Source organism: Curtobacterium sp. UNCCL17, from assembly GCF_000686685.1.
Lineage (GTDB): Bacteria > Actinomycetota > Actinomycetes > Actinomycetales > Microbacteriaceae > Curtobacterium > Curtobacterium flaccumfaciens.
On sequence record NZ_KK366002.1, the window covers coordinates 226,885 to 281,456 of the forward strand.

A 54,572-nucleotide genomic window follows, 5' to 3' on the forward strand; every position below is an offset into this window, starting at 1 on the left:
TAGGCGCCGAGCAGCAGGAACGCCGCCTGGCCCATGTTCACGAGGCCGGTGAGCCCGAAGTGCACGTTCAGGCCGATCGCGGCCAGGGCGAACGCGGCCGTCGTCGGGGCGAGTGCCTCCTGGGTGAGCGAGGACAGCAGGTTGAGGATGTAGTCCATGCGCGTGCTCCCTTAGCCGATCCGCTCGGCGCGGCCGAAGATGCCCTGCGGCCGGAACAGCAGGATGAGGATGAGGATGACGAGGGCGGTGGCGTACTTGAAGTCACCGGGGAGCACCAGGTTCGTGAGCTCCACGACGACGCCGATGATCATCGAGCCGACCAGGGCGCCGTACGCCGTGCCGAGGCCACCGAGCGTGACCGAGGCGAACATGAGCAGGAGCAGCTGGAGCCCGGTCTGCCAGTTCACGCCGTTCAGGACGAGTCCGAGCATCACGCCGGAGAGCCCCGCGAGGCCGGCGGCGAGCGTCCACACGAAGCGGATCACCCGGTCGACGTCGATGCCGGAGGCCGCGGCGAGCGCCGGGTTGTCCGACACGGCGCGGGTCGCCCGGCCGAAGCGCGTCTTCGCCAGGAAGAGCCCGGTCGCCACGAGGACCACGAGGGCGATGCCCATGGCGACGTAGGACTGCACCGTCAGGGTGACGCCGGCGAACCGCACGGTCTCCGGGTTGCCCTGCTGGATCCGGACCGTCGAGGCTCCGAAGAAGTACTGGAACGCGTACTGGGCGGCGATCGACAGACCGATCGTCACGATCATGAGCTGCGTCAGGCTGATGCGCCGTCGCCGGAGTGGCCGCCAGATCGCGGCGTCCTGCAGGTACCCGGTCGCGGCGCACAACAGCGTGACGACGATGCCGGTGACCCAGATGTTCCAGCCGAGCTGGTTGGCGAACACGTAAGCCAGCAGACCGCCGAGGGTGACCTGCTCACCGTGCGAGAAGCTCGACAGCCCCGTCGTGCCGTAGATGAGCGAGAGCCCGATGGACGCCAGGGCGATGAGGAGCCCGAGCCGGAGCCCGGAGGCGAACTGCTGCCAGGCCCGCTGGATGCTCACACCCGACGAGTCCGTCGAGGTCGTGGCGCCCTTCTGGTCGGACAGCTGGAAGATCTGCCCGACGTTGGCGTTCAGGGTGGCCTGCACCTTGCGCTCGGCGTCGGCGGCGTTCGTCAGGTACTGGCCCTTCGGCAGGGTGCCCTGGTCGACGCTCACCGTGTACTCGCCGGCCGTGTCGACGCTGACCGACCAGCGGCCGTCGCCGTTGGTCGTGGCCGTCTGGTCGAAGCCGCTCGGGCCGGTCACGTCGACGTCGACGCCCTCGGCCGGTTCACGCTCGGAGTCGGTGATGGTGCCCTGGATGCACCCGTTGTCGGGGCTGACGGTGCACGCCTGGCTGGTGGCCGGTGCCGAGGTGGCACTGAAGGCCGGCAGGGTGACCGCCCAGTCGATCAGGAAGGTCGCCAGGAACGCGGCGACGAGCACGGCCGCCAGGACCGGTCGTCGTCGTGCGTGGCGGAGGCGGAACAGGCGCGGCTGCGCCCGTCCCGGAGGAGTGATGGATCCCACGGAAGAGCCTCTCGTTCGGATGACGAGGAACCTATGGGGATTTTGTGACACCCGTGTTTCCAACACGTTCCCTGTGTGATTCGTACCCGAACTGTGACGTTGTGGAGGAATGCTCCGAGGCGGGCGCGATCCGTGCCTCCAGGCGGAATGCGGCGACAGCCGCTCGCGTTACCATGTCCTATCCGGAACCCGTCGTCGTGTTCCCGGTGTCTCGACACTTCACTCGCCCACGAAGGGGACCCATGGACCAGCCGGATCCGTTCGGATTCATCGGACTCACGTACGACGACGTCATGCTGCTGCCCGGGCACACCGACGTCATCCCGAGCGAGGCGTCCACGGCGTCCCGGCTCACCAAGCGGATCTCCGTCAACGTCCCGCTGCTCTCCGCCGCGATGGACACCGTCACCGAAGCCCGCATGGCCATCGCCATGGCGCGCCAGGGCGGCATCGGGATCCTGCACCGCAACCTGTCCATCGAGGACCAGGCTGCCTACGTCGACAAGGTCAAGCGCTCCGAGTCGGGCATGATCACCAACCCGGTGACCACCACCCCAGACGCCACCGTGGCCGAGGTCGACGCGCTCTGCGGCCAGTTCCGCGTCTCCGGCCTGCCGGTCGTCGAGCAGGACGGCACCCTCGTCGGCATCATCACGAACCGCGACATGCGCTTCGTGGCCACGTTCGAGCAGGCCACCACGTACGTACGCGACGTCATGACGAAGGCCCCGCTGATCACCGCGATGGAGGGCATCGACCCCGAAGAGGCGATCGCCATCTTCGCGCAGCACAAGATCGAGAAGCTGCCGCTGGTCGACGCCGAGGGCAAGCTCCGAGGCCTCATCACCGTCAAGGACTTCGACAAGAGCGAGCAGTACCCGGACGCCACGAAGGACGACGAGGGCCGGCTCCGCGTCGGTGCCGCGATCGGCTTCTTCGGCGACGCGTGGCAGCGTGCCGAGGCCCTGCGCGACGCCGGCGTCGACGTGCTCGTCGTCGACACCGCCAACGGTGAGAGCGAAGGCGTTCTCGACATGGTCCGCCGCCTCAAGGCCGACCCGACGTTCGACGCGATCGACGTCATCGGCGGCAACGTCGCCACCCGCGCGGGTGCCCAGGCGCTCATCGACGCCGGTGTGGACGCCGTCAAGGTCGGCGTCGGCCCGGGCTCCATCTGCACCACGCGCGTCGTCGCCGGTGTGGGTGTGCCGCAGGTGACCGCCGTGTACGAGGCCTCCCTCGCCGCACGCGAAGCCGGTGTGCCGATCATCGCCGACGGTGGCCTGCAGTACTCCGGCGACATCGCGAAGGCCCTGGTGGCCGGTGCCGACACCGTCATGCTCGGCTCGCTGCTGGCCGGCACCGACGAGTCCCCCGGTGACCTGGTGTTCGTGAACGGCAAGCAGTTCAAGGCCTACCGCGGCATGGGGTCCCTCGGGGCTCTGCAGACCCGTGGCAAGAAGACCTCGTACTCGAAGGACCGCTACTTCCAGGCGGACGTGCCGAACGACGACAAGCTCATCCCCGAGGGCATCGAGGGCCAGGTGCCCTACCGCGGTTCGGTCGGCAACGTCGTCTACCAGCTCACCGGCGGGCTGCGCCAGTCGATGTTCTACGTCGGCGGTCGCACGATCCCCGAGCTGAAGGCCCGTGGCAAGTTCGTCCGGATCACGGCGGCGGGGCTCAAGGAGTCCCACCCGCACGACGTCCAGATGGTCGTCGAGGCGCCGAACTACCGCAGCTAGACAGCGTTCGACAGCACGCCCCCGTTCCCCTGTGGAGCGGGGGCGTGCTGCGTCCCACGGCGGTAGTGTCACCGCATGGTCAGCGCCGTCTCACACACCACGATCGACTCCCGCGACGCCTACGCCCAGTCGGAGTGGTGGAAGCAGGTGCTCGGGTACGTCGACCTTCCCGACGACCCGAACGCTCCCGGACACGAGGAGTGCGAGATCACGGCACCCGACCGATCGCACACCGTGCTCTTCATCGAGGTGCCCGAGGCGAAGACCGTGAAGAACCGGATCCACTTCGACCTGCGCCCCACCGACCGCACCCGCGACGAAGAGGTCGAGCGGCTCCGCGGCATCGGTGCCGTGGAGCTCGCCGACCTGCGCCACCCGGACGGCGGATGGGTGGTCTTCGCCGACCCGGAGGGCAACGAGTTCTGCGTCCTGCGGTCCCAGGCCGAACTCGACGAGGAAGCCGGCCAGCCGAGCTGAGCAGCCCGGCGACCGGCATGCTGACCGGACCGCCGGACCGCCGGACCGGCAGGGTGCCGGACCGCCGGCCGAGCTCCTACGCCGAACGCCAGTCGTTCGACGTGATGTGCGAGCCGCCGTGCGGGCCCATCTGCAGCATCCCGCCGTCCACCGGCAGGGACACCCCGGTGATGTAGGACGACGCGCGCGAGGCCAGGAACGCCACGGCTGCCGCGATCTCCCACGCGTTGCCCGGACGGCCGAGCGGGACACCGGGGCGGTCGATGGTGTGCGGGTCCTCGTCCTCGGCGCCGGTCATCCGGGTGGCGATCTCGCCGGGGGCGACGGCGTTCACGGTGATGCCGTGCTCGGCGAGCTCGATCGCCATGGTCTTCAGCAGGCCGCCGAGCCCGTGCTTCGCGGCGTCGTAGGCGCTCGAGCCGTAGCGGGGCTGGTGTTCGTGCACGCTCGTGATGCCGATGATCCGGCCGCCGGTGCCGGCCTGCGCCATGTGCTTCGCGGCGGCCTGCATCGTGACGAAGGCGCCGTCGAGGTCGGTCGACACCGTGTGGCGCCACTGGTCGAGGGTCATCTCGAGGAACGGGGCGTTGTCGCCGGTGCCGGCGTCGGCCACGAAGACGTCGACGCCGCCCAGCTGCGAGACGAGGCGGTCGACGACGGCGGCCGCGCCGGCGAGGTCGGAGACGTCGATCTGCTCGACGAAGGCCTGACGGCCGGTCTTCCGGACCTCCTCCGCGGTCTCCTCGGCACGGTCGGGTTCGGACAGGTAGGTGATGCCGACGTCCAGGCCGGCTTCGGCGAGCGCGACGGCGGTCGCGCGGCCGATCCCGGATTCGGAGCCGGTGACGATGGCTTTGGTGGGCTGGAAGTCGCTCATGCGGCGGAACGTACGCCGGGCCTCCCGGGCGCCCTGCCGGACCATCCGCCTGGCGCAGGTCGGGTCACCACCCGGCACCAACGCTCCTGCGCCGATCCCTGTCCCTGCGCACAGGAACGTCACGGCTCGGTAACGAAACACCTTTGCGTACCGCCCCGTCACACGGGCGAAACACATGGACCCTACGTTTCTCGACATCCAGTGGAGGCGTCGCATTCACCCGAAGCGGCACAGCCTCCGCGCAGAGAAAGGGCTCCACGGATGATCAGAACCACCCGTGCCACCGCGGCACTGGCGTTGGCGGGCGCAGCAGCCGTCCTCCTCGCCGCGTGTTCCACCACCGGCAGTGCTTCCCCCTCGAGCTCGGCGTCGAGCGATGCGAAGAAGGATCCCGCCGCCAGCTGCAAGGCCCCGGACGCCCCCGGTACGGACGCGCTGAAGATCGGCACGATCCTGCCCCTGACCGGTTCGCTGGCCTACCTCAACCCGCCGGCCGAGTCCGGTGTCGGCCTGGCCGTCAAGGACATCAACGCCGCGGGCGGTGTCCTCGACAAGGACGTCACGATCGACCCGGCGACCGACTCCGGTGACAGCAACGACATGACCGTGTCGAGCTCCGCCGCGACCAAGCTCGTCAACGCGAAGGTCCCGGTCGCGATCGGCGCCGAGTCCTCGTCCGTCACGCTGAACGTCATCGACCAGCTGACGAGCAACTGCATCGTCGAGATCTCGCCCGCGAACACCGCGACCGACCTCTCCGGCTACTCGTCGTACTACTACCGGACCGCACCGCCGGACTCGGTGCAGGGTTCCGCGCTCGGCCAGCTCGTGACCGGTGACGGCAACGCGAAGGTCGCCTTCCTGGTCTTCAACGACACGTACGGCACCGGCCTCCGCAACTCCGTGCAGGCTGCGGTCGAGGCGTCGGGCGGCCAGGTCGTCTACGGCGGCAAGGGTGAGGGCCAGGAGTTCCCGCCCGGCCAGACCACGTTCTCGTCCGAGGTGACCGCGGCCCTGGCCGCGAAGCCCGACGCGATCGTCGTCCTCGCCTTCGACGAGACGAAGTCGATCATCCCGGAGCTCGTCTCGCAGGGCAACGAAGCGAAGATCTACATGTCCGACGGCAACACGGCGGACTACTCGAAGGACTTCGACAAGGGCACCCTGACCGGCGCCCAGGGCACCATCCCCGGTGCCTCGCCGAAGGACGACTTCAAGAAGCAGCTCGCTGCGTTCTACAAGGACTCGTCGGGCAAGACGCTCGCCGACTACTCGTACGCGGCGGAGTCCTACGACGCCACCGTCCTCGCCGCCCTCGCCGCGGTGAAGGGCAAGGGCACCGACTCCGGCACCATCCAGGCCAACATGGCTGCGGTGTCGGGTGCTGACGGCGGCACCGAGTGCGCGACGTTCAAGGAGTGCAAGACGCTCCTGGACGACGGCAAGGACATCCACTACACCGGCCCGTCCGGCATCGGTCCGTTCGACGAGAACAACGACCCGTCGGCCGCCTACATCGGCATCTACAAGTTCGACGCCGACAACAAGCCCGTCTACCAGAGCGCCATCCAGGGTGCGGTGAAGAAGTAGGGCTCAGCCCAGCACCGCTCGCGAAAGCGACAGTCCCCCACGGAACTTCCGTGGGGGACTGTCGCTTTCGCGCGGTGGCCTGGAGGCCCGTGGTGCGTCCGTCAGACCGGCTCGACCCGGGTGGGTGCGAGCGCCCGGCGACGGGACGCCCGCGCGGCGGCGAACGAGTCCGCCGTCAGCACCACGAGCGCGAGCCACACGATGCCGAAGCCGAACCAGCGCCCGGCGGACATCTCCTCGTGCTGCACCAGCACCCCGACGAGCAGCTGCATCACGGGCGCCAGGTACTGGGTCAGCCCGAGCGTCGACAGGCTCACCCGCCGAGCCGACGACGCGAAGAGCAGCAGCGGCACCGCGGTCGCCGGGCCGGTCAGCACGGTGATGACCGCGTGCCCCCAGCCCTCGCTCGTGAACGTCACGCCGCCACCGAGCCCGGTCACACCGAGCACCACCAGCGCCACGACCGCGATCGGCAGCAGCCACACGGTCTCGATCGTCAGGCCGCTCAGGGCGTCCACGGTGCCGCCGACCCGCTTCTTCACCAGGCCGTACAGTCCGAACGAGAACGCCAGGGCCAGCGAGATCCACGGCATCTGCCCGTAGCCGATCGCGATGACGACGACCGCCACGACGCTCAGCCCGACGGCTGCCCACTGCGCCGGACGCAGGCGTTCGCGCAGAACAACGACGCCGAGCGCGATCGTGACGAGCGGGTTGATGAAGTAGCCGAGCGCCGCCTCGACGGTGTGGCCGGTGGTCGTCGCGAGGACGTAGACGGTCCAGTTGACCAGGATCAGGACGGCGGCGAGCCCCATCACGAGCATCACACGGCGCTGGGCCATCAGGGTGCGGGTGCGGAGCCACGACCGGGTCACCGCGATCGCCAACGCGCAGAACACCAGGCCGAAGACGATACGCCACGACACGATCTCGAACGCCGCCGCGGGGGCCATGGCGGCGAAGAGCAGGGGCATCAGCCCCCAGAGCCCGTAGGCCACGATGGCCTGCACCACGCCGACGGATGCCTCGCTGCGGACGGGTCGCGCCGGACTCGGTTCACTCACGGAACCATCCTAGGAACGACCGCCGACCCGTGGGACGCACACCGGGCCTCCAGACGGCCTGATGGCGAGCTGGTCAGGACCGGAGCACCGGGGTGACCGCCCCCCGGACGCACGGACGCCCCGTCGGCCCGAAGGCCGGACGGGGCGTCCGAGGTGAGTACTCGACTCAGTGAACGATGACCGCGAGGACGTCGCGGGCCGACAGGACCAGCAGGTCCTCGCCCGAGTACTTGACCTCGGTTCCGCCGTACTTGGAGTAGATGACCTTGTCACCCACGGCGACGTCGAGCGGGACGCGGTTGCCGTTGTCGTCGATGCGACCCGGACCCACGGCGACGACCTCGCCCTCCTGGGGCTTCTCCTTCGCGGTGTCGGGGATGACCAGACCGGAAGCGGTGGTCTGCTCCGCCTCGACCTGGCGGATGACGATGCGATCCTCGAGCGGCTTGATGCTGACGGCCACGGTGACCTCTTCTTTCTCGGTACGGACTCGGTACAGATGAAAACCGGGTTGGCACTTCGCACAGGAGAGTGCCAACGCCAACTCTAGGGGGCCTCTGGCACTCGGTCAATCCGAGTGCCAGCACATCCGGAGAACACGCAGCACCTGCGAGGATCGACGCATGGACGCCGCCGAACTCACCGCACTGCTGACCCCCGACGGGATGGCCCTGCTCGACCGTACCCCGGGCGTCTCCGACGGCGGCGAGATCGTCCGCGTGGTCTCCCGGCTGCGCGCCGAGGGCCACGATCCCCGACTGGTCGCCGCGGTGCTGACCCAGGCGAAGCTGCGGCTGAAGGCCCGCGGCAAGTTCGGCGACTTCGCCTCCCGCATGCTCTTCACCGAGGCCGGGCTCGAGCAGGCCACCCGGCTGCAGGTCGCGGCCCAGCACGCAGGACGCTTCGCCGCGGCCGGGCTGGCCCGTGTCGCCGACCTCGGTTGCGGCATCGGCGGGGACGCGATGGCGATGGCGGCGCTCGACCTCGACGTCACCGCCGTCGATCGCGACGAGGTGACCGCGGCCGTCGCGACCCACAACCTGGCGGTCTGGCCGAACGCGCGGGTGGAGCTCGGTGATGCCGCGTCCTTCGACCTGTCCTCGGTGGACGGCGTGTGGATGGACCCCGCACGGCGCACCTCCGGCCACTCGGACACCCGCCGGCTCGCCGACCCGGACGACTGGTCACCCTCGCTCGACACCGTGTTCGCCGCGGCCACGACGACGCCGACCGGCGTGAAGCTCGGTCCGGGCATCGACCGCGACCTGATCCCGGACACCGCCGAGGCGCAGTGGACCTCCGTCGACCGCGAGGTCGTGGAGCTCGCCCTGTGGTTCGGCCCCCTCGCCCGCCCCGGGATCCGCCGCGCCGCCACCGTCATCGGTGCACACGGCATCGCCGAGATGACCGGAGCGGCCGACGCCGACGACGCCGAGGTCGGACCGCTCGGCGCCTACCTGTACGAGCCCGACGGCGCCGTGATCCGCGCACGGCTGATCGGCGACCTGGCACGGGGCCTCGACGGGCACATGCTGTCCGACGGCATCGCCTACGTCACGTCCGACCGCGCCGCCTCGACCCCCTTCGCGCAGGGCTTCCGGGTGCTCGACACGATGCCGCTCGACGTCAAGCGACTGGCCGCGCGGCTCGCCGCCGACGGCATCGGCACCGTCGAGATCAAGAAGCGCGGCGTCGACGTCGATCCGGCGCAGTTCCGCAAACGGCTGCGGTTGCGCGGATCGGGCCGCGTCACACTCGTGCTCACCCGCCTGGAGGGACGCCACACGGCGATCCTGTGCGAGCGGCTCACCGACACGGTCGGCTGACGGCCGGGGCCGCTCGTGGTGCCCGTTGCGCGGGGGCTGCGTCAGCTGACGAAGGCGCCGGAGTTCGAGCTGTAGTCGGAGTAGTCCGAGTAGTCCGACGCGTTCGCGATCGAGATCCACACCAGGGCGACGATCAGGATGAACAGGCCCGTCAGGATCCAGCCACCGATGATGCCGGCGAGCGCGAGGCCGCGGCCACCCTCGCCGGTCTGCTTGATCTTGCCGAGGGCGATGTGGCCCATGATCGCGCCGGCCGGGCTCGTCAGGATGATGATCGGCCAGATGATGATGCCGCCGAACGCGAAGACGATCGACAGGATCGACAGGACGTTCGTCTTCGGGCGCTGCGCGTAGGGCTGGTACGTGTACGGGTTCGACGCGTAGGGCTGCTGCTGCGGCTGCGCGTACGGGTTCTGCTGCTGGCCGTACGGGTTCTGCGGGGCACCGTAGGCGTTCTGCTGCTGCGGGGCCGCGTACCGGTCCTGCTGCTGGCCGTACGGGTTCTGCGGGGCACCGTAGGCGTTCTGCTGCTGCGGGGCCGCGTACCGGTCCTGCTGCTGCGCGTACGGGTTCTGCTGCTGCGGGGCCGCGTACGGGTCCTGCTGCTGGCCGTACGGGTTCTGGGGCGCTTCCGGGGCCGACGGCGCCTGCGGTGCGTCGGGGGCCTCGGGGGCGTCCGGGGCCGGCGAGCCGTCGGGCTGTCCGTTCGCTGGGCCGTTCGGCGTCTCGCCCGGCTTCGGCCACTCGTTCTGATCGGACACCGTCCACCCCTCTCGGGCGTCCGGTCTCTCCGACGCCCGTGTGAATCCTCCCACAGGCTCCCGACGACCGACCGGGTGCGGCCGGTCAGACCTGATCAGAGCGGGTCAGAGCTGGTCAGACCGGGTCAGACCTGGACGGTCGTCACCGGAAGGGTCGAGTCCGCGGCGATGCCGAGGTCGCTCGGCGCGTGCCCCTCGGCCACGAGTCGGGCGCCGACGGCGGCGATCATCGCGCCGTTGTCGGTGCACAGGTCGAACGGCGGGATCCGGAGCCGAACGCCAGCGGCCGCGCAGCGCTCCTCGGCGACCTGTCGCAGTCGGGCGTTCGCGACGACCCCACCGCCGAGCAGCAGCCGGTCGACCCCGGTGTCGCGGCACGCATTCAGGGCCTTGGTCAGCAGGACGTCGACGACGGCCTCGCGGAAGCTCGCGGCGACGTCGGCCACCGGTACCTCGCGGCCCTCGTCGCGGCAGCGCTCGACCCACCGTGCGACGGCGGTCTTGAGCCCCGAGAACGAGAAGTCGTACCGGTGCGCGGCCATGTCCTTCGGCAGCGTCAGTCCCCGGGGGAACCGGATGGCCGTGGGGTCGCCGCCGGCCGCGGCTCGGTCGATCTGCGGGCCGCCGGGGTAGGGCAGTCCGAGCAGCCGCGCGACCTTGTCGAACGCCTCGCCCGCCGCGTCGTCGATCGTCTCGCCGAGCAGTTCGACGTCGCCGACGAGGTCCCGGACCAGCAGCAGTGACGTGTGACCGCCGGAGACCAGCAGCGCGATCGTCGGCAGCTCGATCTCGCTGCCGTCCTCGCGCAGCACGTCGGCGCCGACGTGCCCGACCAGGTGGTTCACGCCGTACAGGGGCTTGCCGGTGGCCACGGCGAGCGCCTTCGCGGCCCCCACTCCGACCATGAGCGCTCCCGCCAGGCCCGGCCCGGCGGTCACCGCGACGGCGTCGAGTTCGTCGAGGGTGACGCCTGCACGGTCGAGCGCCTCGTGCAGCGTCGGGGTCATCGCCTCCAGGTGGGCCCGTGCGGCGACCTCGGGCACGACCCCGCCGTAGCGCGCGTGCTCGTCCATGCTCGAGGCGATCACGTTCGCGAGCAGGGTGCTCCCCCGCACGATGCCGATGCCGGTTTCGTCGCAACTCGTCTCGATGCCGAGCACCAGTGGTTCAGTCGCGCTCACCGAGGGCCTCCTGTCCGATGGGTCCGACGCCCGACGACCGCTCGGCGTCCGGGGCGGGCAGCTCTGCCCGCATCACCCACGCGTCGACGCCGTCCGGTTGGTAGTAACGCGGCCGGGTCGCGATGTGCTCGAACCCGAACGCCGTGTACATCGCCTGCGCCACGGGGTTGTCCGCACGCACCTCGAGGAACACCTCGCGTACACCGCGGCGACGCGCCTCGTCGAGCAGCTCCGTGAACAGGACCCTCCCGAGCCCCTTGCCGCGCTGGTCCGCGGCGACGGCGATGGTCTGCACGTCGGCCACCGGGTTCCCCGCGAGCGACGAGAGGCCGGCGTACCCGACGACCAGCGGGGCAGAGGTGTCGTCTGCCGTCTCGATCACGACGTAGTACCCGTGCGGTGAGTACAGCTCGCCGGACATCTGCGACGCCGACCAGGCGTCCGTCGGGAACGAGACGTGCTCGAGCCACATGATGTCGTCGAGGTCCTGCGGGTGTGCTCGCCGCAGGCGGAGCCCGTCCGGCAGGGTCACTGCTTCACCCGCTTCGGCGCACCAGGCACCGTGACGTCGGGGTCGCGCAGGTACAGGGGCGTGTCCTGGTCGAACGCCGCACCGGACGCGAGCCGGTCCGCGGCGAGCGAGCCGAGCCTCCAGGCCGGGATGGACAGGGCCGTCACGCGGTCCCAGCCCACCGCTTCGGGCCGGGAGGCGCGGATCGCGTCGTCGAGATCGGCGGGCTTGGCGAGTCCGGGGCCGGCCACGCGGACGCCGTCGGCGTCGTAGGCGCTCCAGTAGACCTCGCGGCGGCGGGCGTCCGTGAGGACGACGAACGGCCCGGCGATCCCCGAGTCGCGCTGGTCGAGGGCGACGGCGTCGTGGCTGACGAGGGGCAGGACGGGGACGCCGCGAGCGGCGGCGAAGGTGCGGGCGGCGGCGATGCCGACGCGCAGGCCGGTGAAGGGGCCGGGGCCCATGCCGGCGACGACGCCGGTGACGTCGGCACCGGTGATGCCGGCCTCGGCGAGGGTCTCGGCGAGGAACGGGCCGATCACCTCGGCATGCCGGCGGCTGTCCTCGGTGTCGCGGGTCGCGAGGGCCTGGCCGGTGGCCGGGTCGACGACGGCGACGGAGGTCCCGGCGGAGGTGTCGATCGCGAGCAGCACCCGTCCATCGTAGGCGGCGGTCAGCGCACTGGCAGCCCGCGGGACCATGCGACCTCGTGGTCCAACTGCCCGGTCCGGCGGAACAGTCGGACCTGGTGGGTGTCCGGCAGCGCGGCGGCCAGTGCCTGTCGGTCGGCGGGCGTGAAGCCGAGCGACTGCCAGAACGGACCGGAGCGACGCGAGAACAGCCACGCACGCTCGGCACCGGCCTCGGTCGCCCGCTCGATCGCGAACCGCGCCAGGCGTGTACCGGCCCCGGAACCGCGGTGCTGCGGCGCGACGGCCACGCTCCGGACGAGGACGTGCCGGCAGTCAGCGCTCGCCTCGAACCCGGTGCTGCCGACCACCCTGCCGTCGTCGTCGCGATCGAGCCAGAGCCGCACCGTCGGCTCGTCGAGGCCAGCGAGGGTCAGGTCCGCACCGACGAGGAACGCGCGGAGCGCCTCGACGTCGTCCGCGTCGACGGGCTGCAGGGTCAGAGGGCCACGCCTTCCCAGCGCGGGCCGGTGGCGGTGACGACGACACGACGGGGCTCGTCGGGGACGTCGTCCGGGTCCGTGTCGTGAGCGGCCGCGTCCTCGGCACCGGTGGCACGCGTGATCTCGACGTCGAGCACGCTGTCGCTGATGCCGTCGACCATGCCGCGACCCCATTCGACGACGACGATGGCGGCATCCCAGTCGAGGTCGAGGTCGTCTAGCTCGACCGGGTCGGACAGGCGGTAGGCGTCGACGTGCACCAGGTCGGGGCCGGCAGTCGTCGGGTGCGTCCGGGCGAGGACGAAGGTCGGGCTGGACACCTGGCCACGCGCGCCGAGTGCGGCGCCGAGCCCGCGCGTCAGGGTCGTCTTGCCGGCACCGAGTGGTCCGGTCAGCACGACGAGGTCCCCAGCGCGCAGCACCGCGGCCAACCGGGCCCCGAGCTCCCCCATCGCCTCGGTGCCGTCGACGGTGGTGTCGAGCAGGACGTGCGGCAACTCGGTCACGGCCGCTCGCCCCGCAGGTACTCCCCGACCCGTCCCTCGATGTCGTGGCCCTCGTAGAACCGGGGCACACGGCTGCCGATACGGCAGACGATCTCCTCGCCGATGGTCTCGAGCGCCGCGCCCCACTCGAGCACGGTCATCTCGTCGTGCTCGCCGGTGCCGAAGAGCACGACGGTGTCGCCGGTCTGCACGTCGTCCTCGCCGACGTCCACCAGGAACTGGTCCATCGCGACGCGGCCGGCGATCGGGTAGCGCTTGCCGCGGATCGCGACCTCGATGCGGCCCTGCGCCAGACGCGGGACCCCGTCGGCGTACCCGACGGGCACGAGAGCCAGGGTCGTCTCGGTCGCGGTGCGGTACGTGTAGTCGTAGGAGACGCCGGTGTCGACGGGGACGCGCTTCGTCTTCGCGACCGACGCGGTCAGGGTCATCACCGGCTCGAGTCCGAGGTCGGCCGCCGAGACGCCGTCGGCTCCGGGGATGCCGAACAGGTTCGCGCCCATCCGAACCATGTCCTTGCGGAACTCCTTGCGCTCCAGCCCCGCGAGCGACGCGGCGACGTGCTCCATCGGGACGTCGAGCCCCAGGTCCTCGGCGATCTCGATCGCTGCGTCGAACACGGCGACCGCCGCGCTGTCCTCGTGGTCGGACGCCTCGGCCAGGTGCGTGTACGCGGCGACGACCTCGATGCGGCCGTTCCGCTGGGCGTCCCGGGCGAGCTCGACGAGCGCCGGCCAGTCCGCCTGGGTCGCGCCGTCGCGGTGCAGGCCGGAGTCGACGCCGAGGTGCACCCGGGCCGGTCGCTGGTCGACGGCGTCGACGATGCGCTGCAGCTCGGCGACGTTCGAGACGCCGAGGTCGACGGCCGAGTCGATGGCGTCACGGAAGTCCAGGTCGGGGTCGTGCTGCCAGGTGAACAGGTGGACGTCCTCGCCGACGCCGATCGAGCGCAGGCGCAGGGCCGCGGGAACTGTCAGCACACCGATCCAGCGGATGCCGGCGTCGACGGCGGCGAGCGCGATCGGCTCGAGGCCGTGCCCGTACGCGTCGGCCTTCATGATCGCCATCACGGCCACCGGGTCCATCCACTCACGGACACGGTCGAGGTTGGCACGGTAGGCGTCGAGGTCGATGCGCGCCTGACGCAGCGGTGCGGAGCTCACGTCGTCCTCCGTTCCACGCTGCGGCCGATCCGGGCGACCACCTCGTAGTTGATCGTGCCGATGGCGTCGGCCCAGTCCTCGACGGCGGGGTCGCCGTTCGCGGGGTCGCCCCACAGCACCGCCTCGTCGCCGACCTGCACGTCGGCGTCGCCGATGTCGACGTGCATGGCGTTCATCGCGACGCGTCCGACCACCGGGAACGTCCGGTCGCCGATCCGCACCGAGACCCGGTTGCCGAAGTCGCGGTCGAAGCCGTCCGCGTAGCCGAGGCCGATCACGGCGAGACGGGTGTCCGTCTCGGCGCGCCAGGTGTAGCCGTAGGAGACGCCGTCGCCCGCGGCGACCGGCACGGTGCGGAGCACGGCGGCGGTGACCCGCATCGCCGGGCGCAGCCCCAGGTCGGCCGAGGTGCGACCGTCGAAGGGGCTCAGCCCGTACAGGGCGAGTCCGACCCGGGACAGGTCGTGGCGGGTCTCCGGCACGGCGATGCTCGCGGCACTCGCGGCGAGGTGCACCACGTCCGGCACGATGCCGTTCGCGGCGAGGCCGTCCAGCGCCCGCTGCAGTGCGGCGTCCTGGTCGAGGTCGTCGGTGCGCGACGCGTTCGACAGGTGGGACATGAGCCCCTCGACCCGGGTGCGGTTGCCGCCGCGGGCCAGGGCGCCGGCGGTCGCGAAGAGCTCGGCCCACTCGGACTCGACCGCTCCGTTGCGGCTGAGGCCGGTGTCGACGCACAGGTGCACGGCGCGGATGTCGGAGTCGGCTGCTGCGGAGAGCTGCTCGACGCTCGACACCGCTGGCGTGACGTCGAACTGCGCCGCGCGGCGGAAGTCCTCGTCGGGGGCGTGCAGCCACGCGAGGATCCGGACCCCCTCGTCGATGCCGCCCTGACGGAGCGCGACGGCCTCGTCGATGTCGGCGACCCCGAGCCACTCCGCACCGGCGTCCACGAAGGCCTGCGCGGCGTCGAGGGCCCCGTGGCCGTAGGCGTTCGCCTTGACCACCGCGATGACCCCGGCCGGGGCGACGCGGTCGGCGATGGTCGCGTAGTTCTCGATCAGGGCTCCGCGATCGACCGTGATGCCGGTGAACGCGCTCACGGGACTGTTCCTTCCAGGACCACGTCTGTTCCTTCCAGGACCACGAACGCGGTCGCGATCCCTCCATCATGCGAGAGCGACAGGTGCACGCTCGTCACGCCACGCGCGTGCGCCACCTGCCGGGCGCCCTTGTGCAGGGTGAGCGACGGGTTCCGCTGGTCGTCGGACACGACCTCGAGGTCCTGCCAGCTCAGCCCGGCACTCGACCCGAAGGCCTTGATCAGGGCTTCCTTCGCCGCGAACCGTGCGGCGAGGGACGCGATCGGCCGGGGTTCGCCGTCACGGACCTGCTCGGACGGCGTGAAGAGCCGCGCCCGCATCGCCGGTGTGCGCTCCAGCACCCGTTCGAACCGCTCCAGGTCGACCACGTCGACCCCGATCCCGATGATCACCGTCGCGACTACTCGACGGTGACCGACTTCGCGAGGTTGCGTGGCTGGTCGACGTCGAGGCCCTTGGCGGCGGCGAGCTCCATGCCGAACATGTGCAGCGGTGCCACGGCGAGCAGCGGCTCGAACAGCGGGGTCGCGAGCGGGATCCGCAGGACCTCGTCGGCGAAGGGCAGCACCGCGGCGTCGCCTTCTTCGGCGATCGCGATCACCCGGGCACCGCGGGCGCGGATCTCCTGGATGTTCGAGACGACCTTGGGGTGCAGCGATCGGGGGTCGCGCGGCGACGGCACGATGACGAAGACGATCTGACCCGGCTCGATCAGAGCGATCGGGCCGTGCTTGAGCTCACCGGCGGCGAAGCCCTCGGCGTGGATGTACGCGAGCTCCTTGAGCTTGAGGGCGCCCTCGAGTGCGATCGGGTAGCCGACGTGGCGGCCGAGGAACAGCACGCTCCGGGTGTCCGCCATCCAGCGGGCCAGGTCCTTGATGCCGGCGGCGTCCTCGATGGTCTGCTGCAGCTTCGGCGCGAGGCCCTCGAGTTCGGCGACCTGCTCGGCGATCTGCTCGGTGGTGAGCGTGCCGCGCAGCGTCGCCAGGTGCAGCCCGAGCAGGTAGAGCGCGACGCCCTGGGCGATGAAGGCCTTGGTCGACGCGACGGCGACCTCGGGTCCGGCGTGCGTGTAGATCACGGCATCGGACTCACGCGGGATCGTGGCGCCCTGGGTGTTGCAGATCGACAGGACCTGCGCGCCCTGCTCGCGGGCGTACTTGACGGCCATCAGCGTGTCCATGGTCTCGCCGGACTGGCTGATCGAGACGACCAGGGTGCGCTCGTTCAGCACCGGGTCGCGGTACCGGAACTCGTGCGCGAGCTCGACCTCGACCGGCACACGGGCCCACTGCTCGATGGCGTACTTGCCGAGGATGCCGGCGTAGGCGGCGGTACCGCAGGCGATCACGATGACGCGGTCGACGGTCGCCAGGCGGTCGGCGATCGGGTCGAGGTCGGTCAGCGTGACGGCACCGTCGTGGACGCGACCGAGGATCGTCTTCGCGACGGCCTCGGGCTCCTCGCTGATCTCCTTCGCCATGAACGAGCTCCAGCCGCCCTTGTCGGCGGCGGAGGCGTCCCAGTTGACCTCGAACTCGCTCGGCGTGGCCGGGGTGCCGTCGAAGTGGATGACGTCCACGCCGTCGGGGCGGATCGTGGCGATCTCGTCCTGCCCGATCGACAGCGCGCGCTGCGTGTAGGCGACGAACGCGGCGACGTCCGAGCCCATGAAGTTCTCGCCGTCACCGAGCCCGACCACCAGGGGCGAGTTGCGACGGGCACCGACGACGACTCCGGGCTGGTCGGCGTGCACGACGAGGAGCGTGAAGGCCCCCTCGAGTCGCTGCACGGCCTGCTGCATGGCGGCAGTCAGGTCACCGGTCTCGCGGAAGGCGCGTCCGACCAGGTGCGCGGCGACCTCGGAGTCGGTCTCGCTGCGGAACTCGATGCCCTCGGCCTGCAGTTCGGCACGGAGCTCGGAGAAGTTCTCGATGATGCCGTTGTGGATGAGGGCGAGCTTGTCGCCGTCGGCCAGGTGCGGGTGGGCGTTGCCGTCGGTCGGGCCACCGTGGGTCGCCCAGCGGGTGTGCCCGATGCCGCTCGCGCCGTCCGGGATCGGCGACGACTCGAGCTCGTCGACCAGGGCCTGGAGCTTGCCGGCCTTCTTGGCCGACACGAGGTCTCCGGCTGGGTCGACGACGGCGATGCCCGCCGAGTCGTAGCCGCGGTACTCGAGGCGACGGAGGCCACCGAGGAGGACGTCCTGGCTGCTGTTGCTGCCGACGTAGCCGACGATTCCACACATGGAACCGATCCTACGGTCTGCCTGGACGCCCACCCTGCGAAGTCCCGGGGGTGGGGATAACGTTTCGGCCATGGGACGCTTCGACGACATCGCCATCACCACGCTGCACGGCGAGGACACCACGTTCGGCGCCTACGCCGACAAGGCCGTACTGGTCGTGAACGTCGCCTCCCGGTGCGGCCTCGCCCCGCAGTACGAGCAGCTCGAGGCCCTGCAGAAGCAGTACGGCCCCCGCGGGTTCACGGTGCTGGGCTTCCCGAGCAACCAGTTCCTGCAGGAGCTCGGCTCGTCCGAGGCGATCGACGAGTACTGCTCCACCACGTGGGGTGTGACGTTCCCGATGTCCGAGAAGGTCAAGGTCAACGGCAAGAGCGCGCACCCGCTCTACCAGGCCCTCAAGGAGACCCCGGACGCCGACGGCAAGGCCGGCCGGGTCGCGTGGAACTTCGAGAAGTTCCTCGTCGCCCCCGACAGCACCGTCACGCGCTTCCGTCCCACCACGAAGCCGGACGCCCCCGAGGTCGTCGCCGCCATCGAGGCGGCCCTGCCCGCCTGACGCGTCGCGTCCTGCGGGTGCGCACCGAGCACTGGACGGGAGGCCCGGGGCACGTGAGCCGGTCGGCTCACGTGCCCCGGGCCTCCCGTCTGTACGCTCGATCCCATGCCGTTCTCGGAGACCGCCGTCGCGCACCCGACCCCGTTCGTGGAGATCCCGCGTGACGAGTGGTCCCAGCTTGCCCCGAAGGAGCACCTGTCGCTCACCGAGACCGAGATCGTGCAGCTGCGCGGTCTCGGCGACCGGCTGGACATGCAGGAGGTGCAGGAGGTCTACCTGCCCCTGTCCCGCCTGCTCACGCTCTACGCCGCCGGTGCGCGCAACCTGCACGCCGAGACGAGCCGGTTCCTCGGGGAGCGCGCCGGACGCACGCCGTTCGTCATCGGCGTCGCGGGCTCCGTCGCGGTCGGCAAGTCCACGGTCGCCCGTCTGCTGCGCGAGCTGACGAAGCGCTGGCCGGACACCCCTCGGGTCGAGCTCGTGACGACCGACGGCTTCCTGTACCCGAACGCCGAGCTGGAGCGACGCGGGATCATGGACCGGAAGGGCTTCCCGGAGTCGTACGACCGCCGCTCCCTGCTGCGCTTCGTGAGTCAGGTGAAGAGCGGGGCGACCGAGGTCCGCGCGCCGTACTACTCGCACCTGGTCTACGACATCGTGCCCGATGCCGAGATCGTCGTCCGGCAGCCCGACGTGCTCATCGTCGAGGGCCTCAACGTGCTGGCGCCCCCGGTGCACGGGCGGCTCGCGCTGTCCGACCTGTTCGACTTCACGATCTACGTGGACGCGAAGACGAAGGACATCGAGTCCTGGTACGTCGACCGGTTCCTCGCGCTGCAGGAAGAGGCGTTCTCGAGCCCCGACTCGTTCTTCCACCGGTTCGCCTCGCTCTCGCGTGAGGACGCGGTACGGACGGCGACCGAGGTCTGGCGGGCGATCAACGAGCCGAACCTGATCGAGAACGTGCTGCCCACGCGCTCCCGCGCCACCCTGGTGCTGAAGAAGGGCGCGAACCACAAGGTGAACTCGGTCCTGCTCCGCAAGATCTAGCGGAGGGCAGCGCAAAACACCGGTGTTCGCGAGCTGAACCGCGGTCTGCGCGTGTTCAACCGGCGAACACCGGTGTCTTGCGGAGGAAACCCCTACGCGGCGTCGAGCGCCAGGCGGTCCTGCACGACGGCGGCGAGCTCCTCGGCGATGCGCTGGGCATCGTCCTGCGAGGCAGCCTCGACCATGACGCGCACGACCGGCTCGGTGCCTGACGGACGGAGCAGCACACGGCCGCTGTCCCCGAGCGCCTCGCTCGCGGCGGCGATGGCGTCCTGCACGCCCTGGTCGGCGAGCCCGTGACGATCGACGCCCCGGACGTTGAGCAGCACCTGCGGGAACACGGTCATGCACGACGCGAGCTCCTCCAGCGACTTCCCCGTCCGCGCCATCTCTGCCACCAGGTGCAGCCCGGTCAGGATGCCGTCGCCCGTGGTGGCGAACTCGTTGAAGATGATGTGGCCGGACTGCTCGCCACCGATGGAGTAGTCGCCCTCGGTCATCTTCTCGAGCACGTAGCGGTCGCCCACGCCGGCCTCGATCACGGTGATGCCCGCGTCGGCCATGGCGCGCTTCAGCCCGAGGTTCGACATGACCGTCGCGACGAGGGTGTCGTCCTTCAGGCGGCCGCGCTCCTGCAGGGACAGCGCGAGGATCGCCATGATCTGGTCACCGTCGATCGCGTTGCCCGCGGCGTCGACCGCCAGGCAACGGTCCGCGTCACCGTCGTGCGCGATGCCGACGTCGGCACCGTGCTCGAGCACCGCGCGGGCGAGGTTGTCGATGTGGGTCGAGCCGACGCCGTCGTTGATGTTCCAGCCGTCGGGGTCGGCGCCGATGAGTGTCACACGGGCACCCGCGTTGACGAAGACCTCGGGCGAGACACCGGCGGCGGCACCGTTGGCGCAGTCGAGCACCACGTGGATGCCGTCGAGCCGGTGCGGCAGCGTGCCGAGCAGGTGCACCACGTAGCGGTCCTCGGCGTCGGCGAACCGCGAGATGCGCCCGACGTCGATGCCGGTGGGGGTGGGTGCGGAGTGGTCGTGCATGGCCGCTTCGATGCGGTCCTCGACCTCGTCCGGCAGCTTGCGGCCACCCGTGGCGAAGAACTTGATCCCGTTGTCGGGAGCGGGGTTGTGCGATGCGGAGATCATCACGCCGAAGTCGGCGTCGATGTCCGCGACGAGGAACGCCGCGGCGGGGGTGGGGATGACCCCGGCGTCGAGCACGTCGACGCCGGCCGAGGCGAGCCCGGCCGCGACGGCGGCACCGAGGAACTCGCCGGAGACGCGCGGGTCACGCGCGAGGACCGCGCGCGGGCGCGGTCGACCCGACGCCCGGCGGGCGTCGGCATGGTGTCCGTGTGTGAGGACGGCCGCGCTCGCCTGGGCAAGACCCAGTGCGAGCGCGGCCGTCAGCTCGCCGTTGGCGAGACCACGAACCCCGTCGGTACCGAACAGACGCGGCATGGCGATCTTCAGCCGGTGACGACTAGCGCTTCGAGAACTGCGACGCCTTGCGGGCCTTCTTGAGACCGGCCTTCTTGCGCTCGATGACGCGGGCGTCACGGGTGAGGAAGCCGGCCTTCTTGAGGGTCGCGCGGTTGTTCTCGCGGTCGATCTCGTTCAGGGTGCGGGCGATGGCGAGGCGGAGCGCGCCGGCCTGACCCGAGGGGCCACCACCGGTGATGCGGGCGACGACGTCGTACGAGCCGAGGAGCTCGAGCACCTTGAAGGGGTCGTTGATGAGCTGCTGGTGCAGCTTGTTCGGGAAGTAGTCCTCGAGCGTGCGGCCGTTCACGACGAACGTGCCGGAGCCCGGGACGAGCCGGACGCGCGCGATGGCCTCCTTGCGGCGCCCGACGGCACCGCCGGAGACGTTGAGGATCTGACGGGGAGCAGCCTCGGCAGCGGCGGGTGCGCTCTCCGTGGTGAAGCTCTCCGGGGTCTGGTCGAGGGAATCAGCGATCTGAGCCATGAGTTTTCTGTGTCCTTGAAGTCGTCGTGGCCGGAACTACTGTGCGACCTGGTCGAAGATGTACGGCTTGGGCTGCTGCGCGGCGTGCGGGTGCTCCGCGCCGGCGTAGACCTTCAGCTTCTTGAGCTGCTCGCGGCCGAGGGTGTTCTTCGGCAGCATGCCGCGGATCGCCTTCTCGACGGCGCGGGTGGGGTGCTTCTCGAGCATCTCCGGGTAGGAGGTCGCCGTCAGGCCGCCCGGGTAACCCGAGTGACGGTAGTAGACCTTCTTCGCGAGCTTCGAACCGGTCAGGGCGACCTTGTCGGCGTTCACGATGATGACGAAGTCACCCATGTCCATGTGCTGGGCGAAGGTGGCCTTGTGCTTGCCGCGCAGGAGCGCCGCGGCGTGGGTGGCGAGACGGCCGAGGACGACGTCGGTGGCGTCGATGACGATCCAGTCGTGCTGGACGTCTGCCGGCTTCGGTGAGAACGTGCGAGTCACAGGAGTGCTGCTTTCGTGTCGAGGTGAGGAGTCCGTGAATCCCACTCCGGTCGGGAGTTCCACGGGCAGAAGCACGGGGAACACCTCGGTTGGAGGGCTCATCTGACTGTCCGCGCGCGGGGCGCACAGACCAAGGTGAGATCCTAGCCGACGCGGGGTACGCCGGTCAAACGCGTCCCGCTGCCGGCCTGGAGGTGCGGGGCGGCCCCGCACCGCGCCTCCCGTCCGCCCTGGCGGCACCTCCACCGCCCATGGTGTGCAGCAATGGTCGGGTCCGCTGTTCGAACCCGACCATTCCTGCTCACGAAGTGCGCCCGCGGGGCGTGGGGACTACTCCGCAGCCACAGCCCGACGTCGGCGACGCACGACCAGCACACCCGCACCCGCCGCGAGCAACAGGAACGCCACCAACGCACCGGCACCGAGCCCTGCGGCACCCGTGAACGCGAGCTGCCCGTCCGTGGTGATCGTGATCGGGGTCCACCCGATCAGACTCCCGTCCGCAGCCGTCACCGCCAACCGGTGCACCCCAGCAACCGTGTCCGACGGGATCGTCACCCGAACCGTCCCGTCAGCAGCCACCACCGCGGTACCGATCAACGTCGGGGTCGAGAACAACCACACGTTCACCGTGTCACCGGCCGACGCCGTGCCGACCGTCACCGTGATCGTCTCCCCCGCACGAGCGGTCGCCGGAGCAGAGATCCCACCACGGTTCGCCTCCGTCAACAGCGACTCCGACGGCGCCACCGGAGCGACCGGCGGGGTGTTGCCGTCGACCGGCGGCACCGGGGCCGGCGTCGGGGTCGGGGCCGGGTTCGGGTTCGGCACCGGCGTCGGGTCCGTGCCCGCGGCGTCGAGGTCGAACCCGACCAGGATCGGGTCGTGGTCGCTCGCCCGGTACACGTCGTCGTTGTACAGGTTCGTGGCGTTGTAGTTGTAGCGGCTGTACTCCAGGCCCACCGACTCGACCGAGTTGATGTTCCAGATGTCCACGCCCGTGACCGTCTCGAGCGCAGCCTCCGACGCGAACACGTGGTCGAGCGAGCCGCTCAGGCCGGAGAACACGTACGAGTACTCGGTGCTGTCGAGCGCCGGGCCGAGGTCGGTGTAACCGGCCTCGTCGAGGACCACCACCGGGTCCTCCTTGCTGTAGGCGTTGAAGTCGCCGAGCATGAACACCTTGTCGGTGCCGTACTGCTCCTGCATGTCGGTGGAGAACGTCACCAGGGCCTTCGCCTGCTCGACGCGGTCGGCGTTCGACGCACCCTGCCCGTCGCCCTGGTCGGCGTTCTCGCCGGTGCCGGAGCCCTTGGACTTGAAGTGGTTCGCGATCACCAGGAAGTCGTCGTCCGCGGTGCCGCCGACCGGGCGGAACGCGTCCGCGACGGGCTGGCGGGCGTTCGTGAACGCGTCGTCGAGCAGGATCGTCGACTCGCCGACGGGCTCGACGCGGTCCTTCTTGTAGATCAGGGCGAGGCGGATGACGTCCTCGCTCGCGGGCACGACGGCCGGGGACTTCGCGTAGGCCCAGGTGTCCTGGCCGGTGGCGGCGTTGAGCGCGTCGACCAGGGTGGCCACGGCGGCGTCACGGTCCTGACCGAAGCGGACGGAGTTCTCGATCTCCTCGAGCGAGACGACGTCGGCGTCCAGGCCGTTGATCGCCTTGACGATCTTGACCTGCTGGCGCAGGAAGTCCTCCTGCTCGGCGGCTCCGCGGGCGTCGCAGCCCGAGTTCACCGTGACGGGGTCTCCGGCACGGTCCGTGTAGTACTTGCAGCCGGTGAGCTCGTCGCCCGTGGTCGGGAAGTAGTTGAGGACGTTGAAGCCGGCGAGCTTCAGGTCACCGCCGACGTCCTGCGGTGCCGGCTGGCGCACCTTCGAGAACGACGCAGGCAGTTCGGCGGCCGGGGTCGCACCCGTGATCGGCGCGGTCGGCTGGAACTTCCACCCGTTGTTGCGGTAGTCCAGGACGACCGGCTCGGTGAAGGTGGCGGCGGCCCCGACGGTGACCGGGCCCTGGGTGAGCCACGACACCGGGATGCCCTGGTTCGCCTGGGTCAGGAAGTTGGTGCTCGCGCCGTCGTCGAGCGTGACCTTGCGCGCGGCGTTGTCGGCCTCGACGGCCTTCGCCGCGGCGCTGCCCGGGCGGCCGACCTCGGTCGGCTGGATCAGACGCTTCGTGCCGCTGGCGAGCACGACCTCGCCGTACTGGTTCGTCGTGTAGTTGTCGGCGACGGTGTACGCCCCCTGGGGAGCGACGAGCATGCTCTCGAGCGACTCGCGCTGGGCGTCGGACGACGGGAACGCGACCGCGGCCGGCTGCGGTGCCGCGACGCTGTCGTCGAGCTGCTGCAGCGACGAGGCCCCGGACACCGTGAGCTCGGTCAGGCCGAAGTACTCGGACACGGCGCCGGTGACCCGCACGTGGTCGCCCTCGTGCACCAGCCCGGCGGTGGCGGACGAGAAGACGAACACGGCGTCGGACGCGGTGTGGGCGGCGAGGTCGATCGCGCCGCCGGTGCCCGGGGTCTGGATCGTGTAGCCGTTGAAGCCGCCGGTGTCGTAGACCGCGGTGACGACGCCGTCGGTCGTGACGTTCTTGCCGGCGTACGGCGAGGTGTCCGTGGTGCCCTGCAGCTGGGCGATGGTCACCGTCTCGGCGGGGGTGCCGGGCGTGGGCGTCCCGCCGTCACCCGGGTCGGTCGGTTCCGTGGGCGCGGTCGGTGCCGTGGTCTCGCCCGCGGCGTTCCGCGGGGTGAGCGTCGTCGTGACCGAGAAGTCCGCACCGTTGACGTCGGTGTCCGTGGTGCCCTGGCGGACCAGGCCGTTCGGCACGGAGTTGTCCCCGGTCACGGTGCGCACGGTCGACTCGTACGTGTTCGAGGCGCCGTAGCCGAGCAGGTCGACCACGCCGTCGGTGCCGGTGGCGACGGGTCCGGCGGCGAGCGCCAGGGGTGCGGTGGCGTCGGACAGCACGAGCGTGCCGGTGGTGCCCGACGGGTTGAGCGTCGCGGTGTCGTCGGCTGCGGGCAGGTCCTCGCCAGCCGGGCTGGCCCCGCCGTTGCCCGCCATCGACACCAGGAAGGTGCCCTTCGCCGGCACGGTGCCCTGGAGCGCACTGGCCGAGAACGTGCCGGCGCCCGTGGCGGACCGGTACTGCAACGACCACCCGTCGAGCGACACGGCGGCGTCGGTCGGGTTGCCGATCTCGACGAACTTCTCGTTGTAGAACGCGCCCTTGCTCCCCGCCTTCAGGTAGGCCTCCTCGATGACGAGGCCGGTCCCCTCGGGGTCCGCGGTCGCTGCGGTGACGGTGACGAGTGGGGCCGCGAGGAGCGTCGCGGCCGCCGTGGCGCACAGCAGAGTGCGCCCGAGGGTGTTGGCCATGCCCGCACGCTACCGACCTGCGGGGACATTCAGGTTGCGTCGAGGTAAATGATTGCGTTCGGCAACATCCGCCGATCGCGCCGCATCAGCCGATCGGCATCCAGGTCCCGCCCACACGTCGGACCGCCGGTCCGTGTCCCGGCAGCACGAGGGCCGGGAACGGCAGCGCCCGTGCCGACTCGAGCGCGCGGTCCTGGTCGGCGGTGAAGAACGGTGTGATCATCCGCGGGCGCGGGGCCCACGACCCCGGCTGGGTGTCGTGTCGGCTGACGACCGCGTCGCCCGTGACGATCGCATCCGCCGCGGGCAGCAGGTACGCGGTCGAGCCGTCGGTGTGGCCGACGGCCGGGAACGGCGAGATCGCCCGACCTGCGAAGTCCGCACCGGTGAACGCGCGAGCGGACGGCACGGTGGTGGGTCGCAGGGCGTCGGATCGGATGGCCCGCGCCAGCCAGGCGAGCACGCGGGGGCTGGCGAGTCGGCCGCCGATCTCCGCCGGCGTGACCTGCTGCCGTTCCGGTCCGCGCACGTTGGCGAGCTCGTCGGCGTGGGCGAGCACCTCGACGTCGGGGTGCCGCTCGAGGATCCCGGGGATGCCGCCGACGTGGTCGACGTGCCCGTGCGTCACGTAGACGCGACGCAGGTCTGCGGGGTCGTGTCCGGCGGCGCGCACGGTGTCGAGCACGAGGTCGGTGTCGGCCGGGTACCCGGCGTCGATCAGCGCGACGCCGTCCTCCTCCGCCAGCACCACCCAGTTGGACACCGGGCCCTCGACGAAGACGACTCCGGGGGCGACGGACACGACGGAACGGGGTTCGCGCGGGCTCATCCCTCGACGGTACCGTCCACCGACCGTCGGGCCCGGGTCTGCTCCGCCCGCTCCGCGAGCTCCGCGTCCGCCGGGTACCCCACCTCGGTCAGCGTCAGTCCCTTCGCCGGCGCCGTCTTGAAGGCGCTCGTGCGCTCCTCGGCGACGCGCAGTTCCTCGAGGCGGTCCGGGCCGAAACGGCCCTCGCCCACGGCGATGGTCGCGCCGACCATCGCCCGCACCATCGAGTGGCAGAAGGCGTCAGCCTGGAGGCGCGCCACCAGCACACCGTCCGGCTCGCGGTCCCAGCGGAACTGCTGCAACGTCCGGATCGTCGTCGCCCCCTCGCGCGGCTTGCAGAACGTCGCGAAGTCGTGCAGCCCGAGCAACGTCAGCGCACCGCGCTCCATCGCTGCCGGATCGAGCCGCGCCGCGTGCCAGACCGTGTGCCCACGACGACGTGGATCGCGCGGGGCGTCGGCGTCCGCGATCCGGTACTCGTACCGGCGCCAGAGCGGGGAGAACCGCGCGTCGAACCCGGCGGGCGCCACCGAGGCACCGGTGACGACGACGTCCCCCTCGGGTGCCGCGATGCCGTTGACCCGCTTGAGCAGCCCGTCGAGCGGTGAGCGGCCCGTCCCGCGCTTGGCGGTGAGCGCTGCCCACTGCTCCGCCGACAGGTCCAGGTGTGCGACCTGCCCCGTGGCGTGCACCCCGGCGTCGGTGCGTCCGGCGACGGTGAGCAGCGGCGGTTCGCCCCAGCGGGTGAAGACGGTGGCGAGTGCGGTCTCGAGCGCGCCCTGCACGGTCCGGAGCCCGGGCTGCCGGGCCCACCCGGAGAACGCCGCCCCGTCGTAGGCGATGTCCAACCGCAGCCGCACGTCGCCCGTGCTGTCGGGGTCCTGGAAGCCGACCGTCTCGTCCACGTGACCACCGTAGCGGGGGTGATCCGCGCCTCCCGGCCCGCGCTGGATCTGCCGGACGGCGACCGCCCGCGCCCGCTCAGCCCCGCGGACGACCGAACGCCGACGGACCCGTCCGGGTGTCGAGGTCGTCGGTGGCGCGTCGCTCGGACTCGACGATCCCGCGCAGGGCGACGAGCGCGGCCGAGGCGACCGCGACGTGGGAGGGGTTCTCACGCGAGGCGTCGAGCGCTGCCTCGAGTCGAGCGATGGCTTCTTCGGCCTGGTCCTCCGGGGAGTCCCCGCGGATCGTGCTGGCGATCTTCCGCAGGGCCTCGGCGATGGGGGTGGCGAACGCCGGGTCCGGACGCCCGACGCCCTCGGACACCGGGCCGGAGCGTGCCACGAGCTCGGTGAGGTCGGTCGTGTACCAGGCGACCCGCTCCAGGGCCCGGAAGCGTCCGCCGTCCTTCTGGAGCCGCGCTCGCGACCCGCGCAGTGCACCACGGGGGTTGAGCCGTCGGCTCTCGTGCGCGATCGCCACCCGCGACCGCACGTCCGCGATCGCGCGGTCCAGGCGGTCCTGCTGGTGGTCCCACACCTTCTCGTCGCGCTTGCCCTCCTCGAGCACGGCCGCCAGCCCGTCGAGGTGGTCCGCCAGCACACCGTTCACCGCGTCGATGCGGTGTTCGGCGTCCCAGAAGTGCAGCGGCGGGAACACCAGGAAGTTGACCAACAGTCCGATGACGACCCCCACGGCCATCTGCACGAGGTAGCCGAGCGAGTAACCCTCGGCGTTCGCGCCACCGACGAGCAGCACGAAGAGCGCCGCGGTGGACACCCACGAGCTGCCCTCCCCCAGCACGCGGAACCCGCCGACCAGCACCCCGACACCGACCGCGAGCGCGATCGCGAGGAAGCCGGGGTCGCCGACCCACATCGTGAACGCGGCGATGAGGATGCCGAGGGCGATCCCGACCAGGGTCTGCACGCCACTCCGGATGCCCGCGAACACCGTGGTCTGCATCGCGACGACGGCACCGAGTGGTGCGTAGTACGGGTACTCGGCCGCGACGCCCGGGATGTGCCGCGCCACGAACCACGCGATCACGGCGGCGGCGGCGGCCTTGCCGGCGTGCAGCAGGCGCGGCTGCGTGCCCGAGGTCCGGCTCCACCGCCAGACCCTCGTCCCCAGACCCGCAACGTGCTGGAACGCCATGACTTCCTTCCCTCGCACCCGGCCGGGGACGTTACGCCGAGCCGTCCGTGCCCGTGACCAGCCTCGGACGCGAGGAAGCCCCCGCGACCTGGGTCGCGGGGGCTTCCTCGTGGTGGTGCAGCGCCCCGGAGGGCACCGGACTACTTGGTGTCGGCGTCGTCCGACTTCTCGGCGGCGTCGGCCTCGACCTCGGCAGCAGCTTTGGTCTCGGACTCGGTCTCGACCGGGGCGGACTCCTCGGTGGTCTCGGTCTCCTCGACCGGGGCCTCCTCGGTGGTCTCGTCAGCGGCGGGCTCGTCGACCGGGGCGGCAGCAGCGGCCGGAGCCGAGTTGCGCTTGACCGGAGCGGGCGTGCTCGAGACGGGCTCGAGGACGAGCTCGATCGACGCCAGCGGGGCGTTGTCGCCCTTGCGGAAGCCGAGCTTCGTGATGCGGGTGTAACCGCCCTGGCGGTCCTCGACCTGGGGGGCGATCTCGGTGAACAGCGTGTGCACGACGGACTTGTCGCGCAGGATGCTGATCACACGACGACGCGCGTGCAGGTCGCCGCGCTTCGCGAACGTGATGAGACGCTCGGCGACCGGACGGAGGCGCTTGGCCTTCGTCTCGGTGGTCGTGATGCGACCGTGCGTGAAGAGGGCGTTGGCGAGGTTGCTCAGGAGCAGGCGCTCGTGGGCGGGACCGCCACCGAGGCGGGGGCCCTTGGTGGGCTTCGGCATGTCAGTTCTCCAGTGGTGAAAGTGGTGCGCGCGGTGTCAGCGCGCTTGCGCGTGAGCGCGAGGTCAGTTGTTGGACTCGTCCTCGTCGTACCCGCTGTAGAAGTGGGCGCCGTCGAATCCGGGGACGGTGTCCTTGAGGGACAGGCCGAGCTCGGTGAGCTTGTCCTTGACCTCGTCCACCGACTTCTGACCGAAGTTGCGGATGTTCATGAGCTGCGTCTCCGACAGGGCGACGAGCTCGGACACCGTGTTGATGCCCTCCCGCTTCAGGCAGTTGTAGCTGCGGACCGACAGGTCGAGGTCCTCGATCGGGGTCTGCAGTTCGTTCGAGAGCACGGCATCGACCGGCGCGGGGCCGATCTCGATGCCCTCGGCCGCCGTGTTGAGCTCGCGAGCGAGCCCGAACAGCTCGACCAGCGTGCGACCGGCCGACGCGATGGCGTCGCGCGGCGTGATGGCCGGCTTCGCCTCGACGTCGACGACCAGGCGGTCGAAGTCCGTGCGCTCACCGGCACGCGTCGCCTCGACGCGGTAGGTGACCTTGAGGACCGGCGAGTAGATCGAGTCGATCGGGATCTGACCGGCTTCGCTGAACTCGGAACGGTTCTGCGTCGCCGAGACGTAGCCACGGCCACGCTCGATCGTGAGCTCGAGCTCGAAGCGCGCGGTGTCGTTCAGGGTCGCGATGACGAGTTCCGGGTTGTGGATCTCGACGCCGGCCGGAGCGGAGATGTCCGCTGCGGTGACCTGACCGGCACCCTGCTTGCGCAGGTACGCCGTGATGGGCTCGTCGTGCTCGCTGGAGACGACCAGGCTCTTGATGTTGAGGATGATCTCGGTGACGTCTTCCTTGACACCGGGAACGGTGCTGAACTCGTGGAGGACGCCGTCGATGCGGATGCTGGTGACAGCCGCGCCGGGGATCGAGGAGAGGAGCGTGCGGCGCAGCGAGTTGCCGAGGGTGTAACCGAAGCCCGGCTCGAGCGGCTCGATGACGAAGCGCGAGCGGTGCTCGGAGATCGGCTCCTCGGTCAGGGTGGGGCGCTGTGCAATGAGCACTGTGGGATTCCTTTCGGCGAAGTGTCCGCTATATGACACTTGGCGGTACGACGGGGCCGCATGGGCCCCGACGGGTCTGTTGAGTTGTGATCACGCGCACACACGTGCGCGATCGAACGACCAGGAATGGCCGCGGGCCCTGCCCGCCCTCGCCGGAACGGATCCGGTCAGGGGACGAGCAGGGCGCGGCCGGTTGCTCCTCGCGTCAGACGCGACGGCGCTTGGGCGGGCGGCACCCGTTGTGCGCCTGCGGCGTGACGTCGTTGATCGAGCCGACCTCGAGGCCAGCGGCCTGGAGGGAGCGGATCGCGGTCTCGCGACCCGAACCCGGGCCCTTCACGAAGACGTCGACCTTCTTGACGCCGTGCTCCTGCGCCTGACGCGCAGCGGACTCGGCGGCGAGCTGCGCCGCGAACGGCGTCGACTTGCGCGAACCCTTGAAGCCCACGGCACCCGAGGACGCCCAGCTGAGGACGGCACCCGACGGGTCGGTGATGCTGACGATCGTGTTGTTGAACGTGCTCTTGATGTGGGCCTGGCCCACAGCGACGTTCTTCTTCTCCTTGCGGCGCGGCTTGCGCGCGGCAGTCTTGGGGGTAGCCATCGGGGTCTCCTATCGAGCCTTCTTCTTGCCTGCCACGGTGCGCTTCGGGCCCTTGCGGGTACGAGCGTTGGTCTTGGTGCGCTGACCGCGCACCGGGAGACCACGACGGTGGCGGAGACCCTCGTAGCTGCCGATCTCGACCTTGCGGCGGATGTCGGCGGCGACCTCACGGCGGAGGTCACCCTCGACCTTGAAGTTGCCCTCGATGAAGTCACGGAGGGCGACGAGCTGGTCGTCGGTCAGGTCCTTGACGCGGATGTCACCGGAGATACCGGTCTCCGTCAGTGCCTGGACGGCGCGGGTACGGCCGACGCCGTAGATGTACGTGAGTGCGATCTCCACGCGCTTCTCGCGCGGGATGTCGACGCCTGCTAGACGTGCCATGTGATGGCTGCTCCTGTTGTCGATGGAGGTGTGGCGCAGTACCGGTGCTCGGGCCTCCGCCCCGAGGTGTCCCCCAGCCGTCGTGCGACCGGGTTCTGGTACTGCGTTGTCGATCTTCAGTTGTGGGTCGTGCTCGAGCAGCCTGGTGTCCGAGGGACACCGGTGCCGGTCACGCACCCGGGACTAGCCCTGGCGCTGCTTGTGACGCGGGTTGCTCTTGCAGATCACCATGACGCGGCCCTTGCGGCGAATCACACGGCAGTGTTCGCAGATGGGCTTGACGCTGGGGTTGACCTTCATGGTTCTTTCCTCGTGCTCGCTGGCTTCGTGCTCGGCAGGATTGCCGTGCCGTTCCTTTCCAGCTCGCGGATCACTTGTAGCGGTAGACGATCCGGCCGCGGGTCAGGTCGTACGGGCTCAGCTCCACGATCACGCGGTCCTCGGGGAGGATGCGGATGTAGTGCTGGCGCATCTTCCCGGAGATGTGCGCGAGGACCTTGTGTCCGTTCGTCAGCTCAACGCGGAACATCGCGTTGGGCAGAGCTTCGAGCACCGAGCCTTCGATCTCGATGACGCCGTCTTTCTTGGCCATAGCCTCACTGTCGCTTGGTTGTGGAACAGGTGTGATCCCCGAACCGGTCTGCGGGTCGGTCGCCACACCCGAGAGGGCATGACACACCAAAGATCGATCTTATGTGGTAAACCCGCAATTGCCAAGTGGGGATGCGGAACACCCCACGTCTGGGGCTTCCGGAACCGTGGCTGAGCGTTCCACAGTGGTTTGACGGCGCGCTCAGGGCGCGCACCAGCGCGCGAACCGTACTTTGGCTCCGCAGCCACGTCCGCCGCACCAGCAGTTCGCGCCGGACCACCGAACGGAGAACACGTGCCCGACGCCATCCGACGCCCCTTCGCCAGCCACGGCAAGCAGGCCCGTCGTCAGGGTTGGGGCACGCTCGTCACCGTCGTCGCGGCCACCGTCGCCGTCCTGCTCGTCAGCGGCACCAGCGTCGCCGCGATCGCCGGTGCGCAGCTCGCCACCGCCCCGCAGACCGTCGCACTGAGCACCGACGACCAGAACACCGCCAAGACCGCGGACATCTCGGCGATCAAGGGCGGGGCGAACATCCTGCTCATCGGCAGCGACACCCGGGTCGGCCAGTTCGACTCCGACGAGGACGTCGAGGGCGCCCGCAACGACGTCACGATGCTCATCCACATCTCGGCGGACCACCAGCAGCTCACCGCGGTCAGCTTCCCCCGTGACCTGATGGTCCCGATCCCGGCCTGCACCAACCCCGCGACCGGCACGACCTACCCCGCGTCCACCTCGGCGATGTTCAACACCGCGCTCGGCAACGGCGGTGTCTCCTGCGTCGTGGACACGGTCGAGAACCTGACCGGCCTGAGCATCCCCTACGCAGGGCTCATCACCTTCGACGGCGTGATCGAGATGTCGAACGCCCTCGGCGGCGTGGACGTGTGCGTCGCCGAGCCGATCGACGACACGTTCACCGGCCTGCACCTCACGACGGGCTCGCACTCCCTCGAGGGCTCGGACGCCCTCGCCTTCCTGCGCACCCGCCACGGGGTCGGCGACGGCAGCGACCTCGCTCGCATCAGCTCGCAGCAGGTGTTCCTGTCGGCGCTCCTCCGCAAGGTCACCTCGGACGGCACGCTCTCGAACCCGATCACGCTCTACAAGCTGGCCGGTGCCGCCCTGTCCAACATGACGCTGTCCGACGGCCTGGCCCAGACCGGCACCCTGGTCAAGCTCGCCGCGGCGCTGCGGGGGATGAGCACGGCCAACATGCTCTTCGTGCAGTACCCGGTGGCCGACGACCCCGACGACAGCGCCCGGGTGATCGTCGACCAGGAGACGGCCCACACCCTGAACGTGGCGCTGCAGAACGACGTCCGGTCCTCGCTGAGCGACTCGAGCACCGGTCGCGCGTCCGAGGAGTCGCCGTCGGGCGGCGGGACCTCGACCGGCACCGGGTCGTCCGGCACCACGGGTTCGTCCGGGACCCCGTCGACCGCCGGCACGCCGTCAGCGACGCCGAGCGCGACCGCCACTCGGACGCCGACCGCGTCGGCGACGCCGCTGCCCTCGTCGATCACCGGGCAGAGCGCCTCCGAGGAGACCTGCTCCGTCGGCAACTGACCCGACGCCACGGCGTCCGTCCGGCACTGGTCGGGGCGGGTCCGCGCGAGGTAGGCGACACGTCGGAAGTCAGCCGGGCCTCCCGGCCGTCGCGTCGCGCAGATGCGCGCGTCGCGCAGGTGCGCCGGTCGTCGGCACCGGATCCGGACTGGAGGCCCGTCCTACGGGATCGGGACGGGCGTCACACCCAGCGGGGCCAGGCCCCGAGCGCCGCCGTCGGCGGCCGTGAGCACCCAGATCCCAGCCGCGTGCACCGCGACGCTGTGCTCCCAGTGGGCGGCGTCCGAACCGTCGAGCGTGCGGACGGTCCAGTCGTCGTCGTCCGTCGAGCTGTCGATCGTGCCGGCCGTGACCATCGGTTCGATGGCGACCACCAGCCCCGGCTTGACGGCAGGGCCGGCACCACGGACGCGGTAGTTGAAGACCGGCGGGTCCTCGTGCATCGACCGGCCGATGCCGTGACCGGTGTAGTCCTCGACGATGCCCCACGCGCCGGTCTCGTCGATCGCGTCTTCCACCGCGGAGCCCACCTCGTGCAGGTTCTTCGCGTGGGCGAGCGCGGCGATGCCGTGCCAGAGCGACCGCTCGGTCGTGTCGCAGAGCGTCTGCCGCGCTGCGGCGACCGTGGCGTCGCCACCGGGCACGACCGTCGTGAACGCGCTGTCGCCGTTCCAGCCGTCGACCTCGGCGCCGGCGTCCACCGACACGATGTCGCCGGGCGCGAGCACGCGCTCACCGGGGATCCCGTGCACGATCTCGTCGTTCACGGACACGCACAGCGTGTGGCGGTAGCCGGGCACGAGCTGGAAGTTCGGGATCCCGCCGCCGTCACGGATGGTGCGCTCGGCGATCGCGTCGAGTTCGCCGGTCGTGATGCCCGGGCGGATCGCTGCACGGACGGCGTCGAGCGCCTCGGCGGTCAGCAGGCCCGCACGGACCATCGCCCGGAGCTCCTCCGGGGTCTTGTAGATCGAGGGCTTCTTGAACCGCACCACGCTGGTCAGACGGTCGCGGAGAGCCCGCGGCCCGCCAGTGCCGTCTGGATGCGGTCGCCGACCTCGTCGATCGCGCCGAGGCCGTCGACGTCGACCACCAGGCCACGCTCGCCGTACGCCGCCACGATGGGCGCCGTCTGCTCGGCGTACACCTGCTGACGGCGACGGATCGTCTCCTCGTTGTCGTCGCTGCGACCCTGGTCCTCGGCACGCTTGAGCAGGCGGCCGACGAGCTCGTCCTGGTCGGCGACGAGCTGCACGACGGCGTCGATCGCGGTGCCCTGCTCGGCGAGCAGCGCGTCGAGGTACTCGACCTGACCGACCGTGCGCGGGTACCCGTCCAGCAGGAACCCGTGCTCGGCGTCGGGCTCCTGCAGCCGGGACTTCACGAGCTCGTTCGTCAGGGAGTCCGGCACGTAGTCGCCGGCGTCCATGATCGCCTTCGCCTGCACGCCGAGTGGGGTGCCGTCTGCCACGTTCTTGCGGAAGATGTCCCCGGTCGAGATCGCGGGGATCCCGAGGGAGTCAGCGATGCGGCCGGCCTGGGTGCCCTTCCCGGCTCCGGGAGGTCCGACGATGATGAGACGTGCGCTCAACGGAGAAGCCCTTCGTAGTGACGCTGCTGCAGCTGCGAGTCGATCTGCTTCACGGTCTCGAGACCGACACCCACGATGATGAGGATGCTCGCGCCACCGAACGGGAAGTTCTGGTTCGCGCCGAACAGCGCCAGTGCTGCCAGCGGGATGAGCGCGATGAGACCGAGGTAGAGCGAGCCGGGCAGCGTCACCCGGGTGAGGACGTAGTCGAGGTACTCGGCGGTCGGACGACCGGCACGGATGCCGGGGATGAACCCGCCGTACTTCTTCATGTTGTCGGCGACCTCTTCGGGGTTGAAGGTGATCGCCACGTAGAAGTACGTGAACCCGACGATGAGCAGGAAGTACAGGACCATGTAGAACCAGTTGTCACCCGAGGTCAGGTTGTTCTGGATCCAGGTCACCCACGCGGCCGGCTCGGAGCCGTCCGAGGGCTGGTTGAACTGCGCGATCAGAGCCGGCAGGTACAGCAGTGACGAGGCGAAGATGACGGGCACGACGCCGGCCATGTTGACCTTGATGGGGATGTAGGTGTTGTTGCCGCCGTACGTCCGCCGCCCGACCATGCGCTTGGCGTACTGCACGGGGATCCGCCGCTGTGACTGCTCGACGAACACGACGGCCATCATGATCACGAGTCCGACCAGGATCACGAACAGGAAGAGCTCGAACGACTGCGACTGCTCGATCGCCCAGAGCGCCGACGGGAACTGCGCCGCGATCGACGTGAAGATCAGGAGCGACATGCCGTTGCCGATGCCGCGCTCGGTGACGAGCTCGCCCATCCACATGATGAGGCCGGTGCCGGCGGTCAGCGTGACGACCATCAGCATGATGGCGTACCAGCTGTCGTTCGAGATGATCGAGGTGCAGGACGCGGAGGCGTTGGTGCCGAACAGGGCGCCGGAGCGAGCGACCGTGATCAGCGTCGTGGACTGCAGGACACCGAGTGCGATCGTGAGGTAGCGCGTGTACTGCGTCAGCTTCGCCTGGCCCGACTGGCCCTCCTTGTAGAGGGTGTCGAAGTGCGGGATGACCACACGCAGGAGCTGCACGATGATCGACGACGTGATGTACGGCATGATGCCGAGCGCGAAGACCGAGAGCTTCAGCAGCGCGCCGCCGGAGAAGAGGTTGATGAGGTCGTAGAGACCGCCGGAGGACGACGCGCTGGCGAGACAGCTCTGCACGGCGGCGTAGTCGACGAACGGTGCCGGGATGTACGACCCGAGACGGAACAGCGCGATGATCGCGAGGGTGAAGCCGATCTTCTTGCGAAGATCAGGGGTGCGCATGATGCGCGCGACCGCTCTGAACACGATGACTCCGAACTTGTGGGACCGGGGCCGTCGATCGCGGCCGGACCGGTTTCGGTCGGCAGGGCCGACCTGGCCGACGGATGCCGGCCACTGTCAAGGAAACCGTAACGGCGGCCCGTGCGCAAACGCACGGGCCGCCGACGGGGGTTACTGGGAGACGGTGCCGCCAGCAGCCACGATCTTCTCGGCGGCGGACGCCGAGACCTTGTCGACCGTGACCGTGATCTTCACGGTGATGTCACCCTGACCGAGAACCTTGACCTTCTCGTTCTTGCGGACGGCGCCCTTGGCGACCAGGCCCGCAACGGTGACGTCGCCACCATCGGGGTAGAGCTCCGAGATCTTGTCCAGGTTCACGACCTGGTACTCGACCCGGAACGGGTTCTTGAACCCGCGGAGCTTCGGGGTGCGCATGTGCAGCGGCATCTGCCCACCCTCGAAGCCGACCCGGACCTGGTAACGGGCCTTCGTGCCCTTGGTACCACGCCCAGCGGTCTTGCCCTTCGAGCCTTCACCGCGACCCACGCGGGTGCGGTCCTTCTTGGCGCCCTCTGCGGGACGGAGGTGGTGCAGCTTCAGCACCTGCACGCGCTCGTTCTTCTCGTCGCTCATGCGTCGACCTCCTCGACCTTCACGAGGTGCGCCACCGTCGCGATGTACCCGCGGTTCTGGGAGTTGTCCTCACGCTCGACCGAACGGCCGATGCGCTTGAGGCCCAGGCTGCGCAGGGTGTCGCGCTGGTACTGCTTCTCGCTGATAACGGACTTGATCTGCGTGATCTTCAGCATCGCCATCACGCACCTGCCTTCTCGGTCGCGGCACGCAGGGCTGCGGCCTCGGCCTGGAGCAGACGGGCCGGGACGACCCGCTCGACGTCGAGGCCACGACGGCTCGCGACGGCGCGGGGCTCCTCGAGCTGCTTCAGAGCCTCGACGGTCGCGTGCACGATGTTGATGGTGTTCGACGAGCCGAGCGACTTGCTCAGGACGTCGTGGATGCCGGCGCACTCGAGCACGGCGCGGACCGGACCACCGGCGATGACACCGGTACCGGGGCCGGCCGGACGCAGGAGGACGACGCCAGCGGCGGCTTCACCCTGCACCGGGTGCGGGATCGTGTTGCCGACGCGGGGGACGCGGAAGAAGTTCTTCTTCGCCTCTTCGACACCCTTGGAGATCGCCGTGGGGACCTCCTTGGCCTTGCCGTAGCCGACGCCCACGAGGCCGTTGCCGTCACCGACGACGACGAGCGCCGTGAAGCTGAAGCGACGACCACCCTTGACGACCTTCGAGACGCGGTTGATGGTCACCACGCGCTCGAGGAACTGGCTGTCGCCACCGCGGTTGTTGCGGTCGCGGCCCTGCTGACGGTCACGACCGCCACCACGACGGCCACGGTTGTCAGCGGAGTCGCGGTTGTTGGACGCGGAGCCCGCGGCGGTCTCGACCGGACGCTCGGCGACGGCAGGTGCCTCCGCCTCCTTGCCGGTCTTGGCGCCCTCGGTGGTCGCCTCGGGGGTTGCCTCGGTGGCCGTGGCCTCCGTGCTCGCCTCGGTGGTCTCCGTGGTCTCGACTGCCTCGGTCTCCGTGGCCTCGACGGCCTCGGTCTTGGCGTCTTCGTTGGTGTTCGCGTTGTCGCTCACAGGTTCAGCCCTCCTTCACGGGCACCATCGGCGATCGCGGCGACGCGACCGGCGTACTTGCTGCCACCGCGGTCGAAGACCACGGCCTCGACGCCAGCCGACTTCGCGCGCTCGGCGAGGAGCTCACCGACGCGACGGGCCTTGGCGGTCTTGTCGCCGTCGAACGAGCGGAGGTCTGCCTCCATCGTCGAGGCGCTGGCGAGGGTGTGACCCTTCGAGTCGTCGATGACCTGCACGAACACGTGACGCGACGAGCGGGTGACGGCGAGACGGGGACGAGCCTCGGTGCCGGTGATCTTCTTGCGGAGACGGTTGTGACGACGCGCCTTGGCGGCCGCCTTGCTCTTGCCTCGTGTCTTGAGGAGTCCCATGATCACTTACCTGACTTTCCGGCCTTGCGGCGCACGTTCTCGCCGGCGTAACGGACACCCTTGCCCTTGTAGGGCTCGGGCTTCCGGAGCTTCCGGATGTTCGCGGCGACCTCGCCGACAGCCTGCTTGTCGATACCGGCGACGGTGACCTTGTTGTTGCCCTCCACCGCGAAGCTGATGCCCGCCGGCGGCTCGACCGTGATCGAGTGGGAGTACCCGAGCGCGAACTCGAGGTTCGAGCCCTTGGCCGCGACACGGTAACCGGTGCCGACGACCTCGAGGCCCTTGGTGTAGCCCTGGGTCACGCCGATGATGTTGTTGGCGATGAGGGTCCGGGTCAGTCCGTGGAGCGAACGCGACTCGCGCTCGTCGTCCGGACGGGTGACGAGGACCTGGTTCTCCTCGACCTTGGCCTGGATGGGCTCCGCGATGACGAGCGCGAGCTCGCCCTTCGGGCCCTTGACCGCCACGTTCTGACCGTCAACGGAGACGGTGACGCCGGCGGGGATGTCGATGGGGAGACGTCCGATTCGTGACATTGTCGATCACCACACGTAGGCGAGGACTTCCCCACCCACGCCCTTCTGCTCGGCTTCGCGGTCGGTCAGGAGGCCGGAGGAGGTCGAGAGGATCGCCACGCCGAGGCCACCGAGGACCTGGGGGATCTCCGTCGACTTCGCGTAGACCCGGAGGCCCGGCTTCGAGACGCGCTTGATGCCGGCGATCGAACGCTCGCGCTCGGGGCCGTACTTCAGGTCGATGGTGAGGGTCTGCCCGACTCGGGCATCCTCCACCTTCCACTCGCTGATGTAGCCCTCACGCTTGAGGATGTCGGCGATGTTCTTCTTGAGCTTGGAGCTCGGGAGCGCGACTGCGTCGTGGTGCGCGGAGTTCGCGTTCCGCAATCTGGTCAGCATGTCTGCGACCGGATCGGTCATCGTCATGATGTTCGTCCATTTCTCACCTGGTTTCGACACCCGTTCCACGAATGCCGACCTGAGCGATCGAGTGATCCCGGGGCGGTTCCCCGAGATCGGTGTGTTCGTGCGTGCGGGCCGGAGGACGTGAATCCTCCGGCCCGCACCGCCCGAAGTAGTTTAGACCGTCTGCTCGTTGGAGCGGAACGGGAAGCCGAGCTGACGGAGCAGCGCGCGTCCCTCGTCGTCCGTCTTCGCGGTGGTCACGACAGTGATGTCGAAGCCGCGGACACGGTCGATGCGGTCCTGGTCGATCTCGTGGAACACGGACTGCTCCGTGAGACCGAACGTGTAGTTGCCGTTGCCGTCGAACTGCTTGTCGCTGAGACCGCGGAAGTCGCGGATGCGGGGCAGTGCGAGCGTCACCAGGCGGTCGAGGAACTCCCACGCACGGTCACCGCGGAGGGTGACGTGCGCGCCGATGGCCTGACCCTCGCGCAGCTTGAACTGTGCGATGGACTTGCGGGCGATGTTGACCTGGGGCTTCTGACCCGTGATCGCCGTGAGGTCCTTGATGGCCCCCTCGATGATCTTGGAGTCACGAGCGGCCTCGCCGACACCGGTGTTCACGACGACCTTGACCAGGCCGGGGACCTGGTTGACGTTCGCGTAACCGAATTGCTCGGTGAGGGCCGTCTTGATCTCGGCCAGGTACTTCTGCTTGAGGCGCGGCTGGATATTGCCAGCGGGCGCAGCAGTCGTGTCAGTCATCAGAGCTTCTCACCAGACTTCTTCGCGTAGCGGACACGGACGGTCTTCTTGACGCCGTCCTTCTCCACCTCTTCGGTGCGGAAACCGACACGCGTCGGCTTCTTCGTCTTCGGGTCGACGAGTGCGACGTTCGAGACGTGGATCGAGGCTTCGTGCTGCTCGATGCCACCGGTCTTCGAACCACGCTGCGTCTGACCGACGCGGACGTGCTTCGTGACGAAGTTCACGCCCTCGACGACGACGCGGTTCTTGTCCTTGAGGACCTCGATGACCTTGCCCTGCTTGCCACGGTCGCCGCCACGCTCCTGCGTCGCGCCCGTGATGACCTGGACGAGGTCACCCTTCTTGATGTTCGCCATGGCTTACAGCACCTCCGGCGCGAGCGAGATGATCTTCATGAACTTCTTGTCACGGAGCTCGCGACCGACCGGACCGAAGATGCGCGTACCGCGCGGGTCGCCGTCGGCCTTGAGGATCACTGCCGCGTTCTCGTCGAACTTGATGTAGGAGCCGTCCTGACGACGGGTCTCCTTCTTGGTGCGAACGATGACCGCCTTGACGACGTCACCCTTCTTCACGTTGCCGCCGGGGATGGCGTCCTTCACCGTGGCGACGATGACGTCACCGAGGCCGGCGTAGCGACGACCCGAGCCACCGAGCACGCGGATGGTCAAGATCTCCTTGGCACCCGTGTTGTCGGCGACCTTCAGGCGGGATTCCTGCTGAATCACTGCTGTCTCCTATTCCGAAGCAGGCCGAGGCCTACTTGGCCTTCTCGAGGATCTCGACCAGGCGCCAGCGCTTGGACGCGCTGAGGGGACGGGTCTCGCTGATCACGACGAGGTCGCCGACACCAGCGGTGCCGAGCTCGTCGTGGGCCTTCACCTTGGACGTGCGACGGATGATCTTGCCGTAGAGCGCGTGCTTCACGCGGTCCTCGACCTCGACCACGATGGTCTTGTCCATCTTGTCGCTCGTCACGTAGCCGCGACGCGTCTTGCGGTAGCCGCGAGTGAGGGCGGCGGAGTTCTTCTCTTCGTTCGCCATTACTTCTCCTCGGCGGTCTCGGCCTCGGTCGACTCGGCCGGCTTGTCAGCCTTCTTCGTCGTCTTCTTGGCCTTGGGGGCGGTCTCGACGGGCGCGGGAGTGGCACGGATGCCGAGCTCGCGCTCGCGGAGGACGGTGTAGATGCGGGCGATGTCGCGCTTGACGGCACGGAGACGACCGTGGCTCTCCAGCTGGCCGGTGGCCGACTGGAAGCGGAGGTTGAAGAGTTCCTCCTTGGCCTTCTTCAGCTCGTCAGCGAGACGCTCGTTCTCGAACGTGTCGAGCTCCGTCGGACGGAGCTCCTTGGAACCGATCGCCATTATGCGTCGCCCTCCTCGCGCTTGATGATGCGTGCCTTGAGGGGCAGCTTGTGGATTGCACGAGTCAACGCCTCACGGGCGATCTCCTCGCTGACGCCGGAGAGCTCGAAGAGCACCCGGCCCGGCTTCACGTTCGCGACCCACCACTCGGGCGAACCCTTACCGGAACCCATGCGGGTCTCGGCGGGCTTCTTGGTCAGCGGACGGTCCGGGTAGATGTTGATCCAGACCTTGCCACCACGCTTGATGTGACGCGTCATGGCGATACGAGCGGACTCGATCTGACGGTTGGTCACGTACGCCGGGGTGAGGGCCTGGATGCCGTAGTCGCCGAAGCTGACCTTGGTACCACCGGTGGCCTGACCCGAACGCTTCGGGTGGTGCTGCTTGCGGTGCTTGACTCGACGGGGAATAAGCATGGTTACGCCTCAACTCCTGCGCCGGCCGGCGCGTCCTGCGGGGCCTGCTGCGGACGACGGTCACCGCGGTCGCCGCCACGACGGTCGCCGCCACGGTCGCCACGCTCACCGCGCGGGCCGCCACGACGCTCGGGGCGCGACGAACGCTGGTTCGCCTGCTCGCGAGCGAGCTCCTTGTTCGTGATGTCGCCCTTGTAGATCCAGACCTTCACGCCGATGCGGCCGAACGTGGTCCGGGCCTCGTAGAAGCCGTAGTCGATGTTCGCGCGGAGGGTGTGCAGCGGCACACGGCCTTCGCGGTAGAACTCCGAACGGGACATCTCGGCGCCGCCGAGACGACCCGACACCTGGATGCGGACACCCTTGGCGCCGGCGCGCTGTGCACCCTGCAGGCCCTTGCGCATGGCGCGACGGAACGCGACACGAGCGGAGAGCTGCTCGGCGATGCCCTGCGCGACGAGCTGGGCCTCGGTCTCGGGGTTCTTGACCTCGAGGATGTTCAGCTGGATCTGCTTCTTGGTGAGCTTCTCGAGCTCACCGCGAACGCGCTCCGCCTCGGCGCCGCGGCGGCCGATGACGATGCCCGGACGAGCCGTGTGGATGTCCACGCGGACACGGTCACGGGTGCGCTCGAGCTCGATGCGTGCAACACCGGCGCGGTCGAGGGTCTTCTTCAGGTACTCGCGCACCTTGATGTCCTCGGCCACGTAGTCGGCGTAGCGCTGACCGGCCTTCTTGCTGTCGGTGAACCAGTGCGAGACGTGGTCCGTCGTGATCCCGAGACGGAAGCCGTACGGGTTGACCTTCTGGCCCATTACTTGCTCGCCTTCTTGCTCGTCGCGGCAACCTCGGCCTCGTCGGGCGTCGCGAGGACGACCGTGATGTGGCTGGTGCGCTTGTTGATGCGGAAGGCGCGGCCCTGGGCGCGCGGCTGGAACCGCTTCAGGGTCGTGCCCTCGTCGACGAAGACGCGGCTCACGTAGAGGTCGCGCTCGTCGAGGAAGCTGTTCGTCGAGTCCGCCTTGACCCGTGCGTTCGCGATCGCCGAGGCGACCAGCTTGTACACGGGCTCCGAAGCGCCCTGGGGGGCGAACTTCAGGATGGCGAGGGCCTCGTGGGCCTGCTTGCCGCGGATCAGCTCGATGACGCGACGGGCCTTCTGAGGCGTGACGCGGATGTGTCGCACGCGTGCGATCGACTCCACCATTTCGTTCCTCCTCTGCGTCGCCGCCTCAGCGGCGACGGCCCTTCTTGTCGTCCTTCACGTGACCACGGAAGGTGCGGGTCGGCGCGAACTCGCCGAGCTTGTGACCGACCATCGACTCGGTGACGAACACCGGGATGTGCTTGCGGCCGTCGTGAACGGCGATGGTGTGCCCGAGCATGTTCGGGACGATCATCGACCGACGCGACCACGTACGGATCACGTTCTTGGTGTTGGCCTCGTTCTGCGTGACGACCTTGCGGAGCAGGTGCTCGTCGACGAAGGGGCCCTTCTTCAGACTGCGTGGCATCTTCTGAACTCCTACTTGCGCTTCTTGCCGGCGTTACGGCGACGGACGATGAGCTTGTCGCTCGGCTTGTTCGGCTTGCGCGTACGGCCCTCGGACTGACCCCAGGGGCTGACCGGGTGACGACCACCGGACGTCTTGCCCTCACCACCACCGTGCGGGTGGTCGACCGGGTTCATGGCGACACCACGGACGGTCGGGCGGACGCCCTTCCAGCGCATGCGGCCGGCCTTGCCCCAGTTGATGTTCGACTGCTCGGCGTTGCCGACCTCGCCGATGGTGGCACGGCAGCGTGCGTCGACGTTGCGGACCTCACCCGACGGCAGACGGAGCTGCGCGTAGGGGCCGTCCTTGGCGACGAGACGCACCGAGGCGCCGGCGGAGCGGGCCATCTTGGCGCCGCCACCGGGGCGGAGCTCGATGGCGTGCACGACGGTACCCACGGGGATGTTGCGCAGCGGCAGGTTGTTGCCGGGCTTGATGTCGGCGCCGGGGCCCTGCTCGATGACGTCGCCCTGCTTCAGCTTGTTCGGCGCGATGATGTACCGCTTCGTGCCGTCCACGTAGTGCAGGAGCGCGATGCGCGCAGTGCGGTTGGGGTCGTACTCGATGTGAGCGACCTTGGCGTCGACGCCGTCCTTGTCGGAGCGACGGAAGTCGATCACGCGGTACTGGCGCTTGTGGCCACCACCGATGTGACGCGTGGTGATACGGCCGGAGCTGTTGCGACCACCGGTCTTCGGCAGCGGACGAAGCAGGGACTTCTCCGGAGTCGAACGGGTGATCTCAGCGAAGTCTGCGACCGACGAGCCGCGACGACCGGGGGTCGTCGGCTTGTAGTTACGAATAGCCATGATTTATCCCTCTGGTCCTCAGCCGACAGCCGTGAAGATGTCGATCGAACCGGACTTGAGCGTCACGATGGCGCGCTTGGTGTCCTTGCGCTTGCCGAGACCGAACTTGGTGCGACGGGTCTTGCCCGGGCGGTTCAGCGTGTTGATGCTCGCGACCTTGACGTCGAAGATCTTCTCGATGGCGAGCTTGATCTCGGTCTTGTTCGAGCGGGGGTCCACGATGAACGTGTACTTGCCCTGGTCGATGAGCGCGTAGCTCTTCTCCGAGACGACCGGCGAGATGATGACGTCGCGCGGGTCCTTGTTGAAGCCGCTCATGCGGTGATCTCCTTCGCGGTCTTCGACGCGATGAAGGCGTCGAGGGCGCTCTTGCTGAAGACGACGGCGTCCGAACGCAGCACGTCGTAGGCGTTGAGCTGGCCGTACGAGAGCGCGTGGACGTTCGACAGGTTGCGGATCGACTTGAGCGTCAGCTCGTCGTCCGTCTCGAGCACGACGAGCACGTTCTTGACGGGCGCGACCTTCTCGAGGAGCGTGCGGGCGGTCTTGGTCGACGGCAGTTCAGCCGCGACGAAGCCCTCCACAGCGGAGATGCGGCCACCGCGGGCGCGGTCCGAGAGCGAGCCGAGCAGAGCAGCGGCGATCATCTTCTTCGGGGTGCGCTGCGAGTAGTCGCGCGGGGTCGGTCCGTGGACGACGCCACCGCCGGTGTGCTCCGGAGCACGGACGGAACCCTGACGGGCGCGGCCGGTGCCCTTCTGCTTGAACGGCTTGCGACCGGCACCGCGGACTTCGCCGCGGTTCTTGGTCTTGTGGGTGCCCTGACGCGCGGCTGCGAGCTGCGCGGTGACGACCTGGTGGATCAGCGGGACGTTGGTCTCGACGTCGAAGAGAGCTGCGGGGAGCTCGACGGTGCCGGACTTGGCACCCGATGCGTCGAGGACGTCGATCGTGGTTGCGGTCGTGGTGGCCATGATCACTTACCCTTCACGGCGGTGCGGACGAAGACGGAGCGGCCACGAGCACCGGGGACGGCGCCCTTGACGAGCAGCAGACCCTTCTCGGCGTCGACGGCGTGCACCGTGAGGTTGAGGACGGTCACGCGGTCGCCACCCATACGGCCAGCCATGCGCATGCCCTTGAAGACGCGCGACGGGGTCGAGGAAGCACCGATCGAGCCGGGCTTGCGGTGGTTGCGGTGCGCACCGTGCGAGGCACCGACGCCGTGGAAGCCGTGACGCTTCATGACACCGGCGAAGCCCTTGCCCTTGGAGGTACCGACGACGTCGACCTTCTGGCCCGCCGTGAACGTGCCGTCCACGGTGAGCTCCTGGCCGAGCGTGTACTCAGCGGAGTCGTTGGTACGGATCTCGGTGAGGGTGCGACGCGGGGTCACGCCAGCGGCCTCGAAGTGGCCAGCGGCCGGCTTGTTGACCTTGCGCGGGTCGATGGCGCCGGCGGCGATCTGGATCGCCTCGTAGCCGTCGCGCTCAGCGTTGCGGATCTGGGTGACCACGTTCGGGCCGACCTCGATCACGGTGACGGGGATGAACTTGTTGTTCTCGTCCCACACCTGCGTCATGCCGAGCTTCTTGCCGAGGAGGCCCTTGACGGTCTTGGTTGAGTTCGCCATTGGTCAGCCCCCTTACAGCTTGATCTCGATGTTGACGTCTGCCGGCAGGTCGAGTCGCATGAGCGAGTCCACGGCCTTCGGCGTCGGGTCGACGATGTCGATGACCCGCTTGTGCGTGCGCTTCTCGAAGTGCTCGCGCGAGTCCTTGTACTTGTGAGGGGAACGGATCACTGCGATCACGTTCTTCTCGGTGGGGAGCGGCACCGGGCCGACCACGGTTGCACCGGCACGGGTCACCGTGTCGACGATCTTCCGGGCCGACGTGTCGATGACCTCGTGGTCATACGACTTGAGCCGGATGCGGATCTTCTGTCCCGCCATGTGTCTCTTGTCCTCTCTGCGCCGCGCACCCTCTGGCCGCCTGACGCCGCTCGGTTCCGCATTCCTGCGGACCGTGCTGTTTTCCTGAACCAACCGGCCGCATCCACTGGGGATGACCGCTGTTCACCTGTCAACCTCGCGGGCGACCGTGGCCGTCCAGCGTGGGCAATCGACTGCCTCGCGCTCCGGGCGCAGCAGTGGTACACCGCGTCCGTCACATCTCGGGGAGTCGTGTTCTGCTGCCTGCGGCCCAACCCAGCCCTGCTGAACAAGGGGGTTGTGCACTGCCAGAGCAGTGATCCTGTGGGCGTACACCCACGGGGAATTCGGAACCGGACAAGTCTCGCATAGCCCCGCCCCACGTGCAACCCGGGCGTGTCGCGAATTGTCGGGCGTGTCCCGCCGGCTCGCTTCCGCGGATCCACGCGGATCGAACGGCCTGGAGGCCCGGCTCGGCCCCGCAACGCGACGCACCCTCCGGACGGGGTCCGGAGGGTGCGTCGAAACGGGTCAGGAGACCGTCACTCGGCGGTCACCGGGGGCACGAACCACGGCGGGAAGACGGCCACCCGTGGAGCGTGTCCGCCGTGGTCGGCGAGCACGGCGCGGACGGTCTGCCGAGCCTTGTCGTTCGGCACGCCGATGACCGCGACCGACGTGAACGGCACACTCGGACCGGCGAGCAGCTCGAGGCCGTGCATCTCGGGGTCGGTGAAGTCGGTGCGGCGGATCAGGTTCGTGCCGGCGTCCGGGCCGACGGCGAACCGGACGTCGTCGGCGTCGGCGTCCTGGTCGGCGACGATCACCGAGGCACCGAACGCCGAGACCGGCACGACGAGCACGACGTAGTCGATCGCCCTGGTACGGCGGGCGGCGTCCGACCAGCGCTCACCGTCGGCGCCCGTGCGGAGCTCGTCCCAGCGGGTGGCGTCGGGCGACAGCGTGAACGGCACGTGGCCGGCGATCGAGGAGCCGTCGGGTGCCTCGGCCTCGGCGCGGGCGGCACGGGTCTCGGCGGAACTGACGTCCACGACCGGCTCGGCCTGGTCGGACGCCAGGATCGCCCCGGCACCGACGATGCCGTCGAGGTTGTCGATGTGGGTCACGTGGTGGGCGCGGAGCGCTGCGAACTCACGTGCCTCGGGCAGGTCGGCTGACGACGAACGGAGCGACGTCGGCGACCGGAGCGACGTCCCGGGGCCGGAGGCCGGCGGGTCGACGCGCAGGTTGGTGGTGATGCGGGTCCGGCGGGGGGCCGGGGTGGCTGGGATCTCCGACGCCTCGCGCTGCCGGGGTGCGCAGATGTCGCAGAGCTCGGTGGGGAATCCGTGGATGCACTCGTCGGTCACGACTGTTGTGGGTCCTTCCGTGCCGTGTGGGGGTGGTCCGGCACGTCGACCAACGCTACGTCATCCGGACGGCCCCCGGGTCATTGTCGGTAGAGCAGTGCCCGGACCTCGGCCTCGGCGGACGCCAGGCGGTTCGGGTCGATGGTCTCCCCGTGGTCGTACGCGTCGAGCAACCGGGGGTCGATGTAGCTCTGTCGGCACACCGTCGGGGTGTTGCCGAGCTCGTCGCTGGCGGCCTTCACCGCGTGCGAGACGGCCTTCTTCCGCTTCGCCTGGGACGACTGCGGTCCGGTCTTGGCCAGGTCGACCGCGGCCGCGACCGTCCCGTGCAGGGTCCGGAAGTCCTTCGCGGTGAACTCGTCGCCCGCACGTTCCTTCACGTAGGCGTTGATGTCCTCGGCGGAGAGCGGCTCCCACTCCGCTCCGCGGCGCTCACGGAACGAGAGCAACCGCGCGTTGGGCCCGCGACGCTTCATGCCCGCGATCACCCGCGCCAGGTCGTGGTCGTGGATCGACGACGACCACTCCTGCCCGCTCTTGCCGGGGAAGTCGAGCTCGATGTCGTCGCCGGACACGTGCGCGTGCGCGCAGAGCAGCGTGGACAGTCCCCGACTGCCGTGCTCGGTGGCGTACCGCTCGGACCCGACCCGGAGGGACCCCTGGTCGAGCATCCGGAACGCTGCGGCCAGCGCACGGCGGCGGTCCGGCTCGGGGCGACGGAGGTCCTGCGTGACCCCGCGGCGGGCGACCGGCAACGACTCGGCCAGTGCCAGCGCACGGTCGTACTTGATCCGGTCCATCCGTTCGCGCCAGGACGGGTGGTACATGTACTGGCGGCGTCCCGCGCCGTCCGTACCCGTCGCCAGGATGTGGCCGTTCTCGTACGGGGAGATCCAGACGTCGTCCCACGCCGGCGGGATCACGAACTCCTCCAGCCGACGGCGTTCGTCCGGGTCCGTCACGGTGTTGCCGTCGGGGTCGCGGAACGAGAAACCGCGTCCGGAACGGACGCGGTGGTAGCCGCGACCAGAGGTCGCGGATCTGCGGAGGCGTGTCACGACGTCGAGCCAACTCCGTGATGCCTGTGACGGGTCACGGGGCGGACTGGAGGCCCGTGGCGGGCCCCGCCCCGCTCCTCCTGTCCGGCGCCCCGTACGCGCGCCAGGGGCCGAACACGACGAAGCGGGGCCGGGCCCGAAGGCCCGACCCCGCTGTCGCAAGGAACCGGAGTTACTTGATGATCTTCTCGACCGTACCGGCACCGACCGTACGACCACCCTCACGGATGGCGAAACGGAGGCCCTCTTCCATGGCGATCGGCTGGATCAGCTCGACCGTCATGGCGACGGTGTCACCGGGCATGACCATCTCGGTGCCCTCGGGCAGCGTGATGACGCCGGTGACGTCCGTGGTGCGGAAGTAGAACTGCGGGCGGTAGTTCGCGTAGAACGGGTTGTGACGCCCACCCTCGTCCTTGGTCAGGATGTACGCGTTCGCCTGGAACTCGGTGTGCGGCGTGACCGAACCCGGCTTCACGACGACCTGGCCGCGCTCCACGTCCTCGCGCTTGAGGCCACGGATCAGCAGACCGGTGTTGTCACCGGCGACCGCCTGGTCGAGCAGCTTGCGGAACATCTCGATGCCCGTGACGGTGGTCTTCTGCGTCGCGCGGATGCCGACGATCTCGACCTCGGCGTTCAGGTTGAGCGTGCCACGCTCGACGCGACCGGTGACGACCGTGCCACGACCGGTGATCGTGAAGACGTCCTCGATCGGCATCAGGAACGGCTGGTCGGTGGCGCGCACCGGGTCCGGCACGTGCTCGTCGACCTGGGCCATGAGGTCCTGGACCGACTTGACCCACTTCTCGTCGCCCTCGAGCGCCTTGAGCGCCGAGACCTGCACGACGGGGGCGTCCTCGTCGAACTGCTGCGAGCCGAGGAGCTCGCGGACCTCGAGCTCGACGAGCTCCAGGATCTCCTCGTCGTCCACCATGTCGGACTTGTTCAGTGCGACGACGATGTAGGGGACGCCGACCTGGCGGGCGAGCAGCACGTGCTCACGCGTCTGGGGCATCGGGCCGTCGGTGGCGGCGACCACGAGGATCGCGCCGTCCATCTGTGCCGCACCCGTGATCATGTTCTTCACGTAGTCGGCGTGACCGGGGGCGTCGACGTGCGCGTAGTGACGCTTCTCGGTCTGGTACTCGACGTGCGAGATGTTGATCGTGATGCCGCGCTGGCGCTCCTCGGGAGCGTTGTCGATCTGCGCGAAGTCGCGGGCCTCGTTGAGGTCCGGGTACTGGTCGTGCAGAACCTTGGTGATCGCCGCCGTGAGCGTGGTCTTGCCGTGGTCGACGTGACCGATGGTTCCGATGTTGACGTGCGGCTTGGTGCGCTCGAACTTGGCCTTGGCCACTGTGGGTCCTCCTCAGGACTCGGAAGCGTCACCCCCGGCCGGCCCTGGATGGGCTCGGAACCGTTGGTGCGCGGTGTGTGTCTCTACTTTACTTGGTGGCGAGGGGCCCGTCGCCGGGCGCCCCCGCCTGTGGAGAAGCGCTGAGCGCTACTCCCCCGCGTTCTTCGCGATGATCTCCTCGGCGACCTTGGCCGGGACCTGGCTGTAGGTCTCGAAGGTCATCGAGTAGACCGCACGACCAGAGGTCTTCGACCGCAGGTCGCCGACGTAGCCGAACATCTCGGACAGCGGCACGCTCGCGCGGACCACCTTGACGCCCGAGGCGTCCTCCATCGAGGCGATCTGGCCACGACGGGAGTTCAGGTCACCGATGACGTCGCCCATGTACTCCTCAGGAGTACGGACCTCGACGGCCATGATCGGCTCGAGGATCGCCGGACCGGCCTTGCGAGCCGCTTCCTTGTAGGCGATCGAGCCGGCGATCTTGAACGCCATCTCGGACGAGTCGACGTCGTGCGCCGCGCCGTCCTTGAGGATGGCCTTCACGCCGACCGTCGGGTAACCCGCGAGGATGCCGACCTGCATGGCGTCCTGGATACCGGCGTCGACCGACGGGATGTACTCGCGCGGGACACGGCCACCGGAGGTCGCGTTGACGAACTCGTAGACCTTCTCGCTCGTGACCTCCATCGGCTCGAGCGCGATCTGCACCTTCGCGAACTGGCCGGAACCACCGGTCTGCTTCTTGTGGGTGTAGTCGTAGCGCTCGACGATCTTGGTGAGCGTCTCGCGGTAGGCCACCTGGGGCTTGCCGACGCTCGCCTCGACGTGGAACTCACGCTTCATGCGGTCGACGAGGATGTCGAGGTGGAGCTCGCCCATGCCCTTGATCGTCGTCTGACCGGTCTCGGCGTTGAGCTCGACGCGGAACGTCGGGTCCTCTTCGGCGAGCTTCTGGATGGCCGTGGAGAGCTTCTCCTGGTCAGCCTTCGTGTTCGGCTCGATGGCGACCTCGATGACCGGCTCCGGGAACGTCATCGACTCGAGGACGACCTGGTTGGTCGGGTCGCACAGGGTGTCACCGGTGGTGGTGTCCTTGAGGCCGATGACCGCGTAGATGTGGCCAGCGGTCACGTTGGCGACCGGGTTCTCCTTGTTGGAGTGCATCTGGAAGATCTTGCCGATGCGCTCCTTCTTGCCCTTGGTCGAGTTGATGACCTGGGCACCGGACTCGATCGAGCCGGAGTAGACGCGCACGTAGGTCAGACGACCGAAGAACGGGTGCACCGCGACCTTGAACGCGAGGGCCGAGAACGGCTCGGACGCGTCGGGCTTGCGGATGATCTCCTTCTCCTCGTCCTTGACGTCGTGGCCGATCATCGGCGGCACGTCGAGCGGGGACGGGAGGTAGTCGATGACGGCGTCGAGCATCGGCTGGACACCACGGTTCTTGAACGCGGAACCGCAGAGGACCGGGTAGAGCGTGCTGCTCACCGTGAGGGCACGGATGGCTGCCTTGATCTCGGCGACCGAGAAGTCGGTGTCGCCCTCGAGGTAGCGCTCCATGAGGACGTCGTCCGCCTCGGCCACGCGCTCGATGAGCTTCTCGCGGTACTCGGCGGCACGGTCCTGCAGGTCGGCCGGGATCTCTTCGATCTCGTACTTCGCGCCCATCGCGACGTCACCCTTGGCGTCGCCGCGCCAGGTGAGTGCACGCATCTGGACCAGGTCGACGACGCCTTCGAACGAGCTCTCGGAACCGATCGGCAGCTGGAGCACGAGGGGCTCCGCGCCGAGGCGGTTCACGATGGTGTCGACGGTGTAGTAGAAGTCGGCGCCCAGCTTGTCCATCTTGTTGACGAAGCAGATGCGCGGGACGTCGTACTTGTCGGCCTGACGCCAGACGGTCTCGGACTGGGGCTCGACGCCCTCCTTGCCGTCGAAGACTGCGACCGCACCGTCGAGGACGCGGAGCGAGCGCTCCACCTCGACCGTGAAGTCCACGTGACCGGGGGTGTCGATGATGTTGATCTGGTTGTTGTCCCAGAAGCAGGTCGTCGCGGCCGACGTGATCGTGATGCCGCGCTCCTGCTCCTGCGCCATCCAGTCCATCGTGGCAGCGCCGTCGTGGACCTCACCGATCTTGTGCGTGATGCCCGTGTAGAACAGGATGCGCTCGGTCGTCGTGGTCTTGCCGGCATCGATGTGCGCCATGATGCCGATGTTGCGGACCTTGTTCAGGTCGGTGAGCACGTCCTGTGCCACAGGGTTCCTCCGGAAGAGTTGTAGGAGAGGTTGGCGGCCGTCCGGGCGCCGGGGTTCTTGACCACCGGCACCCGGACGGTGCCGGGACTACCAGCGGTAGTGGGCGAAGGCCTTGTTCGACTCGGCCATCTTGTGCGTGTCCTCGCGGCGCTTGACCGCGGCACCGAGACCGTTCGACGCGTCGAGGATCTCGTTCATGAGACGCTCGGTCATCGTCTTCTCGCGACGGGCCTTGGCGTACGAGGTGAGCCAACGGAGCGCGAGGGTGTTCGCGCGGTGCGGCTTGACCTCGACCGGGACCTGGTAGGTCGAGCCACCGACGCGGCGGCTGCGGACCTCGAGGGTCGGACGGACGTTGTCGAGCGCCTTCTTCAGCGTCACGACGGCGTCCTGCTGGTTCTTGGCGGAAACGCCCTCGAGTGCACCGTAGACGATGCGCTCGGCGAGGCCCTTCTTGCCGTCGAGCAGGATCTTGTTGACGAGCTGGCTGACGATCGGCGCACCGTAGACCGGGTCGGCGACGACGGGACGCTTGGGGGCGGGACCCTTACGAGGCATCTAACTCAACCCTTCTTCGCGCCGTAGCGGCTACGAGCCTGCTTACGGTTCTTGACTGCCTGGGTGTCCAGGGCGCCACGGATGATCTTGTACCGCACACCAGGGAGGTCCTTCACACGACCGCCACGGACGAGCACCATCGAGTGCTCCTGGAGGTTGTGGCCCTCACCGGGGATGTAGGCCGTGACCTCGGTGCCGTTCGAGAGCTTGACACGAGCGACCTTGCGCAGTGCCGAGTTCGGCTTCTTGGGGGTGGTGGTGTAGACGCGGGTGCACACACCACGCTGCTGGGGGTTCGCCTTCAGGGCGGGCGCCTTGGTCTTGGTGACCTTCGGCGTACGACCCTTGCGAACCAGCTGCTGAATAGTAGGCAACTGTTCTCCTGGTTCTTCGCTCGTGCTCTCTGGCCGGCGCGTTCCGCCGACTTCCTCGTCCCACGCTGAGCACCGCCGGACGGCGGGTGTTCGAGTGGGGGACGGAGTGGTCCGGCTGGGCGATCCCGCTCGCCGGACTTTTCGGGCGCGCCCGAGGGCGCACACCCGGTAGAGACTACCCGCGTAACGGGACGAAATCAATCCGGGTCACCCCGGGAACCGACACCGTCATGAGCCGGTGTCGGAGGACCCGTTGCCCACCGCCGAGCGGAACGTGGCACCGTCGCTCGAGAAGCCGGTGACGTACCCGCTCGCGTTCACGTTGAGCGGCCCCGCGGACGCCGTTCCGGTGCCGCCGGCACCCGAGATGTCGGCCGTGTACTTCGCCCGTCCGAACGTCGTCGTCGTGATCAACCAGCCGTTCGTCGTCCAGTTGCCGACCCGGACGGTGGGCCGCGTCTCGAGTGTCCACTTCTGGTTCGAGTACGTGTACGCGGGGTTCTGCCCGTACGCGTAGAAGCTGCACCCGGCAGGGGCGGCGTCGGTGGAGGCGATGCAGCCGTCCACCCAGGCGTCCACCGCTCGCTTGGCGGCCTGCTGCCCGGCGGTGGTCAGGGTCGTGGTCATCTGCACCGGGCTCGAGGTCGACCGCCCGAACCCGCTGACGCTCGCCGATCCCCCGCTGGCCGTGGTCCACTTGTCACCGTCGAAGGCGACGTCGTAGGTCCCGGGCAGCGCGCGGAGGCTCACCGTGCCGTCCTTCGCGGTCTCCACGTCCCGGCCGGCGACGGTGACCCCAGCACCGGACGGACCCCGCACGGCGACGTCGACCGATCCGAGCTCCGGGGCCTGCAGCTCCCAGACCGGGAACACGCCCCAGTCCGTCCCGGTCTTGTCCAGCGTGAAGGTCGCGGCGACGTCCTGCCCGCCCTGGCGCAGGTAGGCGCGGACCGTCGCGGTGTCGCCCTCTGTCCGCGTCGCGGCGACGCGGTAGCCGGTGACCTTGTCCGATGCCTTCGCGTAGGCGGCTTCACCGAGGAGCACGTCGGTCTTCTCGCGCTCGATGCCCGCGTCGTCGAGGGCGTCGGCCACGCGTCCGGCCGTCAGGTCGTCGAGGAACGCCCGCACCGGACGGTCAGCAGAGTGCGAGGAGGAACCGATCGAGTACCCGACGACCCCGGCGACGAGCAGCAGGACGACCGCGGTGCCGCCCGAGACGATGCCGATGAGCTGACCGCGGCGGAGCTTCCGGCGAGGACGCTGCGCCACCGGTCCGGGCATCCCGGGGAATCCGGGGACCCCTGCCGCGGACGTGCCGTCAGTGCCACGGATCGAGTCCACCGGCGGGACGGCGTCCCAGCCACCCTGCTGGTCCGGATCCTGCGCGTGCTGGTCGCTCATCGTTCCCCCGTTGCGTGTGCGTCGTGCCCTGCGAACACTACCGTCCGGCGGGTTCCTCGCCCGCGTTCGTCCGGTCGTGCCCGGAGCGCCCGTCAGGGCCGTCCGGACGCGTCGCGGCAGCGCCCGAGCCGCCGGCGGTCCGCGCCTGGTGTCGGGCCATCGTGATCCCGCCGAGCACCGACAGGAGCGCTACCACAACGGACCCGACCACGAACGGCCCGAGGGCGTACCCCGCGGGGAAGACGAGGAGCTCCGTCGCGTCCGAGCGGATGAGCGCGTAGCCCACGGCCCCGACGCCGAGCATGACCAGGTAGACCGTCGCAGCGGCCACCAGGGCCGTCACGCCGGGGTTGCCGTCACGCGCACCCGCCACGGTCGCGAGGAAGACCACCACCGCGGCGCCGACCACCATCGCGGGCCCGAGGTACGGGGT

66 protein-coding genes (2 of these 66 only partly in view) are annotated in these 54,572 nt (G+C 69.3%); 7 read left to right on the top strand and 59 right to left on the bottom strand.

Annotation, left to right across the window (positions count from 1 at the left end; genetic code table 11):
• Positions 1-158: the start of a branched-chain amino acid ABC transporter permease gene (locus BR70_RS0114845; protein WP_027466698.1), read on the bottom strand. Its footprint begins 829 nt before the window's first position; the window shows 158 of its 987 coding nt (coding positions 1-158); its start codon is at positions 156-158; the stop codon falls past the left edge of the window.
• 12 nt (positions 159-170) lie between these two features.
• A complete protein-coding gene (locus BR70_RS0114850) occupies positions 171-1,565 on the bottom strand; it encodes a branched-chain amino acid ABC transporter permease (RefSeq protein WP_231495713.1) in 1,395 nt (464 codons plus the stop codon).
• A 242-nt stretch (positions 1,566-1,807) separates the two neighbouring features.
• Here BR70_RS0114850 and guaB point away from each other — a divergent pair, with 242 nt between their 5' ends.
• Positions 1,808-3,310, top strand: a complete 1,503-nt coding sequence (guaB, locus tag BR70_RS0114855; protein ID WP_027466700.1) for an IMP dehydrogenase — start codon at positions 1,808-1,810, stop codon at positions 3,308-3,310.
• A 75-nt stretch (positions 3,311-3,385) separates the two neighbouring features.
• Positions 3,386-3,787 (top strand): VOC family protein, encoded by a 402-nt coding sequence (locus tag BR70_RS0114860; protein WP_027466701.1) that lies wholly within the window; start codon positions 3,386-3,388, stop codon positions 3,785-3,787.
• A gap of 76 nt (positions 3,788-3,863) precedes the next feature.
• On the opposite strand, the gene BR70_RS21215 is transcribed toward BR70_RS0114860, so the two are convergent.
• Complete coding sequence (locus BR70_RS21215; protein WP_051597087.1) at positions 3,864-4,664, bottom strand: SDR family oxidoreductase; 801 nt, start codon at positions 4,662-4,664, stop codon at positions 3,864-3,866.
• A gap of 261 nt (positions 4,665-4,925) precedes the next feature.
• Here BR70_RS21215 and BR70_RS0114870 point away from each other — a divergent pair, with 261 nt between their 5' ends.
• Positions 4,926-6,254, top strand: a complete 1,329-nt coding sequence (locus BR70_RS0114870; RefSeq protein ID WP_027466702.1) for an ABC transporter substrate-binding protein — start codon at positions 4,926-4,928, stop codon at positions 6,252-6,254.
• A gap of 101 nt (positions 6,255-6,355) precedes the next feature.
• Here BR70_RS0114870 and rarD read toward each other — a convergent pair whose 3' ends face one another.
• Together rarD and groES are read right to left on the bottom strand one after the other, a co-directional pair.
• Positions 6,356-7,318: an EamA family transporter RarD gene (gene rarD, locus BR70_RS0114875; RefSeq protein ID WP_027466703.1), complete on the bottom strand. Its 963-nt coding sequence runs from the start codon at positions 7,316-7,318 to the stop codon at positions 6,356-6,358.
• 166 nt (positions 7,319-7,484) lie between these two features.
• The gene (groES, locus tag BR70_RS0114880) at positions 7,485-7,781 is read right to left on the bottom strand and encodes a co-chaperone GroES (protein ID WP_017885484.1); all 297 of its coding nucleotides are present in this window, start codon (positions 7,779-7,781) and stop codon (positions 7,485-7,487) included.
• A gap of 160 nt (positions 7,782-7,941) precedes the next feature.
• On the opposite strand from groES, the gene BR70_RS0114885 reads away from it, so the two are divergent.
• On the top strand, positions 7,942-9,144 hold the full coding sequence (locus BR70_RS0114885) for a class I SAM-dependent methyltransferase (protein ID WP_027466704.1): 1,203 nt from the start codon (positions 7,942-7,944) through the stop codon (positions 9,142-9,144).
• A 41-nt stretch (positions 9,145-9,185) separates the two neighbouring features.
• Here BR70_RS0114885 and BR70_RS23650 read toward each other — a convergent pair whose 3' ends face one another.
• The 10 genes from BR70_RS23650 to glmS all read right to left on the bottom strand — a co-directional run bounded on the left by BR70_RS23650 (position 9,186) and on the right by glmS (position 17,746).
• Positions 9,186-9,905: a DUF4190 domain-containing protein gene (locus BR70_RS23650; protein WP_051596991.1), complete on the bottom strand. Its 720-nt coding sequence runs from the start codon at positions 9,903-9,905 to the stop codon at positions 9,186-9,188.
• 125 nt (positions 9,906-10,030) lie between these two features.
• A complete protein-coding gene (tsaD, locus tag BR70_RS0114895) occupies positions 10,031-11,086 on the bottom strand; it encodes a tRNA (adenosine(37)-N6)-threonylcarbamoyltransferase complex transferase subunit TsaD (RefSeq protein ID WP_027466705.1) in 1,056 nt (351 codons plus the stop codon).
• Entirely contained in the window at positions 11,073-11,618 is a 546-nt protein-coding gene (gene rimI / locus BR70_RS0114900) for a ribosomal protein S18-alanine N-acetyltransferase (RefSeq protein ID WP_027466706.1), read from the bottom strand. Before rimI ends, tsaD begins: the two co-directional genes overlap by 14 nt.
• Positions 11,615-12,250 carry a tRNA (adenosine(37)-N6)-threonylcarbamoyltransferase complex dimerization subunit type 1 TsaB gene (gene tsaB / locus BR70_RS0114905; protein WP_027466707.1) on the bottom strand — a complete coding sequence of 212 codons (636 nt, stop codon included), beginning with the start codon at positions 12,248-12,250 and terminating at the stop codon, positions 11,615-11,617. Before tsaB ends, rimI begins: the two co-directional genes overlap by 4 nt.
• A gap of 20 nt (positions 12,251-12,270) precedes the next feature.
• Positions 12,271-12,633, bottom strand: coding sequence for a GNAT family N-acetyltransferase (locus BR70_RS0114910; protein ID WP_331279993.1), 363 nt, complete (start codon positions 12,631-12,633; stop codon positions 12,271-12,273).
• A 92-nt stretch (positions 12,634-12,725) separates the two neighbouring features.
• Positions 12,726-13,235: a tRNA (adenosine(37)-N6)-threonylcarbamoyltransferase complex ATPase subunit type 1 TsaE gene (tsaE, locus tag BR70_RS0114915; protein WP_197019656.1), complete on the bottom strand. Its 510-nt coding sequence runs from the start codon at positions 13,233-13,235 to the stop codon at positions 12,726-12,728.
• On the bottom strand, positions 13,232-14,398 hold the full coding sequence (gene alr, locus BR70_RS21225; protein WP_051596992.1) for an alanine racemase: 1,167 nt from the start codon (positions 14,396-14,398) through the stop codon (positions 13,232-13,234). Before alr (BR70_RS21225) ends, tsaE begins: the two co-directional genes overlap by 4 nt.
• A complete protein-coding gene (gene alr, locus BR70_RS0114925) occupies positions 14,395-15,498 on the bottom strand; it encodes an alanine racemase (protein ID WP_027466710.1) in 1,104 nt (367 codons plus the stop codon). The genes alr (BR70_RS21225) and alr (BR70_RS0114925) overlap by 4 nt, the downstream gene beginning before the upstream one ends.
• Positions 15,495-15,890, bottom strand: coding sequence for a holo-ACP synthase (locus BR70_RS0114930; protein WP_027466711.1), 396 nt, complete (start codon positions 15,888-15,890; stop codon positions 15,495-15,497). Before BR70_RS0114930 ends, alr (BR70_RS0114925) begins: the two co-directional genes overlap by 4 nt.
• Before the next feature lie 8 nt (positions 15,891-15,898).
• The gene (gene glmS / locus BR70_RS0114935) at positions 15,899-17,746 is read right to left on the bottom strand and encodes a glutamine--fructose-6-phosphate transaminase (isomerizing) (RefSeq protein ID WP_027466712.1); all 1,848 of its coding nucleotides are present in this window, start codon (positions 17,744-17,746) and stop codon (positions 15,899-15,901) included.
• A gap of 70 nt (positions 17,747-17,816) precedes the next feature.
• On the opposite strand from glmS, the gene BR70_RS0114940 reads away from it, so the two are divergent.
• The gene (locus BR70_RS0114940; RefSeq protein WP_027466713.1) at positions 17,817-18,302 is read left to right on the top strand and encodes a glutathione peroxidase; all 486 of its coding nucleotides are present in this window, start codon (positions 17,817-17,819) and stop codon (positions 18,300-18,302) included.
• A 105-nt stretch (positions 18,303-18,407) separates the two neighbouring features.
• Complete coding sequence (gene coaA / locus BR70_RS0114945; protein WP_027466714.1) at positions 18,408-19,352, top strand: type I pantothenate kinase; 945 nt, start codon at positions 18,408-18,410, stop codon at positions 19,350-19,352.
• A gap of 92 nt (positions 19,353-19,444) precedes the next feature.
• Here the strand turns inward: coaA and glmM are convergent, their stop codons facing one another.
• The 13 genes from glmM to infA all read right to left on the bottom strand — a co-directional run bounded on the left by glmM (position 19,445) and on the right by infA (position 31,486).
• Positions 19,445-20,818, bottom strand: coding sequence for a phosphoglucosamine mutase (gene glmM / locus BR70_RS0114950; protein ID WP_027466715.1), 1,374 nt, complete (start codon positions 20,816-20,818; stop codon positions 19,445-19,447).
• A 22-nt stretch (positions 20,819-20,840) separates the two neighbouring features.
• Positions 20,841-21,326, bottom strand: coding sequence for a 30S ribosomal protein S9 (gene rpsI, locus BR70_RS0114955; protein WP_027466716.1), 486 nt, complete (start codon positions 21,324-21,326; stop codon positions 20,841-20,843).
• A 36-nt stretch (positions 21,327-21,362) separates the two neighbouring features.
• Positions 21,363-21,809, bottom strand: a complete 447-nt coding sequence (gene rplM, locus BR70_RS0114960) for a 50S ribosomal protein L13 (RefSeq protein ID WP_027466717.1) — start codon at positions 21,807-21,809, stop codon at positions 21,363-21,365.
• 330 nt (positions 21,810-22,139) lie between these two features.
• Positions 22,140-25,199 (bottom strand): ExeM/NucH family extracellular endonuclease, encoded by a 3,060-nt coding sequence (locus tag BR70_RS21230; protein WP_051596993.1) that lies wholly within the window; start codon positions 25,197-25,199, stop codon positions 22,140-22,142.
• Positions 25,200-25,284: 85 nt separating this feature from the next.
• On the bottom strand, positions 25,285-26,028 hold the full coding sequence (locus BR70_RS21235) for an MBL fold metallo-hydrolase (protein ID WP_035809251.1): 744 nt from the start codon (positions 26,026-26,028) through the stop codon (positions 25,285-25,287).
• Complete coding sequence (truA, locus tag BR70_RS0114975; protein WP_081827412.1) at positions 26,025-26,933, bottom strand: tRNA pseudouridine(38-40) synthase TruA; 909 nt, start codon at positions 26,931-26,933, stop codon at positions 26,025-26,027. Before truA ends, BR70_RS21235 begins: the two co-directional genes overlap by 4 nt.
• 76 nt (positions 26,934-27,009) lie before the next feature.
• Entirely contained in the window at positions 27,010-28,128 is a 1,119-nt protein-coding gene (locus tag BR70_RS21240) for an FUSC family protein (RefSeq protein WP_051596994.1), read from the bottom strand.
• 140 nt (positions 28,129-28,268) lie between these two features.
• Positions 28,269-28,847, bottom strand: coding sequence for a 50S ribosomal protein L17 (gene rplQ, locus BR70_RS0114985; protein ID WP_027466719.1), 579 nt, complete (start codon positions 28,845-28,847; stop codon positions 28,269-28,271).
• Positions 28,848-28,910: 63 nt separating this feature from the next.
• A complete protein-coding gene (locus BR70_RS0114990) occupies positions 28,911-29,906 on the bottom strand; it encodes a DNA-directed RNA polymerase subunit alpha (RefSeq protein ID WP_017885506.1) in 996 nt (331 codons plus the stop codon).
• 205 nt (positions 29,907-30,111) lie between these two features.
• Positions 30,112-30,510, bottom strand: coding sequence for a 30S ribosomal protein S11 (rpsK, locus tag BR70_RS0114995; protein ID WP_017885507.1), 399 nt, complete (start codon positions 30,508-30,510; stop codon positions 30,112-30,114).
• A gap of 9 nt (positions 30,511-30,519) precedes the next feature.
• Complete coding sequence (gene rpsM / locus BR70_RS0115000; protein ID WP_017885508.1) at positions 30,520-30,894, bottom strand: 30S ribosomal protein S13; 375 nt, start codon at positions 30,892-30,894, stop codon at positions 30,520-30,522.
• A 183-nt stretch (positions 30,895-31,077) separates the two neighbouring features.
• Positions 31,078-31,194, bottom strand: a complete 117-nt coding sequence (gene rpmJ / locus BR70_RS22915) for a 50S ribosomal protein L36 (RefSeq protein WP_022903266.1) — start codon at positions 31,192-31,194, stop codon at positions 31,078-31,080.
• A 70-nt stretch (positions 31,195-31,264) separates the two neighbouring features.
• Positions 31,265-31,486 (bottom strand): translation initiation factor IF-1, encoded by a 222-nt coding sequence (gene infA, locus BR70_RS0115005; protein ID WP_017885509.1) that lies wholly within the window; start codon positions 31,484-31,486, stop codon positions 31,265-31,267.
• A 294-nt stretch (positions 31,487-31,780) separates the two neighbouring features.
• Between infA and BR70_RS21245 the strand changes: the two genes are divergently transcribed.
• The gene (locus tag BR70_RS21245) at positions 31,781-33,058 is read left to right on the top strand and encodes an LCP family protein (protein WP_051596995.1); all 1,278 of its coding nucleotides are present in this window, start codon (positions 31,781-31,783) and stop codon (positions 33,056-33,058) included.
• Between the two features lie 161 nt (positions 33,059-33,219).
• Here BR70_RS21245 and map read toward each other — a convergent pair whose 3' ends face one another.
• From map to BR70_RS0115165, 31 genes are all read right to left on the bottom strand, one after another.
• On the bottom strand, positions 33,220-34,053 hold the full coding sequence (gene map, locus BR70_RS0115015) for a type I methionyl aminopeptidase (protein WP_442854649.1): 834 nt from the start codon (positions 34,051-34,053) through the stop codon (positions 33,220-33,222).
• Positions 34,054-34,058: 5 nt separating this feature from the next.
• Positions 34,059-34,649 carry an adenylate kinase gene (locus tag BR70_RS0115020; protein ID WP_027466721.1) on the bottom strand — a complete coding sequence of 197 codons (591 nt, stop codon included), beginning with the start codon at positions 34,647-34,649 and terminating at the stop codon, positions 34,059-34,061.
• Positions 34,646-35,968, bottom strand: coding sequence for a preprotein translocase subunit SecY (gene secY / locus BR70_RS0115025; protein WP_027466722.1), 1,323 nt, complete (start codon positions 35,966-35,968; stop codon positions 34,646-34,648). Before secY ends, BR70_RS0115020 begins: the two co-directional genes overlap by 4 nt.
• Positions 35,969-36,115: 147 nt before the next feature.
• Positions 36,116-36,580, bottom strand: coding sequence for a 50S ribosomal protein L15 (gene rplO, locus BR70_RS0115030; RefSeq protein WP_027466723.1), 465 nt, complete (start codon positions 36,578-36,580; stop codon positions 36,116-36,118).
• The gene (gene rpmD / locus BR70_RS0115035) at positions 36,577-36,762 is read right to left on the bottom strand and encodes a 50S ribosomal protein L30 (RefSeq protein ID WP_017885515.1); all 186 of its coding nucleotides are present in this window, start codon (positions 36,760-36,762) and stop codon (positions 36,577-36,579) included. Before rpmD ends, rplO begins: the two co-directional genes overlap by 4 nt.
• Positions 36,762-37,610, bottom strand: coding sequence for a 30S ribosomal protein S5 (gene rpsE, locus BR70_RS0115040; protein WP_027466724.1), 849 nt, complete (start codon positions 37,608-37,610; stop codon positions 36,762-36,764). Before rpsE ends, rpmD begins: the two co-directional genes overlap by 1 nt.
• Positions 37,607-37,981, bottom strand: a complete 375-nt coding sequence (gene rplR / locus BR70_RS0115045) for a 50S ribosomal protein L18 (RefSeq protein WP_027466725.1) — start codon at positions 37,979-37,981, stop codon at positions 37,607-37,609. Before rplR ends, rpsE begins: the two co-directional genes overlap by 4 nt.
• Before the next feature lie 2 nt (positions 37,982-37,983).
• Positions 37,984-38,520 carry a 50S ribosomal protein L6 gene (gene rplF, locus BR70_RS0115050; protein WP_017885518.1) on the bottom strand — a complete coding sequence of 179 codons (537 nt, stop codon included), beginning with the start codon at positions 38,518-38,520 and terminating at the stop codon, positions 37,984-37,986.
• 6 nt (positions 38,521-38,526) lie between these two features.
• Complete coding sequence (gene rpsH / locus BR70_RS0115055) at positions 38,527-38,925, bottom strand: 30S ribosomal protein S8 (protein ID WP_017885519.1); 399 nt, start codon at positions 38,923-38,925, stop codon at positions 38,527-38,529.
• 153 nt (positions 38,926-39,078) lie between these two features.
• Entirely contained in the window at positions 39,079-39,669 is a 591-nt protein-coding gene (rplE, locus tag BR70_RS0115060; RefSeq protein ID WP_027466726.1) for a 50S ribosomal protein L5, read from the bottom strand.
• Positions 39,669-40,028 (bottom strand): 50S ribosomal protein L24, encoded by a 360-nt coding sequence (gene rplX / locus BR70_RS0115065; protein WP_017885522.1) that lies wholly within the window; start codon positions 40,026-40,028, stop codon positions 39,669-39,671. The genes rplE and rplX overlap by 1 nt, the downstream gene beginning before the upstream one ends.
• A 3-nt stretch (positions 40,029-40,031) precedes the next feature.
• A complete protein-coding gene (gene rplN, locus BR70_RS0115070) occupies positions 40,032-40,400 on the bottom strand; it encodes a 50S ribosomal protein L14 (protein ID WP_017885523.1) in 369 nt (122 codons plus the stop codon).
• Between the two features lie 31 nt (positions 40,401-40,431).
• A complete protein-coding gene (rpsQ, locus tag BR70_RS0115075) occupies positions 40,432-40,716 on the bottom strand; it encodes a 30S ribosomal protein S17 (RefSeq protein WP_017885524.1) in 285 nt (94 codons plus the stop codon).
• Entirely contained in the window at positions 40,716-41,036 is a 321-nt protein-coding gene (gene rpmC / locus BR70_RS23870; protein ID WP_017885525.1) for a 50S ribosomal protein L29, read from the bottom strand. Before rpmC ends, rpsQ begins: the two co-directional genes overlap by 1 nt.
• Positions 41,036-41,455 carry a 50S ribosomal protein L16 gene (gene rplP, locus BR70_RS0115085; protein WP_017885526.1) on the bottom strand — a complete coding sequence of 140 codons (420 nt, stop codon included), beginning with the start codon at positions 41,453-41,455 and terminating at the stop codon, positions 41,036-41,038. Before rplP ends, rpmC begins: the two co-directional genes overlap by 1 nt.
• 2 nt (positions 41,456-41,457) lie before the next feature.
• Positions 41,458-42,270: a 30S ribosomal protein S3 gene (rpsC, locus tag BR70_RS0115090; RefSeq protein WP_017885527.1), complete on the bottom strand. Its 813-nt coding sequence runs from the start codon at positions 42,268-42,270 to the stop codon at positions 41,458-41,460.
• Positions 42,270-42,662, bottom strand: coding sequence for a 50S ribosomal protein L22 (gene rplV / locus BR70_RS0115095; protein ID WP_035809257.1), 393 nt, complete (start codon positions 42,660-42,662; stop codon positions 42,270-42,272). Before rplV ends, rpsC begins: the two co-directional genes overlap by 1 nt.
• 25 nt (positions 42,663-42,687) lie before the next feature.
• Complete coding sequence (gene rpsS, locus BR70_RS0115100) at positions 42,688-42,969, bottom strand: 30S ribosomal protein S19 (protein ID WP_017885529.1); 282 nt, start codon at positions 42,967-42,969, stop codon at positions 42,688-42,690.
• Between the two features lie 11 nt (positions 42,970-42,980).
• Positions 42,981-43,820: a 50S ribosomal protein L2 gene (gene rplB / locus BR70_RS0115105; protein ID WP_027466728.1), complete on the bottom strand. Its 840-nt coding sequence runs from the start codon at positions 43,818-43,820 to the stop codon at positions 42,981-42,983.
• 18 nt (positions 43,821-43,838) lie between these two features.
• On the bottom strand, positions 43,839-44,138 hold the full coding sequence (gene rplW, locus BR70_RS0115110) for a 50S ribosomal protein L23 (protein WP_027466729.1): 300 nt from the start codon (positions 44,136-44,138) through the stop codon (positions 43,839-43,841).
• Positions 44,135-44,794, bottom strand: coding sequence for a 50S ribosomal protein L4 (gene rplD, locus BR70_RS0115115; protein ID WP_027466730.1), 660 nt, complete (start codon positions 44,792-44,794; stop codon positions 44,135-44,137). The genes rplW and rplD overlap by 4 nt, the downstream gene beginning before the upstream one ends.
• A 2-nt stretch (positions 44,795-44,796) precedes the next feature.
• Positions 44,797-45,453: a 50S ribosomal protein L3 gene (rplC, locus tag BR70_RS0115120; RefSeq protein ID WP_027466731.1), complete on the bottom strand. Its 657-nt coding sequence runs from the start codon at positions 45,451-45,453 to the stop codon at positions 44,797-44,799.
• Positions 45,454-45,465: 12 nt separating this feature from the next.
• Positions 45,466-45,774 (bottom strand): 30S ribosomal protein S10, encoded by a 309-nt coding sequence (gene rpsJ / locus BR70_RS0115125; RefSeq protein ID WP_017885534.1) that lies wholly within the window; start codon positions 45,772-45,774, stop codon positions 45,466-45,468.
• 521 nt (positions 45,775-46,295) lie between these two features.
• Positions 46,296-47,123: a DarT ssDNA thymidine ADP-ribosyltransferase family protein gene (locus tag BR70_RS0115130; protein WP_051596996.1), complete on the bottom strand. Its 828-nt coding sequence runs from the start codon at positions 47,121-47,123 to the stop codon at positions 46,296-46,298.
• An 80-nt stretch (positions 47,124-47,203) separates the two neighbouring features.
• Positions 47,204-48,181, bottom strand: a complete 978-nt coding sequence (locus BR70_RS0115135) for a DNA topoisomerase IB (RefSeq protein WP_027466733.1) — start codon at positions 48,179-48,181, stop codon at positions 47,204-47,206.
• Between the two features lie 172 nt (positions 48,182-48,353).
• A complete protein-coding gene (tuf, locus tag BR70_RS0115140; RefSeq protein ID WP_027466734.1) occupies positions 48,354-49,541 on the bottom strand; it encodes an elongation factor Tu in 1,188 nt (395 codons plus the stop codon).
• Between the two features lie 147 nt (positions 49,542-49,688).
• Complete coding sequence (fusA, locus tag BR70_RS0115145; protein WP_027466735.1) at positions 49,689-51,806, bottom strand: elongation factor G; 2,118 nt, start codon at positions 51,804-51,806, stop codon at positions 49,689-49,691.
• An 87-nt stretch (positions 51,807-51,893) separates the two neighbouring features.
• Entirely contained in the window at positions 51,894-52,364 is a 471-nt protein-coding gene (gene rpsG / locus BR70_RS0115150; protein WP_017885539.1) for a 30S ribosomal protein S7, read from the bottom strand.
• Between the two features lie 5 nt (positions 52,365-52,369).
• The gene (gene rpsL, locus BR70_RS0115155) at positions 52,370-52,738 is read right to left on the bottom strand and encodes a 30S ribosomal protein S12 (RefSeq protein ID WP_017885540.1); all 369 of its coding nucleotides are present in this window, start codon (positions 52,736-52,738) and stop codon (positions 52,370-52,372) included.
• A 228-nt stretch (positions 52,739-52,966) separates the two neighbouring features.
• Positions 52,967-54,139, bottom strand: coding sequence for a hypothetical protein (locus tag BR70_RS0115160; protein ID WP_027466736.1), 1,173 nt, complete (start codon positions 54,137-54,139; stop codon positions 52,967-52,969).
• A gap of 37 nt (positions 54,140-54,176) precedes the next feature.
• On the bottom strand, positions 54,177-54,572 hold the 3' portion of the coding sequence (locus BR70_RS0115165) for a DUF6121 family protein (RefSeq protein ID WP_027466737.1). It continues 117 nt past the right edge of the window; the window shows 396 of its 513 coding nt (coding positions 118-513); its start codon lies off the right edge, out of view; the stop codon is at positions 54,177-54,179.

Excerpts from the sequence above, each read along its gene's own strand:
- guaB (WP_027466700.1), top strand. The coding sequence starts at position 1,808 with ATGGACCAGCCGGATCCGTTCGGATTCATCGGACTCACGTACGACGAC.
- BR70_RS0114860 (WP_027466701.1), top strand. The coding sequence starts at position 3,386 with ATGGTCAGCGCCGTCTCACACACCACGATCGACTCCCGCGACGCCTAC.
- BR70_RS21215 (WP_051597087.1), bottom strand. The coding sequence starts at position 4,664 with ATGAGCGACTTCCAGCCCACCAAAGCCATCGTCACCGGCTCCGAATCC.
- BR70_RS0114870 (WP_027466702.1), top strand. The coding sequence starts at position 4,926 with ATGATCAGAACCACCCGTGCCACCGCGGCACTGGCGTTGGCGGGCGCA.
- BR70_RS0114885 (WP_027466704.1), top strand. The coding sequence starts at position 7,942 with ATGGACGCCGCCGAACTCACCGCACTGCTGACCCCCGACGGGATGGCC.
- glmS (WP_027466712.1), bottom strand. The coding sequence starts at position 17,746 with ATGTGTGGAATCGTCGGCTACGTCGGCAGCAACAGCAGCCAGGACGTC.
- BR70_RS0114940 (WP_027466713.1), top strand. The coding sequence starts at position 17,817 with ATGGGACGCTTCGACGACATCGCCATCACCACGCTGCACGGCGAGGAC.
- coaA (WP_027466714.1), top strand. The coding sequence starts at position 18,408 with ATGCCGTTCTCGGAGACCGCCGTCGCGCACCCGACCCCGTTCGTGGAG.
- glmM (WP_027466715.1), bottom strand. The coding sequence starts at position 20,818 with ATGCCGCGTCTGTTCGGTACCGACGGGGTTCGTGGTCTCGCCAACGGC.
- rpsI (WP_027466716.1), bottom strand. The coding sequence starts at position 21,326 with ATGGCTCAGATCGCTGATTCCCTCGACCAGACCCCGGAGAGCTTCACC.
- BR70_RS21230 (WP_051596993.1), bottom strand. The coding sequence starts at position 25,199 with ATGGCCAACACCCTCGGGCGCACTCTGCTGTGCGCCACGGCGGCCGCG.
- BR70_RS21235 (WP_035809251.1), bottom strand. The coding sequence starts at position 26,028 with ATGAGCCCGCGCGAACCCCGTTCCGTCGTGTCCGTCGCCCCCGGAGTC.
- BR70_RS21240 (WP_051596994.1), bottom strand. The coding sequence starts at position 28,128 with ATGGCGTTCCAGCACGTTGCGGGTCTGGGGACGAGGGTCTGGCGGTGG.
- rplQ (WP_027466719.1), bottom strand. The coding sequence starts at position 28,847 with ATGCCGAAGCCCACCAAGGGCCCCCGCCTCGGTGGCGGTCCCGCCCAC.
- rpsK (WP_017885507.1), bottom strand. The coding sequence starts at position 30,510 with ATGGCTACCCCCAAGACTGCCGCGCGCAAGCCGCGCCGCAAGGAGAAG.
- rpsM (WP_017885508.1), bottom strand. The coding sequence starts at position 30,894 with ATGGCACGTCTAGCAGGCGTCGACATCCCGCGCGAGAAGCGCGTGGAG.
- rpmJ (WP_022903266.1), bottom strand. The coding sequence starts at position 31,194 with ATGAAGGTCAACCCCAGCGTCAAGCCCATCTGCGAACACTGCCGTGTG.
- infA (WP_017885509.1), bottom strand. The coding sequence starts at position 31,486 with ATGGCCAAGAAAGACGGCGTCATCGAGATCGAAGGCTCGGTGCTCGAA.
- rplO (WP_027466723.1), bottom strand. The coding sequence starts at position 36,580 with ATGAGCGACGAGAAGAACGAGCGCGTGCAGGTGCTGAAGCTGCACCAC.
- rpmD (WP_017885515.1), bottom strand. The coding sequence starts at position 36,762 with ATGGCGATGCTGAAGATCACGCAGATCAAGTCCGTTATCAGCGAGAAG.
- rplR (WP_027466725.1), bottom strand. The coding sequence starts at position 37,981 with ATGGGACTCCTCAAGACACGAGGCAAGAGCAAGGCGGCCGCCAAGGCG.
- rplF (WP_017885518.1), bottom strand. The coding sequence starts at position 38,520 with ATGTCACGAATCGGACGTCTCCCCATCGACATCCCCGCCGGCGTCACC.
- rpsH (WP_017885519.1), bottom strand. The coding sequence starts at position 38,925 with ATGACGATGACCGATCCGGTCGCAGACATGCTGACCAGATTGCGGAAC.
- rplE (WP_027466726.1), bottom strand. The coding sequence starts at position 39,669 with ATGACTGACACGACTGCTGCGCCCGCTGGCAATATCCAGCCGCGCCTC.
- rplX (WP_017885522.1), bottom strand. The coding sequence starts at position 40,028 with ATGGCGAACATCAAGAAGGGTGACCTCGTCCAGGTCATCACGGGCGCG.
- rpsQ (WP_017885524.1), bottom strand. The coding sequence starts at position 40,716 with ATGGCGAACGAAGAGAAGAACTCCGCCGCCCTCACTCGCGGCTACCGC.
- rpmC (WP_017885525.1), bottom strand. The coding sequence starts at position 41,036 with ATGGCGATCGGTTCCAAGGAGCTCCGTCCGACGGAGCTCGACACGTTC.
- rplP (WP_017885526.1), bottom strand. The coding sequence starts at position 41,455 with ATGCTTATTCCCCGTCGAGTCAAGCACCGCAAGCAGCACCACCCGAAG.
- rpsC (WP_017885527.1), bottom strand. The coding sequence starts at position 42,270 with ATGGGCCAGAAGGTCAACCCGTACGGCTTCCGTCTCGGGATCACGACG.
- rplV (WP_035809257.1), bottom strand. The coding sequence starts at position 42,662 with ATGGTGGAGTCGATCGCACGCGTGCGACACATCCGCGTCACGCCTCAG.
- rpsS (WP_017885529.1), bottom strand. The coding sequence starts at position 42,969 with ATGCCACGCAGTCTGAAGAAGGGCCCCTTCGTCGACGAGCACCTGCTC.
- rplB (WP_027466728.1), bottom strand. The coding sequence starts at position 43,820 with ATGGCTATTCGTAACTACAAGCCGACGACCCCCGGTCGTCGCGGCTCG.
- rplW (WP_027466729.1), bottom strand. The coding sequence starts at position 44,138 with ATGAGCGGCTTCAACAAGGACCCGCGCGACGTCATCATCTCGCCGGTC.
- rplD (WP_027466730.1), bottom strand. The coding sequence starts at position 44,794 with ATGGCCACCACGACCGCAACCACGATCGACGTCCTCGACGCATCGGGT.
- rplC (WP_027466731.1), bottom strand. The coding sequence starts at position 45,453 with ATGGCGAACTCAACCAAGACCGTCAAGGGCCTCCTCGGCAAGAAGCTC.
- rpsJ (WP_017885534.1), bottom strand. The coding sequence starts at position 45,774 with ATGGCGGGACAGAAGATCCGCATCCGGCTCAAGTCGTATGACCACGAG.
- rpsG (WP_017885539.1), bottom strand. The coding sequence starts at position 52,364 with ATGCCTCGTAAGGGTCCCGCCCCCAAGCGTCCCGTCGTCGCCGACCCG.
- BR70_RS0115160 (WP_027466736.1), bottom strand. The coding sequence starts at position 54,139 with ATGAGCGACCAGCACGCGCAGGATCCGGACCAGCAGGGTGGCTGGGAC.